Genomic DNA, 57671 nt, shown 5'->3' with positions numbered 1-57671 from the left:
CTATCCGCAATACCTTGAACATTATTGCTAATTTCATCACTGACCGAGCTTTGCTGACTAGCAGCAGTTGCAATGTGGGTATTCATTTCATTCATACGTGAGATAGCATTTAAAATTTCAGCAAGGGATTCTGTCGCTAAGCCCGCAGACTGAATAGTTTCTTCACTTCCAACTTTACTACCATGCATCACTTCCACCGCTTTTTCTGCGCCAGCTTGAAGTTTTTCGATCATCGATTGGATTTCACCTGTACTCTGTTGAGTCCGACTTGCCAATGAACGCACTTCATCCGCAACTACTGCAAAACCTCTGCCCTGCTCGCCAGCTCGAGCTGCCTCTATAGCCGCATTCAATGCCAGCAAGTTCGTCTGCTCTGCGATGCCACGAATCACATCAAGTACAGAGGCGATATTACTCACATCGTTATCTAAGGTATTGATGACAGTACTTGCGCTTTCGATTTCTCCGGCGAGATCTCGGATAGCCCCAACCGTTTGCTCTAAGATTTCATTGGTATTGACGAGCTCTTGGTTTGCGGTCTGACTCGCTAAAGCTGCTTGTGTTGCACTATCGCTTACGTTACGACTGGTCACTTGCATCTCATTAACCGCTGCCGCCACGGCCTCACTATCACGTTGTTGAAGAGTAGTAGAGTCGACAATCGTCGCTGTCAGCGAGTTCAACTGGTCCATCTCACGACGAAGCGTATTTGAGCTTTCCACCACTTGTGAAACGGTCGTTTGAATTTTAGACACAAATTGATTGAACCCGGCAGCAAGTTGCCCTATTTCATCTTGTGTTTTGATATCAATACGCTGACTTAAGTCACCGTCACCTGATGCAATTTGAGTCATAGCCTGTTTGATATCATTAATAGGCTTCACGACAGTTTTGAGCAATAAAATTACCATACCCAAAGCAAATAAAACAACGATCGCGATGCCGGACTCCAAAATCAATTCCGCACGAATGGTTGCCGCTGCAATCTCCGTCTTCAACGAGTTTTGCTTCACCTCAATGGCATCTTTGACTACATTTAATTGTTCACGTACTGCACCAAATTGATTTTCAAACAGGGCTTTATTTAATTCATAATAACTTAGCCACTCAGATTGTGGTTTATTGATCATCGTTTCATAACTTTGTAACCACTGCTCGCCTAACGAAACCAACTTTTGAACATCATGACCATGATTTATTGGTAATATGCCAGCCTCTGACAGGTTCATCACTTTTTTCATACGCGGCAATGCTTTATAGGCATTATCTTTATATTCAAACAAGTGGTGTTCAGTTTCTGCTTTTGAGGTTGCGAGAGCAACACCTTGAATCGCAGCCGTCGCTTGATATAAGTCTCGGTAAGCGTCTTCTAGGGTGAACATACTCGGGATAATTTGTTCATTGAGCGTCTCACTAAGTTCTGTTTGCTTCCACATAGTGAGCACATTTAGGACGGAGCTGATCGTCAATAAAACAATCATAGAAATTAGAGGAAGAACGATCTTTTGCTTGATAGACAAACTGTTGAACATGTATAGAATCCTTTATTTTTTTGTTCAAATCCTTGCATATTATATCAAATAACATCACCTTACCGTTTTGTATACAGTAAACTTTTATTGAAATATTTTTATTGGGACGATAAGAAGAATTTTATCTACACTTTTAAAATATAAAAAAGACCAATCTTTCGACTGGCCTTCAATATAATTACGCTTTAATTAGTTCAATACAGTACGAATGTAATCAACGATGTTTTGATCTTGTGCGTTTTCAAATAGACATTGTTGGAAACGTTCACCGCCACACGCTGTTTTTACTAGTTCAACATCGATAGACTTCAACGCTTCTAAGTAATCTTTGCCAACGGCTGCTTTCACATCATTCAAAATGGCTGCGTTTTGCTGTTGAGGTACAGCACGCTCTACTGGGTAACCTTGACCACGTTCACAGCCAGACATCATCACTTTTTCAAAGATGCCGCGCACATTTAGTTCCGCTGCCCAACCAAAGTTTTTAGCAAACGCAAGAGATAGCGCGTTACCGTTGTTGATTTGTGTAAATAGGAACGCATCCGACGGCTCAAGTGCATAACCACACACAACGTTTGAGTGCGCGTTACAAGACATCAAAGCACCTTGGCCTGTACCACAACCTGTGAAAACAAAATCCACTGCTTTTGCAGCAAGCAAAACAGACGCTTGGATACCTAGGTGAATATAGGTTAGGTGGTGATCTTCTGCGTCACACATACCTACGTTAAATACTTCGTCACCACTTTGAGCAGCAACATGACGTAGTTCGTTTAAAATGATTTCATTTTTAGCCGCTTGGCTATTTTCCATTGTTAAAGCAATTTTCATATTTTTCTCTATCGATTTTCGAGCCTTTTCAGGTAGCTCGTCAACAAATGCCGACAATCAAAAGCAACCAGATCTTTCGTTCGACCTTCACTTAGTTTACATCAGGCGCGTTACGCGAATGATCATCGGCTAAAACCTTTCACATTGCAACCTGCCCGGGTCACAAAAACAAGATATCGAAAGATAAGGAAATTAAATGAAAACTAAAGAACATGATCATCATTTGCATGATCAGTCAATGTACAGTTCAAACGTGATACTACAAACGAACTTTCATAAATGGAGTTCCGTTTTTTATCACTAATGCTTGCACCATAATGCTTACGTTGATTACCACACATCCAACATGAACAGACACACGGAGTAGATATACAAAACCCTAGCAAACGCTTAGAGCTATTTGCAGCTTTGCCCCAGTACATTTTTCTATTACTCTTCAATCTTTCCGTATGATGTCGACGTATGGATCGTTTTACATTTTTCATGATTTACTCCCGAATAAAGTTTTTATTCGAGTGGTCACTCTTTCGAATGACCACCTCAACCTGAATCGAGAGAGCTTAAATAAATTCATATTGCTCCTGCGTACCAACACCAGTTTTTATAGCGTCGTAAACAAATACATTTTAGTGTTAAGTAATCTGATTTAATGAAAGTGCTTCTAACTGAAAAAATTTGCATATTTACTTTATCAATAAACACCATAGATATACTTAGTACTATGAAATTTTTACCTAATGTTCCTCCAGGGAACTCAAATCAGGTTAAGTGAGACTCAGACTTATTAGGGTGATACTCACAACCAACGCATTATACCTGAGAAAAATATACCGATTAAACCAATCGCACTTACGACAAACGATACGCTACGCATCAATTGAAAATTAGCGTAATAAAAGATCATGTGCCCAATGCGACCAAACAAATACATTAGCGATAAGCTATTTACCCATACTGGATTAGCTGAAGAGAAAATCGCGAACAGTATAAATAAAACGAAAATACCAACAGTTTCATTGCTATTTGCAAATGCTCGGTTAGAACGAAATAAAAAGCTCCCATGCCCAGCCGTGACTGTCATACCCGGCGTGTGTCCCTGTTTTATACCCGTGATATCCGCAACTAACAACTGAATAAAAAACAACATCCCTGATAAACCAAGCACCAAAATACTTGTACCATATTGTGTAACCAACTCCATTCAATAAACTCCAATATCCATGATTGCCTGTAGGCCTTAACACCCGGTTCTTACTAATCTATCTTATGCATTTTGTTATCTAAAATTTTCATCTGCTATCACCATCAGTATGCTAGCCATCAATTTTAGATTTGATAGGGGCAATAAGCATATAGATAACCCAAGCAAACCAAGAAACAAATAGTATCGTGAGTACCCAAGCTAGCTTTTCCCTCCCTGTCGTTTTATTGGACTTTAAAACTAATACAAATGGAGTTAGCCAGACGATAAAAATTGCCCATATCATCACCGAGCCGTATAAAGAATTCATAACTCATCCCTGTAGTTAACTATCATCATGCACTTAGATAAGTATTTTTAGAGTTAAAAAATATCTTAACTCGAATGTAATATTAGTTCCATAACCTCAGAGCAACACGTCAGCCTAAAGGCAGTGTCACTGACGGGTCAGCTGCAATCCCATACTGATATGATACGATAACTTATCATATCAGCTATTTTCCAGCTTAGATTTTAATCGTATCGCAAGAAATTATAGTACCCGCTCAATGAACATCGACGGTGTATCGTTAAATTATTTTGGAGTGAAACGCTATTATCTCCTGTATTGTAAGTTCACCATGCGATTTGGTGAACTTACAATCAACCCTTGATAAAATGCATACTTCTTATTATGACTGAAATGTATTTTTATGTTGGTTATATTTTTCCTTTAGATCATCAATCGATAGTAAATCGGAGCTCTTAATTGCCATTACAGGCGTTGGATATTTGTGTTTTTTAGCAACAAACGGTTTATCTTCAATAATAGGGTATTTCAAAGCGTTTTTTACTGTGACATAACCAAGGGGAAGCCAACCGCTTAAGCCTATTAAAAAAGTACCATCTTCATGTTCAATCATGCTATCTCTGTTAACAGCACCAAATAACACTACATGCTTCTTCTCTAATTCTTGTCTTTGCCCTGCATTGATCAACCGTCTTCCATAGGGCTTGTCATCAAAAATGGACCCATGTTGCAAGAAAGGCCTTTTTCTAAATTGAGTTTGCAGCATTTGAAATATATTATCAGGTACCGATTCTGTTTTTACATCCACTTTAGCGTTACCAAGAGTCAAGTCGTGTGTATCTATAGTTTTGTAGTCAGATCGAATGTTATCTAACCAATCTAGCCCGAAGTATACACAAGCTGCAAATTCCCCTAAAAAGCCAATTTGATGACCTTGTTCTTTAGTCATATTCAAGTTTTCAAAGTGCGGTTTTAAATCTGGATTGCGCTTCTTGGTTTGAATAATTGATTGCTCAATCATTTCATTAGTAAAGTTTATGGTTATTTGTTTTTGCATAGTAGCCTTACCTTGTTGTATTGACGTTAACGTTTTCTCAACAGACACTGCAGGAATCTTACTCCAGCTTCTTTCAGTTCATACCTCATCGATGAAAAATCCAAATCAAGGTCAATTTTGAGTATCTTGATGAACTCTCAAAAATAATAAATTGATCTATCGCATTTCTGCCTCAGTTCGCGATATTAGCCTTAGAAAAGTAACATCAAATAATTGATAACTGTAGTGATCAACAAACGTTCACTATCTGGTGTTACCAGTTAGGTGCACCATGGTCATGACTTTCTCTATGAAAAATAATTAAAGAAGCTCTAACACAAGTTAGTTGAGTCATTTCCCTTGTTCTTTTAGTTACTATTAAAAAAGCACAATCATTACAGCTAACCAAATTAGCTGCGTGCACATCCGCTTTGTCATTATCAAAGAGAGGGAGGCTGAGAATTCGAATAGCTTTTAGAAGAATAAACGCCTCCTATTGAAACCAAGGCACTCACCGATGCTCTTCAAAGTATGCACCGATCAAATCCACTTCAATCTCATGCCTCAGGTGAGATTCCGATAAATCAATACCTTGTGCGAACGAAAAGAGAGATTTCTCACCATTCAACGGTAGCCATTCCGACCAGGCCAAATTTTTCAAACTCTCATTTTCCTTACTTTCAACAAAAACGCTCTGATTTGAGAAGCTTTACTCTCTAAGAAATCAAAGGAATCATTTTATGCAATATGCTGATTCACGTAGAACAAAAATGACAGATAATGCAAAATAACGTCTTTCAATGCACTGAAAAGTCACACTATGAGCATTACTAACCAATATTATAACGAAAACGCACAGAGCTTCTTTGATACTACCGTCAACGTCGATGTTCAGAAACTTTACGATCGTTTTCTGCCTCGAATCGAAAGCCATGGAAAAATATTGGATGCTGGGTGTGGCTCCGGCCGCGATAGTAAAAACTTCCTAAGTTTGGGCTATCGTGTCGAGGCATTTGATGCCAACGAATCATTAGTAAAGTTGGCAAGCAAGCATTTAGGTCAAGCCGTTACACTCGCGACCTTTGAGTCGTTTGATGCCAAGGCAAAAAGCTTCGATGCTATTTGGGCATGCGCTTCTTTACTCCATGTTCCTAGTGAGGATCTTCCACGCACGCTCTTGCGTCTCGGCGAATTACTTAAACCTGACGGTGTTTTCTACTGCTCATTCAAATACGGCAATACAGAACAAATCCGTAACGGCAGGTTCTTTGCTGACATGACCGAGCAAACCCTTGCGGACACACTTTCCTCAACTCAACTCAAGATTGAAGAAACTTGGATAAGTGCAGACGCAAGACCAGGACGAGAAGCCGAGCAATGGTTAAATGCCATCTTGGTAAAGGCTTAAAGGAAGAATACGGATGCCAACTCAATCGCTGACTATTAGGGACAACCTGCTGACAACCGGCGGTGATGACCCACTGCTGCCGCAACTCATCCATGCGATCAATCACGCGACTGAAATCGAGATTGCGGTTTCGTTTATTCAGCCGTCAGGGCTTGATTTGTTGTTGCCCAGTATTCACGAAGCCATTGAACGAAAGCAATCCCATCAACGCCCGCTAAAACTTCGAATTTTAACCTCGGACTATCTTCATATTACCCATCCTATTGCGCTACGCTCGCTTGTCGAGCTTGATGGGGATGATATTGATGTCAAGATTTTTGAAGCGAACAATCGCAGTTTTCACCTTAAGTCCTACATTTTTGTTCGCAGCGATGAGCCTCAGACTTTTTTTAATGGCACGGCTTTTGTTGGCTCAAATAACATCAGTAAGTCAGCACTGACCGATGCACATGAGTGGTGCCTTCGCTTGGATTACCACCAGCCTGACAACTCTCCATCAGCGATTCAATTTCGCAATATTCGTGAGCAGTTTAATAAGTTATTTCAGCATCCACGAGCCATACCACTCACTGACGAATGGATCGATGCGTATATCAAACGCAGAACGCCACCAAAACTTTCTTCGATTGGCGATTCTACTCTGCTCGACGATGATGCTTACTCACCAAACCCTGCGCAGCTAGAAGCGCTTGAAGCCCTTAATCAGACTCGTGATAAAGGCAATGTGCGTGGATTGGTGGTGATGGGAACAGGTATGGGCAAAACGTGGCTGTCTGCTTTTGATGCCAAGCAGATGAATGCCAAGCGCGTGCTGTTTGTCGCCCATCGTGAAGAGATCTTGACCCAAGCATTAAACACGTTTGCTAAACTGTGGCCAGAGAAGTCAGCCGGTTATTACAACGGAAAGACTAAAGAACAATGCAAAGATATGGTGTTCGCCTCAGTGCAAAGCCTTGGCCGTATTGAACACTTGAGCAAGTTTGAACCAGACTACTTCGATTACATTGTGGTGGATGAGTTTCATCATGCGAGCGCAAAGACTTACCTCAATATTCTCAATCACTTTGAACCGAGATTTTTACTGGGATTAACGGCCACACCTGAACGAACCGACCAAGCCAATATTCTCTCCCTTTGCCATGACAATTTGGTGTTTGAGCGTAACTTGGTGCACGGCATTGATGGTGAGATCCTCGTGCCATTCCATTACTTTGGCATCTGGGATGATTCGGTTGATTACCAAGAAATCCCTTGGCGCAATGGCAAGTTTGATCCAGCAGCACTGGATGCACAATTTGCGACCACGCGAAGAGCCAAGCATATTTTTAAGCACTGGCAAAATAAGCAACAATCTCGCACGCTAGCATTCTGCATTTCCAAAAAGCATGCGGATTTTATGGCTGAGCAATTTAATGCTTCTTATGCAGCCCAAGGATTTAAAGCGCTATCAGTACACAGTGACTCATCAGTTCGTCGCAATGAAGCGTTAACTATGCTAGACAACGGTGACATTCAGATTCTTTTCTCGGTTGACCTGTTTAACGAGGGTACGGATTTACCCTCTATCGATACGGTGTTGATGCTTCGTCCAACAGAATCGAATATCATTTTTCTTCAACAACTTGGTCGTGGATTACGCCGTCACAGCAATAAAACGCACTTGGTTGTATTAGATTTCATTGGTAATCATCGCTCATTTTTAAATAAACGAGAAATCCTCGGTATCACTGATGCAAAGTTACCCTCATTTCATGACGGATCTGATACCGACAGCCCCCAGCTTGGCAAAGGCTGTTTCGTCAATATTGATCCTCAAATCGTCGAGTTTTGGCAAGAGTTAACCAAGCAATTACGTTACTCTGCTAAAGAAGAATTTGAAAACCTGACGAGCCACCTAGGGCACAGACCCAGAGCCGTTGAGTTTTATCGTGCAGGTTATGACTTCAATAAGGTCAATAAACAACATGGTGGTTGGCTAGAACTTGTAGCCACCATGAACACTACTTCTGAATTACAACAGCTTGTCGACGAGCACAAATCGTTCTTTTTAAATGCCATTCAGAAAATGAGCATGACTAAATGCTTCAAAGCGATCCTATTGGAAGCCTATCTCGAGCTTGATGGTTTTAATACACCGCCGTCGATTGAAGCACTATCAGCTAAGAGTTGGCATGTCCTATCGAGATATCCTCAGCTAAAAGCATCCGACCTATCGGATAAAATTCAACAACTTGAATCGGATTCTCCAACTTGGCAAAAGTATTGGCGAGATAACCCCATTAACGCTTTTGTTGGTGGGAACACGAAGAAAGAAAATGCTTGGTTTACCAATGTGGATGGGAAATTGGTTGCCAACTTTACGGTTAAAGTCGAGTTGGTTCCGCACTTTCACGATTTTGTAAAAGAGTTGGTTGATTTACAGCTAGCAAAATATGCCGATAGAGAACAAAAGAAAGTCGAGCCATTGCCAACACCAAAAGCAGTGAATGATGGCACTATGCTGCCCTATTATCCCAACCTAAAAATCGCCTGCGGTCATTTTAAGACAGGCACAAGTGATGACGTTGAATTCATGCCTATCGACATCAGCAAAGTCACCCCTGATAAACACTTTTTGGCAAGAGCATCTGGTAATTCAATGAATGGCGGAAAATCACCAATCGTTGACGGTGATTTACTGCTGCTAGAATTTGTCACGCCAACATCAGCAGGCTCAATTACTGGTAATACTATGGCCGTTGAGATACAAGGTGACGCGGGTGACAATCAGTACCTACTGCGTGTGGTTCAAAAAGATGCTCAAGGCCAATACTGGTTAAAAGCCAACAACCCTGATTATGCGGTGATCCCAGCAAATGACTCCATGAAAACCTTTGCGAGATTGAAGCAAATCATACGTGAGTACACCTAACAATAACCTAAGCATTCGGCCCCTTAATATATTCAATTGCAGTATGTAAAGGGCTGATGGTCACCCCATATATTCACTACATCTGAATTGCACGCTCCCAATGCTCAATGGTATCTGGAGTGATCGTACCAATTCGTAGCCCCTCCCGGATACATACTTGCTGGAAATTTGCTGCAATTTCCTTATTGCCTAACAGATACAAACTGCGAATCATTCGAGTGATACGAAGCTGATTGTGATTTTTTGGTTTTAGCCAATCGTGTGAATGAGGCGCGAGTTCGTCTCGCACTTCGATACTCAACCCGGCTCGCTGTAGTCCATAGTAATCAAGCATGAGATCCAAAGAACGAAGATGCGCTTCTCGTAACGCATGACTATTGATAAAAGCCTGCCTTGATTCAAGGTTCACCAACGGAGCATGCCGATTGAACTTATGCCCATCATCTATCGGAAACAACACTTGGATGAATTTATGATCGTGTTCGAGCCAAAAGTGGGTGAACTGATGGATCTCTGAAATATATCGCCCTAAGCTGTCTGGTGTTTTCCCCGACATAAACGAAGCAATCGGGTCAAATTGGGTAGATTCAGTCATTACCATTTCTCTTTTAATATCGTGTTCTGCACACAAAGCCATTATTTAAAAATGTGAAAGATCAAATGTGACCGTTTCTAATTTTTCTGAGCACTGTTCCGCCCTTGATACTGCAGGATCCCAAATGTGTTTTTCCACTTGTAACTGGTTACCTTGAACTGTTGCAGATTCAAAACAAGGCACCCACGATTGGCTTAACTTAGTTAACACACTGACCATTTGCTCGTTTGAGTTGTTAAAATCAAAATCTACGGGCTGAGTCTCCAACCGATACAAACCAATGTTTCCCGAATGGGCTAAAGCGAAAACACCTCGCTCCGTTTTACCCAACACTTTATATTTAAAGTAAGAATGTCCGTCATCCGGATCCTCATAATAAGAGACCGAACCGTCTGATGATACGTGGTAATCGCGCCCCTTAAACGCAAGGTTACTCTCTTGGCAACTATCAATAATGACTGAACGGAGAATAATGCCGTACTGGGGAGATTCACTATTCCAGGCTTGGAGTAAATTGACGCATTTAGGGTTGATGATATTGCCATTATGGTGAAAACCATAAACGATGGAACTAAGGGGCTCTTCATCCTGAGCAAATGCGGTGAAGCTAATACTAATCGCCGCTAATGTGATGAGTTTATTCATTTCAATCTCTGTAATACGCTGCCTCAAGATCAGGTCTGAAGCTAGACGTCAACTATGATGGAAGAAGAATATGACGACAAGGCGACAAAAGAAGTCGCCTATCAGAACCTCATTGGCCTCGAGATTGAAAATTTCATCAAGGATATTCCAGCTAGACTTACATTCTTGGTTCACAGCAAAGAGGGTTGATATGATTTTGGAGTAAAGTTATGCAGTTGGTAAAGCTTTTCAACCGTCTTGTTACCGATACCTTTTTCTTCAGTAGGTTACTAATTTGTTTTATCGAAGGCTCAGTTGAGTGAATTTGTAATTTTTCTAGCTCAACCAGCCAAACATCACAATATGGCTGCATTCACTTGGTGGACAGCTAAGGACGAGATAAATATTGTGAAGATTGATGTGCCATTGTGCGCTCCATTGTGCCCTCTGGCAGCTCACTAGGCTTTAGAAATGAAAAAAAGGCCTGATAAATCAGACCTTTAGAATGTGGCGGTGAGTGAGAGATTCGAACTCTCGATACGTTGCCGTATACACACTTTCCAGGCGTGCTCCTTCAGCCACTCGGACAACTCACCGAATCAAATTGTGGTTAGCATCATTGGCTAACGAGGCGCTAATTTAATGATTATGTGCCTGATGGTCAAGGCTAAACATAAAAAAAAGCGCCCTTTTGTGTTCGTTTGCTCACTATCTAGCTAAATTGAACAAAACAGGGACAATTATGCGCCCTGGTAGTAGCCCGGCACACGGAACCAACGACGACATTGGTCGAGAAAATAACCATAAAGAACACCCATACCGCAAGACACCACCGCATTACTTGCTACTGCGGTAATGATTTGATCGCTAGATGCACCAACAGCTAACAAAATGCCCGCATAAACCGGAGACTGAAATAGTACATACGCAGTTAAGTCAGACACATTTTTCATAAATGATGAAGAAGAGACTTTGTTACCTTGGCATAACACCCAATCGCGGAACATACCATATGGCCAAGCAATGGCGATATTTACTGGTATCGATAAGGTACGAGAGGCTAGAGATTGCTCAAACGTCATACCAGAAACCAATATTTCAATAATCATCCCAGTAATGAAACAAAAAACCACCATAGCAAAAGTATCCGCTGCTGCATTACGAATACAAAATGGCCCGCGAGACTTCATTTTTAACCTCTAACATCAAAAACTTTAAAAATACAAATGTATAAAATCATCAGCTACAAAAGTAAAACCAATGCAGTACATCTCGCAATTAAACCACAATATTTTTAGTTTATGATCTCGTATTAATATAGAGAATGTAAATTTACAACCAAACTTTAAATTAAAAGCAGTACTTTTCACCTAAAACAGCCAAATCGACCTAAAACTCAGCCAATAAGTAGCTTAATTACGTAAAATCATTACTTTAAGGTCAGTTAAATATCGAGTCACAGAGAGATTTTAGGTGAATATGTGGCAATATAAGGTGAAAAAGATCGCGTTATTCTGAAGTTGAAGCCCAATACCACATAAACATAAGAATGTGTGTAGCTATAGAAAGTTAGGGCTCTCTGCGACATAAGCGAACTGAGATCACGGCATGAAAAAGAGGCAGCACAATAGGTTTATGCTGCCTCTAGAAATGATTGGTTTTTACTGCTCCGCAAGCAATGTAGTGAGTTTATCTACATCATCTTGCTGTGGAAACGTCGCTTCACTTAAGTAAGACTCTATCCTTGCGATCACTAACATCAGATCTTCTTGCGAGCTCTTTTTTACATATGCAGGCATTTGATTTAATGTTTCTCGTGCGCTGTCTAGATTTCTGTCATCCAGCGCAACATAAAAATCAAGCAATAGTGATTCCGGTGTATGAGTCGCGAGTAAAAGCTCATTGGTATGGGTTTGATATTGGAACAGCTTCGGCGCATGATGATACAACGCATCATCAAGTTCTGACTCTACAATAGGCTTCGCAATGATGTGGTCTGCGCCAACATCTAGCAATCGTTCTTGTGTCTCTTTAAATACATCAGCGGTACAACCAAATATTAAAACAGAACCCTCAGGTCCTGCCATTGCTCGAATGGCTAAAATCGCCCCGACCCCGTCCAATACAGGCATATGGTTATCCATTAGTACAAGGTCAAACACTTGTTCTGAAACGGCATCGACCGCTTGCTGACCATTTTCAACGCTAAAACAATGAAAGCCTTTTGAGCGCAAGAAATGCTCCATGATAATGGTGTTCGTTCGATTATCTTCAACAATGAGTGCTCTTAAACCTTGGCAATTGAGCTTATGGGTACGAGCGGATGGATGCACGTCTGCCTCACATGGTGATAATGCCAACCTAACCATGAACGTAGTGCCAACATCCTGCTGGCTTTCTACCTGCACCTGCCCCCCCATGTGTTCTGCGATTTGCTTAACAATCGCAAGCCCAAGGCCAGTACCACCAAACCGTCTCGTGGTCGTTGATTCTGCCTGTTCAAATGGAAGGAATATGCGCTTTTGAGCATCACGGCTAATACCAATCCCAGAATCTTTAACCAAAATGATCAACGTGGCTATTCCGTTGTCATTTTCCTCATTGAGTACCACCTCAACACCACCACGTTCGGTAAACTTAACGGCATTGTTTAGCAAGTTAAACAGCACTTGGCGTAAACGTGCTTTATCACTGTTGTACCACCGATTTTTAGGCACATGAGAAGTGACTGTAAAGGTTAAGCCTTTCTCTGCACACAACGTGTGATACACGCTATCGATACTGCCTAAGATGGCTTCCATTGGGAATGGCGAATTATCAAGTTCAATATGCCCCTGTTCAATCTTAGAATAATCAAGAATTTCATTAAGCAAGGTCATCATATGATCACCAGAATCGTACAGAGTGTTGAGGTGCTTTCGCTGATCAGCACTTAACGATGTTTTGAGCAGTATTTGCGCCGCACCCAACACTCCATTCATCGGTGTACGGATTTCGTGAGAGAGCGTGGCTAGAAAAGCAGTTTTAGCATTCGTTGATGCCTGAGCTTTTACTCGCTCTTGCTCTAGGTAAAGGGTTTTTTCATTGAATTTATTGATCAAATGGCCGATCTCATCATCACTATCATAAGTGATGTCGATAATGCCACCGGTCTTAGAATCATCCACTTTCTGAGCAATACGCACAATCGGCTCAACGATATAGCGATTCAAAAGGTAATAGCCGACTAGCACACAAAGCAACAAGAATGGGATGATCCCGCGCTCGACATTCATTACTTGATCAAAAACTTGTTCGGCAACTTGCACTTTGGCATTCACTACATCCATATGCCAATGAAACTCACCAAAATCTAGGGTACTAATGTAGATGCTTTCTGTAAGGTTAAAGTTATGCTCAACCACAACTTGCGCCTCGGCATCGCGAATTACCACGCCGAGTGAATATTGGTTTGCGTGTTCTCGAATAAATTGGAACAACGCTTCTAACGATAGATCTACCGTGGCAACCCCTGCGAACTGTCCATCAAGATAATAGGGTGCAGATGCGGTGATCATTTGAACTTGCGTAAAAGTATCAATGTAGACGCCGGACCAACTCACCGTCCCCGATGGTGCATTAGCCACCGACTGATACCAAGGTTCATTGTCATAACCACCAGACTCGGGATTGTTGTAGGCGTGGATCTGATCTAAACCACCGATGTCGTTTTTATTAAAAAACAAGCTGCCATATCGCCAACTGCCATCGATAAGTACAGGTTTGGGCCAAAATCCACCACTGACGATGATGTCATCACTCACACTAAGTAGCTGGGGAATCACTGCTTTTAATGAAACGTCGTTTGCCGGGGTTTGACCTAACCCAACCAAACTGTTCACCAATCCGACGGAACTGGTCAAAGGTGCTTCGATTTGAGAAGCAAGCAACTGCGTTCGCAAATCGAGGTTTCGTTCCAGGTTATTTCGCACTGGTGGCTCCAAAACAAGGTGCACCACCGACCCAATAGTCGCGATGAAGAAACACAAATACAGTGTTAGGGCGAATATGCTTTTTTTTCTGAGTGATGAACGAATTTGCATAGATTTAGATGAATCAATCCCTAATATCGATTTATCGCTGATTGATTGGTAAGATATCCTCAATCAACCAGCCCATTAACAAATGGTATTCTATTTTGAAACTACAAGACATCCTTTCTCTTCCAGAACTTGATGGAAAATTGCTTAACCTTGCAAAAACCCAAGGCTTTGTAACCGCAATGGCATCTGCGCCAAATGTATTGATGCCTCAAGAGTGGCTACCATTCTTGTGGGGAGGAGAAGAGACCGCACCATTTTCGGATGGTGAGCAACTTGAGCTGTATATTGATGAAATTGTCCAACTATGGAATCAAACTCGCCCTGCGCTTCTAGATGGTAGCTGGTTGTGGCCTGAGGGCTGTGCATTGGATGATCACGACATCGTTTCTGCAAACACTCGTGACTTCTGTGAAGGGGTACTTCAAGGTTGGCAACTTGCTCGTGATGATTGGGAAACCCTAATGCCAGAAGACAGCGAAGATAGTGCTTTGCTTGGTGGCGTACTTCTTTCTTTAACCATGCTTTACGATCCGGAAACGACGATTGCCACTCTGGCGGAGCAAGGTATGGAAGGCTTAGATCAATTCGAAGAAATCTTTAATGCGATGCCAATGATGCTTTGCGGCCTGACTCAGCGCGGTGTGATGCTTGCTGAAGATCAATAAGAAAAGCAATAAGAAAAGCAATAAAAAGCACGACAAGAAACGCAATCAACGTGCAGTAATATGCTCATACGACAGCAAGTCGTAATCGCAAAACGTAAGAAGCTCTCGCGGTCATCAATTCCGGAGAGCTTTTTTGATCATGTCAAAATCACATGCGAATAATCACATAATCTTTCAAACGCTTCGCCCTGGGATCATTAGCAAGATATGCATCATTGACCCTTGTTCATTTCTGTCCAAGCGAAGTCTTCAATACGCTCGTCGGCAATATAAAACAATTTGGTGTTTGGGGGAACTTGCGCATTTAAATCTGGGTTTAGTTCAATCCCCTCCCCCCGGTCAAACGCGATCAATGTTGCCTCATGATACTTTTTAATAAAGCTAAAGATCGTTTCGACATTAGTCGTCGTTTGATCTTCTGGGTAAATCACAGAGTATTGCGTCATGCCTCGTGTCGACGCCAATAGCTCTTGGTGAAGGGCACTTGATCCCGGGTCAACCGCAGCTTTCGCGAGCATCTCAGCACCAACCGCAGGAATACACTCCGCTTTAGGGCAGTGTTGACTCAGCAAACGCCCTAACGCTTCATCTTTAAAGTAGGCCAATAAATGAGCAGATGGATTAACTGATGCACAATACAAGGCTGCCGATAGCGTTATATCGTCACTCAAATTATCAACAATAATACAGTCAGCAGTGGTGATATTCGCATTCTTCATTTCTTGTGTGTCAGTGTAGCTATTCACCTTGATAAAACCGATTTCACCCGGCAACGGGTTTTCGATGTCTGAGCGACTGCACAACACAATCGGTCGCTTTCCGTCTTCTTCATGTTGCAGCATACGAATCAGGTGCATGGTCCGAGCGCCATTCCACCCTAACAATACAATGTGATTTTCCACTCTCACTCTCCGTTTCCCTAGAATACCTGCTCGCCAATACTCAATTGCACCTCCTGCGACTCGCCCTAAAATGGCCGCGAATAGGCTCAAACCACCAGGAATGACAAACAACACCACTACCCACTTGCCTAAGTCGGTGGTGGGCGAATGATCACCGTAGCCAACCGTTGAAGCTGTGACCATCAGGTAATAAACAAAATTGGAAAAATTATCGGTCAATGCACGCTCACCTGCGAGTGACAGCAGTAACCAAGAAATGCCGATGTAGCTTGCACTTATGATGAGAAGATTTCGGTTGCTCAATTTAAAAAGATGCGAACTTAGCCACCTTTTCAACACTAGCCATACAGCCATAAGTTTCCAATCCCTTTCTTGTGCTCAATAGCTAAATACTAACCCATTGATTGTAAGAAATAAAAAAACCAGCCATATTCGGCTGGTTTTTGAGATTTGTATTGGCAAACTCTTGCATTAACAAAGCGGTCTATTATCAAAACAATTTCTTAATGAACTGGGCTAGTAATAGACAGCCGATATACAACTCTAGCAACTTAGAAAGGAAACCATTAAGCGTTACCTTTCACCTGCACATTGAGCTGCTCAGCAAAATCGAGCATACGGTTCAATGGAATAAGAGATTTAACACGTAGCGCTTCATCAACGAAGATTTCATGCTCCTCTCCACCTTCACTGAGCGCTTTTTCAATCGCTTTTAGACCATTCATCGCCATCCAAGGGCAATGTGCACAACTACGACAAGTGGCTCCCGCGCCTGCGGTTGGTGCTTCAATCAGCTCTTTTTCTGGCACTAACTGCTGCATCTTAAAAAAGATGCCTTTGTCAGTCGCAACGATCATCTTTTGATGAGGGAGTTCTTTCGCAGCTTTGATTAATTGGCTCGTCGAACCGACCGCATCGGCCAACTCAACCACACTTGCAGGCGATTCTGGGTGCACAAGTATCGCAGCGTCTGGATACACGCTCTTCATCTTGCGCAAGGCATCTGCTGAAAACTCATCATGAACCACACACTCGCCTTGCCATAGCAGCATGTCAGCGCCAGTTTTGTTCGCGATGTAAGAACCTAAATGACGATCTGGCCCCCAGATAATTGGCTTATCTTCTGAGTCTAAATGCTCAACAATCTCTAGAGCAATACTTGATGTCACCACCCAATCCGCACGCGCTTTTACCGCTGCAGATGTGTTGGCATACACAACAACGGTATGGTCTGGGTGAGCGTCACAGAATTCGCTAAACTTGTCGGCAGGACAACCAAGATCCAATGAACATTCTGCTTCCAACGTAGGCATCAGGATACGTTTTTCAGGTGTTAGAATCTTTGCAGATTCACCCATAAAGCGTACGCCACCAATGATAAGTGTACTTGCAGGGTGACGGTTACCAAACTTTGCCATTTCTAGCGAGTCACCAACAAAACCACCCGTCTCTTCAGCCAAAGCTTGAATTTCAGGATCGGTGTAATAATGCGCGATTAGTACCGCATCTTTTTCTTTAAGCAACGTTTTGATTCGCTCGATGTAATCGGCTTTTTCTTCTTGGCTTAAAGGGATCGGTTTTGGTGGGAATGGGTAAACAGTATCAATTTTATCTAATATGTGGCTCATTGCTCTTGCTCTACGCAACTTCCTTAATTGCAGATATTGTAACCTCGTTAATTTTTAAAAACCAACCCGCAAAGTCAAATTCTCGCGCTGCACCCTAAGTCGACTTGAACGATATACGAAAATATTCGTTCAATATAACGAAGAAACCTATATTAGATTCGCGCTATCCAATAAGGTACTTCATATAAAGCACGCCCAATAAAAAAGGGAACTGACGTTCCCTTTTTAACATAGATTATTGATAAAGATTACTTCAGCTTAGAGCTGGCCACTTTCGCAGACGCGCTGTCTGGGTACTCGCTCACCACTTGCTGATAGTACTTTTTAGCTTGTTCTGCATTATTGTTGCGTGAAGCAATGTCGCCCAACTTAACTAACGCATCGGCTCGCTTGTTGGAATCTTTATAAGCAACAACAGCAGCAAAGCTCTTCACCGCCTCTTTATCCTGCTTCTTAGCAAAATACAGTTGGCCTAACCAATAGTGAGCATTTGCTGAATAAGTAGAGTCCGGATAATCCTTTTGGAACTGCTCAAACGCGGCAATGGCGCCTGCGTAATCACGCTTTTTAAGGATCAAATCTACCGCATTTTGATAAGCCGTTTGCTCATCCGTATTTGAGGTATATTTGCCAACTTTTTCTGCAGGTTTCACATCGGCAACAGGAGCGGCTTTCATTTCACCGCGTACACGGTCAAGTTCAACAAATAGCTCACGTTGGCGTTGTAGCATCTGCTGCATTTCGTAACTATTGCGTTCTAATTGACCACGTAAATCACTGATCTCTTGTGACATTTGGTCAATCTGCTCCTGCATTTGGAGCTGAACACGATTTCGATTTTGCAGTAAACGTTCTAGACGCTCGATATCTGTCTCTGAAGAAGATCGAGTTGAAACTGATGATGTGCTGTTGAGATCTGATACTGGAGCTGGTGCGGCGAACGCTAAATTCGCCACACCTGCCAGCAACGTAAGCGTAACAGCGCGCTTAGTGTTACTGAACATGAGGAATACCTCGAATTAGTATACTAGGACCGCACGGCGGTTTTTCGCGTAAACATCTTCCGATTGACCAAGAAGAAGTGGCTTCTCTTCACCGTAGCTTACGATTGAAATTTGATCCGCTTGTACACCTAGTGCTTGTAGGTAATTAGAAACGGCTTCTGCACGACGCTCACCAAGAGCAATGTTGTACTCAGGCGTACCGCGCTCATCGGCGTGGCCTTCAATCGTGACATTTAGTGCTGGATTCTTGCTTAGGTAAGCAGCATGAGCCGCTAGCATTTCTTCGTAATCACCAGCAATAGTAGAATTATCGAATGCAAAGTAGATGGTTTGAGTTTCGCGCAGCGCTTGCTCTTTTAGCTCTTGCTCCGTTAGTTGACCGCTTGGATCAATCGGAGTGACTACTGTCGTCTCTGCTGATGTATTTGTCTCAGCACCTGTACTTGTGCTTGAAGCCGCATCATCACTAGAGCTACATGCCGTCATCGCCATTACTGGAATCGCGATAAGTAGTCCCTTTAGAACCTTATTAAGTTGCATCTTATTTTCCTTTATTTATAAAACTTATAACTACAAAAATGGTGACCACGCTGGCGCTCTAACACGTCCATTCGTTGCCGGTAATCTAGCTTTAAATCGACCATCAATAGAGACCATTGATAGGACGTTTTTCTGGTTGTAAATCGAACTGTAGATAACCATGCCACCATTTGGAGCGATACTTGGAGACTCATCGAGCAAGGTTTTCGTTAACACTTGTAGAGCACCTGTTTCCAAATCTTGCTTCGCTAGGTTGAAGCCTGCATCACTACGATTCACCATTACAAGGAATCGACCATCTGGTGTAATTTGACCACCCAAGTTTTGGCTACCTTGCCAAGTCAAACGTTTAGTCGCTCCGCCGGCCAAATCTACTTGATAAATCTGAGGTTTACCACCCCTGTCTGATGTGAAAATCAACGATTTACCATCTGGATGCCAGAACGGTTCTGTATTATTTGATCTACCGCTTGTAATTTGCGTTAGCTTACGAGTTTTTAGATCGAGCGTATAAACCTGAAGTGATCCCGTTTTAGACAGCACTAACGCAAGTTGGCTACCATCCGGAGAGAATCTTGGCGCACCGTTATGACGAGGGTATGACGTTACTTTCTCACGTTCACCGGTATAGATGTTCATGATAAAGATTTCTGCCTGACCATTCTGGAAGCTTACGTAAGCCAGCTTCTGACCATCCGGAGACCACGCTGGTGACATAAGCGGTTGTTTTGAACGTAATACTAAACGTTCATTGTAACCATCATAATCCGCAACGCGCAGTTGGTATGGGAAGCGGTCCTTATCGTTTACCACCACGTAAGCGATACGAGTCATAAATGCGCCACGTTCACCAGTTAACTGCTCATAAACTAAGTCAGAGATACGGTGCGCATACTCACGCATACGAGGCCCATTGACTGTAGCAACTTTATTGAACAACACATGATCTTTTGAAAGAACAAGTTCACCATCTCCGCCTAACGCTTTGCTCTGACCGCCAGTCAGTTGACCGCGAATGATGTCAATTAGCTGGTAGTTCACCACATAATTGCCCTGTGCATTCTTCTCGATAGAGCCAGTTAACAGTGCATCGACACCCAAATTTGTCCACGCATCAAAATTGACTTCCGATTCATTGAACGGCGTTTGAGGCATATTGTTAGTAGGTACGGGGCTGAATTTTCCGCTGCGCTGTAAATCAGAGGCGATCACAGCAGAAATATCCGTAGGCAGCGGCTCGCTGCCTTCCCATTTAAATGGCACGACAGCAATAGGTCTCGCAGAATCGATACCATCAGTGATGACCAGTTCTAATGCAGCATGCGCTACGCTCGTTAGACTGCTAAGCAGTACAAACATTCCTAGTAAAAGGCGTTTAATCACGTCTCAGTTCCTTTTAGTCCAAAGCAACGGTTAAGTTAATGTCTTTTAATCTTTCGTTGACGGCGTCTTCTGACGATTTAGGGAAAGTCCCTACCTGTGCGATTGCGCTTTTTGCTGCAGCACATACTCGTGCGTCACCACCTAGCACCGTTACACCGGCAACCATCATGTCGGTCCCTGTTGGGATCAATTTGATGTTTACCCTACACTCCTTTCCCAGCAAATAGTCATCCTTAATCAGCCTTTGCTGAATATTCTGAGTATAGATGGATGACATGCGAGAAAGCTCATCGTCAATAAATTGATTGCGAGCCACATTGTTTTGACTTGCTTCATCTTCAAGACCTGCGAAGATATTATTCAGTGCAGCCTCTTGTTCCTTGCGTTCCCGCTCTAGACGGTCAAGGCGTTCTTTTTCTTTTCGCGCTTTCTCAGCGGCTTCTTTTGCCGCTTTTTCTTTCGCAATGCGTTCTTGCTCTGCTTTAGCAGCGGCTTCACGTTCACGTTTCGCTTTTTCTTCGGCTTCTTTCGCCGCTTTCTCTCGCGCTACGCGTTCTTGCTCAGCTTTAGCAACGGCAGCTTCTTTCGCTATGCGTTCCTGCTCCGCTTTGCGTACCGCCTCTTCTTTTATTTTGCGCTCTTTTTCAGCTTGCGCTGCTCGTTCTTTTTCTTTACGAGCTCGCTCCTCTTCAACTTTGCGCTCTTTTTCTTTCTGCTTGCGAGCAATTTCGGCCTCTCGAGCGGCTTTTGCATCTTTTGCTTGCTGCTCTTTTAGCTTACGAATTTGCTCTTCTTCTGCTTTGCGATTCTTCTCAAGCTGCTCTGCTTCACGTCTCAGTTTATCTAGACGGTCTTGCTCTTTTTTTGCGGCTTTCTCACGCTGCTGGCGAATCTCTTTCGCTTGCTGCTGAACTAACTTTGGATCAATCACGACCGCCTGCACCATTTGCCCAGTAGGCTCAGGCTTAGACATAGTAAAATCTGTCCCCCAAAGAAGTGCAACGACAAGAATCGCATGCAAACCAACCGATATCGCTATCGGCTTGGTGTACTCTCTGGCTTTCTTCTTGTTATCTTTCATAGATATTCGATGTCTATTCCCTGATATCGGTCATCAGGCCCACCTTTGGGATGCCTGCACGGCTTAACTCGTCAAGCAGAAGTACAACGTCCGCGTAGGGTGTCGCTGCGTCACCACCAACGGCAACCGGTGAATCAGGCTTTATTTCACGCTCAGCTTTTACACGCACAATCACATCTTGGAGTGATAAACCACGTTGCACCTCTTCATCATTCACACTAAGACCTAAATTACCATCGCGGTCGATTTCAATGATGATAAAGCTGCTGTCAGTATCTCCAGCCAGATCTTGCATGGACTCTGCCGTTGAGGTTTGAGGCAAATCCACATCGACACCTTGAGTAACGAACGGCGCGGTCGCCATAAAGATGATCAGCAGTACAAGCATCACGTCGATATAAGGTACAACGTTGATTTCTGCAGTCATCTTCCGTTTTTTAGGTTGATACCCCGCCATGTCTTATTCCTTATCAGAACCGTCACGGCCTGCCATTGCTTGACGGTGCAGAATGCTGTGAAACTCTTCCGAGAACGTTGCATAATTGTGTTCAAGCTTACTCACTTTGTTGCTTAGGCGGTTGTAGGCCATTACAGCTGGAATTGCAGCAAACAGACCCATCGCGGTTGCAATCAGGGCTTCTGCGATACCAGGAGCAACCATAGAAAGCGTTGCTTGCTTCACCTCACCGAGGGCAATAAACGCATGCATGATGCCCCAAACGGTACCAAATAAACCGATGTATGGGCTGATCGAACCAACGGTAGCAAGAAATGGTAGACTCGTTTCAAGTTCATCAACTTCACGAGCAACAGCAACTCGCATTGCACGTCCCGTCCCTTCCATGATGTATGCAGGAGAATTCGCATTACTTTTACGTAGGCGTGCAAACTCTGTGAAGCCAGCATAGAAAATTTCTTCTGTACCCGCGATATCGTCTTTACGACTTTTTACTTTTTGATAAAGCACTGAAAGATCAGTGCCCGACCAAAATTTGTCTTCAAATTCATCCGCACTTTTTGATGCGTGAGACAGCACCTTGCTGCGCTTAATGATCATTGCCCATGAAGCGATTGACATGCCTAACAGTGTCAACATCACAAGCTTTACCAACAGACTGGCCTGAAGAAAGAGATCTAAAATGGAAATATCAGCAGTCACTATTTGTTAGCTCCGAATTGATAAATGATGGAATAGCTATTGGTTTCATTTTCTTATTATCGATACATGCTACCTTAACAATTGTCTTGCACAATGTTTTGCCTTCATCATTGACTAACTCTTGACAGAATTGCAAAGACGCACGTTTTATTTCTGACACTTGGGTTAGAACGGTCAGGTGATCGTCTAATTTTGCCCCTTGCTTGAAATCGATATCCATGTGTCGGACAACAAACCCTACGTTTTGTTCCAACAACACATGTTGAGAAATGCCTTTTGCGCGCAACATTTCTGTACGTGCGCGTTCAAAAAATTTTAGATAATTTGAGTGATATACAACGCCGCCCGCATCAGTGTCTTCATAATACACGGTGATCGGCCAACGAAAGAGATTTGATGTGGCTTGCAAAGGAGTACCAGTACATTCAATTATTTAAAGCAATTACTATAACTGAAGCGGCAATAATTAGTACTGAGCTGAGATAATATTTTTGAATTTTGTAGAAAAAATAAAAGCCAGACACTGTGCCTGGCTTTTGTTTGATGATTTAGTAACCGACTTTATTTCGAGTTGTAACTGATTACATAAAATACAGTACGGTTAAATAAGTTAAGATAGCAAGTGAAAAGTACGGGCTAAACAACACTTGCCAGTACCATTTTATCGGTTTAAAACCAACACCATACACCATACTCGAGCACATTGCCCAAATCAGTGCAGGGGCGATCACGGCATTGAACCCGCCAATGGCTCCATGATAAGCCTCTGGATCCCACATCACCAATCCTACATGCATAAAGCCAAGGACAAGAGACAAGACTCTAAGCAGAGTCTTATCCATTGGTTCGTGAAGTTTTGCTACCTTATCAGCGAGATTACTCACTGTCTTCATCCATCATTTCAGTGTGCTCTAACCAAAGAGCGTTGATGATACCGAATGCACAAGCAAGTAGTACACCTAGAATCCATGCGAAATACCACATAGTAATTGCTCCTTAGTAAAGTGAGTTTTTATTTTCTTCAATGAACTTGTCATCCAATCGGCCAAACATCTTGTAGTAAGTCCAAGATGTGTAAGCAAGGATGATTGGAACCATCACAAAGGCAACACCTGTCATTAGGTTTAGCGTCAGTTCAGATGAAGTCGCATCCCACATTGTTAAGCTGTGGCTTGGCATCAAATCTGATGGCATTACAAATGGGAACATTGCAAAACCAGCAGTAAAGATAACGCCTGCGTTACCAAGGCTAGAAGTCAAGAACGCGATACCACACTTCTCTAGACGAGATGCCAATACAGCAAGAAGCGGCATTGCAACACCTAGTACAGGCGCAGCCCATAGTAGTGGGTAGTTTTCAAAGTTCTTCATCCACGCACCAGCCTCACGAATAACTTCTTTATTCAGAGGGTTTGACGGCGCATTTGCATCAATGCTACCAACAATTACGTAGCCATCGATATTTTGAATCCAGAAACCAGCCGCAACAAATGCTACCACGGTTAGCAAACCTGTTAACTGAGCAACATTACGTGCACGAGTGTGAACGTCGCCAGTGGTTTTCATTTGAAGCCACGTTGCACCTTGCATCAGGATCATGAACAAGCTAACTAGACCACATAGCAGAGCAAACGGATTTAGTAGACCAAAGAATGAACCATGGTACGTTGGCATCAAAAAGTCGTTCAACTGGAATGGCACACCTTGAAGAAGGTTACCAAATGCCACACCGAAGATAATTGGTGGAACGAAGCCACTGATTGAGATACAGATGTCCCAAGTGTTACGCCATTTCTTATCTTCGATCTTTGAACGGTAATCCAGACCAATAGGACGTAGCCAAAGTGCTGCCAAAGTTAGGATCATCGCTAGGTAGAAACCTGAGAACGATGTCGCGTAAACCAAAGGCCAAGCGGCGAACAATGCACCACCAGCGGTGATAAGCCAAACTTGGTTACCATCCCAGTGAGGAGCGATTGAGTTAATCATGACACGGCGTTGCGTGTCGTTTTTACCGATAATAGGTACAAGCGCGCCCACACCCATATCGAAACCATCTGTGATTGCAAAACCAACTAGTAGAACACCGATCAGTACCCACCAGATGAGTCGCAAGATTTCGTAATCAAACATCTTGTTATCTCCTTGTCTTACGCTTCTACTTGGCGACTAACTTTGTCTTCAACAGAGTCAGCGTTTTGCTCGAAGTGGTAACGGCCTGTTTTTAGGCTGCTTGGACCTTTACGAGCGAATTTCACCATTAGGTATACTTCTGCAATTAGGAATGCAGTGTACAGCGCTAGAATTGCAAATAGTGACGTCCAGATTTCAGCAGCGGTTAGTGCTGAAGCCGCAACGTGTACTGGTAGGATTTCACCTACAGCCCATGGTTGACGACCGTATTCTGCAACGAACCAACCCGCTTCAATAGCTATCCAAGGCAGTGGAATACTGAATAGCGCGGCCTTAAGAACCCATTGCTTCTGTTCGATCTTCTGACGACATGTTTGGATGAATGCCGCACCAAATACGAATAGCATGATGAAACCACACGCCACCATGATACGGAACGACCAGAATAGAGGCCAAACTGTTGGGATTGAATCATCCGCAGCCGCTTGGATTTGGTCTTCTGTTGCATCAACAACGTTGTCTGTGTAGCGTTTCAGGAGCAGGCCGTAACCTAGATCACCTTTCACTTCGTCAAACGCAGTCATGTTTTCTTCAGACTTATCGCCCGCACGCAGTTTTTCTAGCAACTCGTATGCGTACATACCAGTGCGAATACGGTCAACGTGCTCTTCACGTAAATCGTGTAGACCTGTTACTTGCTCGTCAAATGAACGTGTCGCAATGATACCCATTACGTATGGGATCTTAATTGCGTAATCCGTTTCCATTGTTTCTTGATTTGGAAGACCAAATAACGTGAATGCTGCAGGCGCTGGCTCTGTATGCCATTCCGCTTCTACTGCGGCTAGTTTCACTTTTTGAACTTCACCAAGCTCGTAACCAGATTCATCACCTAGAACGATAGTCGACAGGATTGCCGCCATACCGAAAGAAGCAGCAATAGCAAATGAACGACGAGCGAACGCGATATCACGACCTTTAATTAGGTAGTAAGAACTGATGCCAAGAATAAACATCGCGCCACAGGTGTAACCCGATGCCACAGTATGAACAAATTTCACCTGCGCTACAGGGTTAAGCACTACGTCAGCAAAGCTCACCATTTCCATACGCATGGTTTCAAAGTTAAATTCTGCGCCAACTGGGTTTTGCATCCAGCCGTTCGCGATAAGAATCCAAAGTGCGGAGAAGTTAGAACCAAGCGCAACCAGCCAGGTTACCGCTAAGTGTTGACGTTTAGATAGACGATCCCACCCGAAGAAGAATAGACCAACAAAAGTTGACTCCAGGAAGAAAGCAACCAGAGCTTCGATCGCTAGTGGTGCACCGAAAATATCACCTACATAGTGAGAATAGTAAGACCAGTTCGTACCAAACTGGAATTCCATGGTAAGGCCGGTAGCCACACCAAGTGCAAAGTTAATACCGAATAGCTTACCCCAGAACTTGGTCATGTCCTTATAGATTTGCTTGTTCGTCATTACGTACATCGATTCCATAATGGCCAGAAGGAAGGCCATACCAAGGGTCAATGGTACGAATAGGAAGTGATACATCGCTGTCAGTGCAAACTGCAACCGCGACAGATCAACTACGTCAATCATGGTAACTCCTATGTGTCGGCTGAATGACACTCTCTACATATTGCAATCCATGTACAAGCGTTATTAACACTTGAATAATGTTGAATTATCACAACATATTGTTGCAAAAATGTACTTTGTTGGTTAGTTAATTGTTAAGCATCAGCTAATATAGCTAGGTCTAATATTACTTGTAAAAACAGATTGTTTCAAAAGGTTTATAGGGAGAAAGCGCTTTGATGTACATCAATCTTTATGTGCTGAATTTGAACAAAAATCCATCACTTTGATTCAGATCAATAGCCACCAAAGGAACTTGTTATACCGCAGTAAATAGACAAGGAATCATTAGCTTAAAAGCAAACATCACATTAACAATTACGCACGAATGATTACCTCTTTGTGGTTAGAGGAATTTTTATAAATGAGAAGTTAGTCAAACTTAATCAAAAGCTGAGCGACAAACACTCAGCTATGAAATCTTATTTTTCAATACCGAAATGAAGGTACGCACGATCGGTTGCGATTCTACCACGTGGTGTTCGTTGCAAGTAACCTTGTTGAATAAGATACGGCTCAAGTACGTCTTCAATCGTGTCTTTTTCTTCACCGATCGCCGCTGCCATGTTATCAAGCCCAACCGGACCACCACCAAATTTTTCCATAATTGCGAGTAGTAGCTTGCGATCCATATAGTCAAACCCCTCAGCATCAACATCCAACATGTTTAGAGCTTTATCAGCCACGTCGGCACTGATATGACCATCGCCTTTTACTTCAGCGTAATCTCGAACTCGGCGTAGCAAGCGGTTGGCGATTCGTGGCGTACCACGAGCACGACGCGCGACTTCCAGAGCCCCTTCAGATTCCATAGAAAGCCCAAGACAATCTGCACTGCGCTGTACAATGTGTTGGAGATCTTTCACTTTATAGTATTCAAGACGTTGTGTGATACCAAAGCGATCACGTAATGGTGACGTCAATGAACCAGCTCGTGTTGTCGCACCGATCAAGGTAAACGGCGGTAAATCAATCTTAATTGAACGCGCCGCTGGCCCCTCACCGATCATGATATCCAATTGGTAGTCTTCCATTGCGGGATACAGCACTTCCTCAACCATTGGGCTTAGACGGTGTATCTCATCAATGAACAAAACATCGTTTTCTTCTAGATTGGTCAGTAACGCTGCCAAATCCCCTGCTTTCTCAAGCACAGGACCAGACGTAGTGCGAATATTCACTTCCATCTCATTAGCAACGATATTGGCGAGCGTAGTTTTACCTAGGCCAGGAGGTCCAAAAATCAGCAAGTGGTCAAGGGCTTCCTTACGTAATTGAGCCGCCTTGATAAAGATTTCCATTTGGTCACGAACGTGATCCTGCCCTTGGTAATCCGCCAGTTTCTTTGGACGTATTGCACGGTCTATAACATCTTCTTCGCGGAATGCTGGATTTTGAGGTGCGATTAAACGATCGGCTTCAATCATATTATTCTCTTGAAATTCCCATTACACCATTGATTTTAGTGCTTCGCGGATCAATTGTTCGCTAGTCATCTCAGGTTTAGCCACTTGTGATACCACTTTTGATGCTTGTGTTGGCTTGTAACCTAAAGCCAATAGCGCGCTGACTGCTTCTTCTTCGGCATTGTTAGAAACCGCAGAGCCAGAATCTGTAGGTGCTGCATCCGTAAACGGAGTAAACAGATCGCCAGCGCCCCAACCTTTCAAGCGGTCTTTCATTTCAACCACTAGGCGTTCAGCGGTTTTCTTACCAACACCAGGCAACTTCACAAGCGTCGAGATATCTTCACGTTCAACACAAGCAACAAATTGGCTTGCCGTCATACCAGAAAGGATCCCCAAGCCAAGCTTAGGCCCCACACCATTGGCTTTGATAACTTCACGGAACAATGCGCGTTCTTTTACTGTGTTAAAGCCATAAAGTAACTGCGCATCCTCACGAACGACAAAATGAGTATAAATAATGGCCTCTTCGCCGACATTTGGCAGTTCGTAGAAACAGCTCATTGGCATCTGAACTTCATAACCAATGCCATTAACTTCAATTAAAACTTCAGGTGGTTGCTTTTCTAGCAGAATGCCGCGAAGACGTCCGATCACGATAAATACTCTTTGGAAATGAATTTGCGACAGGATAATAAAGAACTGGATAGACATCCAGTCCTTTGTCTATTTAGATGATAGTTTTTGGGAGGATGACGGAACAAAAAAGCAAATATTGAGAGTATAAGAGCCTAGCTCAGGTCGCTTTATCGGTAACGTCCTTTACGCGCACTTGTGGCTTTGCCAGCCAATGCAATAAGCGTCTTATTGGTATTTGCGTGACAAATTGCCACGCCAAGCGCATCCGCCGCATCGGCTTGAGGTTTCGCTGGCAGTTTAAGCATGTGCTGCACCATATGCTGCACTTGTACTTTATCTGCCCCGCCCGTACCAACAACCGCTTGCTTAATAAGACGAGCCGCATACTCATAAACAGGAAGGTCCGCGTTAACTGCCGCTACAATCGCGCTGCCACGAGCTTGACCAAGTTTTAAAGCGGAATCGGCATTCTTCGCCATAAATACCTGTTCAATAGCAAAAACGTCTGGTTGAAACTGAGTGATGATTTCGGTCACGCCCGCATAAATTTGCTTAAGACGGCCTGGCAATTCTTTCTCAGACGTTCGAATACAACCACTACCGAGATATTGCAAATGACGACCTTGTTGACGAATTACGCCATAGCCCGTAATACGTGAGCCTGGGTCAATTCCAAGAATAATTGACATGTCAATTCCTGTTCTACATCTTTTATTAAAACAAAAACTCCCGCAGGTGCGGGAGTTTTGTTATTTATTTCGATCGCATGACCAAATGAGTGCTTATTCTGCGTCTTTCGCTTTTGCCGCTGTCACTGCAATAGCAAGCTCTTCAAGTGCTGCTGGGTTAGCAACGCTTGGTGCGTCTGTTAGAAGACACGCTGCAGCCGTTGTTTTAGGGAATGCGATAACGTCACGGATGTTATCAGTACCACAAAGTAGCATCACTAGACGGTCTAGACCGAATGCAAGACCTGCGTGTGGAGGTGTACCGAATTTCAGTGCGTCTAGTAGGAAGCCAAACTTCAGTTTTTGCTCATCGGCATCAATACCTAGGATATCAAATACTGCCGCTTGCATTTCTGCATTATGGATACGTACAGAACCACCGCCCACTTCGTAGCCGTTGATAACCATATCGTACGCATTTGAATTTGCTGATGCAGGGTTCGCTTTCAACTCTTCAGCCGTTAGGCCTAAAGGAGAAGTAAACGGGTGGTGCATCGCGTGTAGGTTACCTTCGTCGTCTTCTTCAAACATTGGGAAGTCAACAACCCATAGCGGTTTCCAAGCTGACTTGTCCGTTAGCTCAAGGTCAGTACCTAGCTTAAGACGTAGTGCACCCATCGCTTCAGTTACAACACGTTTGCTGTCTGCACCAAATAGGATGATATCGCCAGTTTCAGCCTGAGTACGATCAAGCAGTTGTGCTACAACTTCTTCGTTTAGGAACTTAGCCACTGGAGACTGCACACCTTCAAAGCCTGCTGCACGGTCGTTTACTTTCATCCATGCTAGCCCCTTCGCACCGTAAATACCTACGAAGTTAGTGTATTCGTCGATTTGCTTACGAGATAGCGCAGCGCCACCTGGTACACGAATCACTGCTACACGACCTTTTTCGTCATTAGCAGGACCAGAGAATACTTTGAAGTCGACATCTTTTAGGATGTCTGCAACGTCAACGAGCTCTAGTGGGTTACGTAGATCTGGTTTATCAGAACCAAAACGACGTGCCGCTTCTTCAAATGACATTACTGGGAACTGGCCTAGATCAACGTTCAGTAGCTCTTGCCACATTTGACGAATCATCTCTTCCGTTTTTTCACGTACTTGATCAGCCGTCATAAATGACGTTTCGATATCGATCTGAGTGAATTCTGGTTGACGGTCAGCACGTAGGTCTTCGTCACGGAAACACTTAACGATTTGGTAGTAACGGTCAAAACCAGACATCATTAGAAGCTGTTTGAATAGCTGTGGAGACTGAGGAAGCGCGTAGAAGCTGCCTTTGTGAACACGGCTAGGTACTAGGTAGTCACGAGCACCCTCTGGGGTCGCTTTAGTCAGTACTGGCGTTTCGATGTCTAGGAAACCGTTGTCATCTAGGAAACGACGTACGAAACTTGATGCTTTAGCACGCAGCTTGATGCGGTCGCTCATCTCTGGACGACGTAGGTCCAGGTAACGGTACTTTAGACGTTGCTCTTCAGAGTTCTTTTGGTTGAAGTCTAATGGTAAAACGTCAGAACGGTTGATGATTTCAAGACCTGTCGCCAGAATCTCTACTTCACCGGTTGCCATGCCAGCATTTACTTGGCTTTCTGGACGTGCGCGAACTTCACCCGTTAGTTTGATACAGAATTCATTACGTAGTTGCTCTGCTACTTTGTAAGCATCCGCCATATCTGGATCGACAACTACCTGAACAACGCCTTCACGATCTCGCATATCGATAAAAATCAGACCGCCTAAATCACGACGACGGTTAACCCAGCCGCATAGTTCTACAGTTTGTCCTGCAAGGGACTTGTTCAGGTGACCACAGTAATGGGTACGCATAATGAAATTCCCAATCTCTCAAAAATTATTAACGAGTCTCTCTCAGCGTCATTGCCGAGCAGAGTAAAGATTTATTTATACGCTGAAAGCCTATAAAAATCGACTACTCAACATACAATTAAGTGTGTTTTATCATTCCCTGGTGCTTTTTAGTACAACAAATGCTCAAAAGCGCACCAAAGCAGAAAAGTTGAGGATGATTATACCTTGAAATTATCCGTTTCAGCAAAACTCTCGTAAAGTATCGACCATCAACATAACAGTGGAGTCGTCATGGTTGGTTTACCTCTAAGACTTGGATTAACAATGTGGTCACACAATCAGTGGCAACAAAGCTTTTATGGCAGTGGCACAAAACCTGCGGAGCGACTAGAGAAGTACGCTCGGGTTTTCCACACTGTCGAGGGCAACACCACTTTTTACGCCACTCCTACGACAAATACCGTTCAGAATTGGAAAGCCGCAACACACGATGATTTCAAATTTACGTTCAAACTCCCCAAAGCAATCACTCACGATCAGATGCTAAGAGGCGTAGATGAACAACTGATTGATTTCATGAAAATAATGGAACCTTTGCATGAACGCGTTGGACAATGGACCATTCAATTGCCTGCAGCTTTTGGACCTGAGAACCTTGATAGGCTCAAAACCTTTTGTGCCCGATTCCCGCCGAACTTTCCATTGGGCGTAGAAGTACGCAATATGGCGTTTTTCTCCAAAGGAGACGATGAACGCGCTTTAAACCAATGGCTATTAGAAAGTGGTATTAATCGAATCATTATGGACAGTCGCCCAGTGTTTGCCGCCAAACCAACCTCTCAAGCCGTGATCGATGCCCACCAGCACAAGCCTCGCGTACCGGTGCATGCTATCGCGACGGCCACGCATCCAATGATTCGCTTTATTGGTCATCCTAACATGGAGGAGAACTTACGCTTTTTCGAACCTTGGCTGCAAAAGCTACCGTTGTGGGTTGAACAAGGTATTCAGCCGTATTTAATGATTCACACGCCAGATAACGTACAGGCTCCAGAGCTAGCCGAAAAGCTGTATAAACAACAGCAGCTTAAACTTTCATTGCCTAATTTAGCGGTATTTCCAGCCAACGATGGTAACTCGCAAATACAGATGTTTTAAATGCACTTATAATTAAGAAAATGACAGAGGCGCGAATTTCCCATAAAATACGCGCCTTTTTTGATGCCTGACGTTTCAGGCCGCTGCATGCAGAGATTTGGTTATGAACCCTAATAGCAATCCAGATACTATTTTTTCGGCTCCAATCGATAAAATTGGGGATTTCACGTTCGATGAACGCGTAGCGGAAGTTTTTCCAGATATGATTCAGCGCTCCGTACCGGGTTACAGCAACATCATTTCTGCAATCGGTATGCTAGCTGAACGTTTTGTTAAACCACATTCGACCATCTATGACTTAGGTTGTTCTTTGGGCGCTGCAACACTGTCAATGCGCCGTCATATCAAACAAGAGGGTTGTCAGATCATTGCCGTCGACAACTCACCTGCGATGGTTGAACGCTGTAAGTTGCACGTCAATGCGTACCGCAGTGACACACCTGTGACAGTCGTAGAAGCCGATATTCGCAATATCGAAATTGAAAATGCATCGGTTGTCGTACTTAACTTCACACTACAATTTCTATCACCAGAAGATCGCTATGCGCTATTAGAAAAGATCTACGCAGGTCTGCGTCCTGGTGGTATTTTGATTTTGTCAGAAAAATACGTGTTTGAAGATGAAGTATCAAATGAACTACTGATCGACCTGCATCATGACTTTAAACGTGCCAATGGCTACAGTGAGCTAGAGATCAGTCAAAAACGCAGCGCAATCGAAAACGTCATGCGTCCTGATTCAAAGAAAGACCATAAAGAGCGTTTTGCTAAAATTGGTTTCTCAAGCTACGACGTTTGGTTCCAGTGCTTTAACTTTGGCTCGATGTTCGCCATCAAGTAAACGGCTTAGTGCTTAAACCGATACGAGCGAAAGTCACTAACTGACTATTTTTATAGCGATTTATTTTTATAGCAACTTATGGTTATAGCGACTTATTTTTATAGCTACTATTTATTTTTATAACATCAACTCAGCGATGAACTAACTATGTTTAACTTTGCAAATTTCTACCAATTAATTGCCCAAGACACCCGTCTTCAACCTTGGCTGAACGTGTTACCACAACAGCTAACGGACTGGCAAAATGCAGAGCACGGTGACTTTGGTCGCTGGTTGAAAGCCCTGAACAAGATCCCTGCTGGTCAGCCTGATAATGTTGATATCATAAATTCAGTCACTATTTCGAATAACGAACCGATGCACATTGGTGAGTTAAAGAAACTTGAAAGCTTGCTGCGTACATTCCATCCATGGCGCAAAGGGCCATATCATGTTCATGGCATCCATATCGATACTGAATGGCGCAGTGACTGGAAATGGGACCGAGTTCTTCCTCATATTTCTCCGCTCGAAAACCGCAGCGTTCTCGATGTTGGCTGTGGCAATGGTTACCACATGTGGCGCATGCTCGGTGCAGGTGCTCGCCTTTGTGTTGGTATCGATCCATCTCACCTGTTCCTAATTCAATTTGAAGCCATGCGCAAGCTCATGGGTGATGACCAACGTGCGCATTTACTACCATTAGGTATTGAACAGCTGCCTAAGTTAGAAGCATTCGATACCGTATTTAGTATGGGTGTACTTTACCACCGTCGTTCGCCGCTTGATCACTTAGTGCAACTTAAAGATCAATTGGTATCCGGTGGTGAACTGGTGCTAGAAACATTGGTGATTGAGGGAGATGAGAACGCAGTCTTGGTGCCAACCTCTCGCTACGCACAGATGCGTAATGTGTACTTCTTCCCATCAGCGAAAGCGCTTAAAGTTTGGTTAGAACTTGTCGGCTTTGAAGACGTTCGCATCGTAGATGAAAATGTGACCTCTGTAGATGAACAACGTACTACGGATTGGATGACGCACAACTCATTACCGGATTATTTAGACCCGAGCGATCCAAGCAAAACCATTGAGGGCTACCCTGCACCTCGTCGAGCAGTACTTGTGGCACGTAAACCATAATTCGCTGAGATTTCTGACATTGTCTTAACTCATTCCCGCCGTTAAGACATTAATCTCTCCATGAATCTTATAAAGGATGCCAATTGCATCCTTTATTTTTTAGCGTAACGTCACTAATCCTCACTCTATAAGAGTCTGCAATAGATTCTTTCTTGTGACCATTCGGCGTTCTGAGCTAAACTACTAAAAATAAACGACTTCATCCAATCCAAGGTTATCAATGTTTACACGATTGACTCCGGTTGTTGCGATCGCCCTACTTTCAGGATGCACTCTTACGAAAGGCGAGCAGTACCACCAAGAAACGCTAGCTGCTATCCAAGCCTCTGAGACAAACTTTAATACCCGAGTCTCTAATTTAGAACTCCAACTTAGTAATCAATCCGATTATATAGAAAGCCTTGAAGATCACGTCGATAAGCTGGAAAGCGAACTTATCGCTTTCCGTGATGAGGCGATGGCTGAAGTAAGAAAACCCAAAGACCCTATCATCGTTCAAGCTCCTGCTCCAATTCAAGCAACCCCAACTCATGAGATTGTTCTTGGCTCGATTGAGCGCGTAACTATTGATTCGATCAAGCAAACCTTTGATGCTCGCGTGGATACGGGGGCGGCAACTTCGTCTCTGAATGCGGTTGATATTGAAGAGTTTGAGAGAAACGGCAAAAACTGGGTTCGCTTTCACTTAGCAGACAATACCAAGTCAGATGCAGAGAAAGATATTTGGATCGAAGCACCAATTATTCGCTACGTAAAAATTCGCCAAGCAACGACAGATGAACTCGAACGCCGAGCAGTTGTAGAGCTTTGGGTCCGTGTCGGAAAAATTCATGAAAAAGCGCAATTTACGTTGGCAGATCGTTCTCAAATGAACCATCCTGTTCTACTAGGAAGAGAGTTTTTACGCGACATTGCCATGGTAGATGTGAGTCGTAAATATATTCAAACGGAAGAAGACCAAAAATAAAAAGGTAAATTATGACCTCAAGAATACCGTTCTACTTGTCAATCATTCTATTGGTGGTTGCAGGCATTGCTTTGAGTGTTTTTAGACACGAAAACTACGGCGTTCCATGGACGCCAGGTGAAACTCGTCAAGTTTGGGATGTTGAAGCTCGCATCGAATTCAACGCAAATGGCGGTGAAGTAAAAGCGTCACTTGCTGCACCACATACTCAAAAAGGCTACACGCTCATTGGTGAGTCAGCATCATCACCAGGTTACGGTGTTTCTTATGTGGACTCTGATTCAGGTCGCCGAGCAGAATGGTCTATTCGTCAGGCTAAAGGGCCACAAACTATTTATTACAAGGCTCAGTTCCTTGTTGACCCTCAAGCGAAAGTTAATCCACAACCTCCAACAGAAGATATTGTCCAACCAACGCTTTCTGCACCTCAGCAAGCAGCAGCAAACGCGTTAATTGAACGTGCGATGAGCCGCTCGGCTGATAATGTCACCTTTGCTCGTGAACTGATCAAAACTCTCAATGATCCTGACAGCCAAAACGCAGCTCTGATTCTGAACGATTTTGACCGCACGGATGCGTTAAGCAAAATCCTATTAACCGCCGGTGTCCAAAGCAAGATTGTTGGTGTCATCGAACTTGAAGATGGTCGTCGACGTCAAACGATTCAACCAATGGTTCAAGTCTGGTCTGGTGATGAATGGGTATTGTTCTCTCCAAATTCAGAACAAGCCGCAGCGCAGCCTAACTTGCTCGTTTGGGATGAATCAAACGTATCACTGCTTGATTTAGTTGGCGGTAAAAACAGCCAAGTTCACTTCTCAATGATCAAACAAGAAGTGACGCCTCAACAAGCAACGGATAACAAAGTGGAAGCGGATGGCTTACTTAACCTCTCTATTCATAGTTTGCCTTTAGAAGAGCAAGCCATGTTTAAGACCATCATGTTGATTCCAATCGGTGCACTTATTGTTGTATTCCTGCGTGTCATCATCGGTCTAAAAACGTCTGGTACATTCATGCCTGTTCTGATTGCCGTTGCGTTTGTACAAACTCAGCTAGTGACCGGTATTGTCGGTTTCCTATTAATCGTCGGCACTGGTTTGATCATTCGAAGCTATCTATCAAGGCTAAACCTCCTTCTTGTCGCGAGGATCTCCGCCGTCATTATTACGGTTATCATGATCATCTCGGTCTTCACGGTCGTGGCATTCAAGATTGGTCTCACTGAAGGTCTCACGATTACATTCTTCCCTATGATCATCTTGTCTTGGACGATCGAACGTATGTCTATTCTGTGGGAAGAAGAAGGGGCGAAAGAAGTAGCAATGCAAGGTGGTGGTTCGCTGTTAACTGCTGTTTTGGTTTACCTAGCGATGACCAACCCTTACATTCAACACCTAACGTTTAACTTTATTGGCCTACAACTTATTGTATTGGCAGGAATCTTATTACTCGGTACTTACACGGGTTACCGTCTAACAGAGCTGCGTCGCTTTAAGCCACTAGCGGAGGACTAAACGATGTTTGAACGTTTTACTTCGCCAGGAAAACTTCGCCATAAGGGTATTATGGGAATGAACAAGCGCAACCATAGTTATATTGGGCGCTATAATGACCGTTCTAAATACCCTTTGGTGGACGATAAGCTCAAGACCAAGATCATTGCCGAAGCAGCAGGTGCCACAGTTCCTAAATTGATTGGCGTGATCAATAGCCAAGCGGAAGTCAAAACCATTCATAAGATGGTTGAAGATTGGCCTGGATTTGTCATCAAGCCAGCACAAGGCAGTGGCGGTAAAGGGATCTTGGTGATTACTTCTCACAAGGATGGCGTTTACACAAAACCATCCGGTTCGACCTGTAACAAAGAAGAGGTAGAACGCCATATTAGTAATGCATTAGCTGGCCTATTCTCGCTTGGCGGAAAAAACGATGTAGCTGTGGTTGAGAACCTTATCAAGTTTGATGATTGCTTTGATGGCTTCAGTTATGAGGGCGTTCCGGATGTACGAATCATCGTATTTAAAGGCTACCCTGTCATGGCGATGATGCGTTGTTCAACCTCCGCCTCTGATGGTAAAGCAAACTTACACCAAGGTGCGGTTGGCGTAGGTATTGATATCGCAACAGGAAAAGCAATTCGAGCCGTCCAGTTTGACCAACCCGTCACACACCACCCAGATACGGGTAAAGACTTATCAACGCTACAAGTCCCCCACTGGGAACGCTTGTTAGAGCTTGCATCAAGTGCATGGGAAATGACTGGCCTTGGCTATATGGGTACAGACATGGTGTTGGATAAAGAAGAAGGCCCTATGGTACTGGAGCTTAACGCACGTCCAGGTCTCGCAATTCAAATTGCAAACGGCGCTGGCTTATTACCACGTTTAAAGCATATTGAAGCGCTTGGGATGCCTGCTGAGTACCCTAAACCACTAGAACGCGTCGCCTACGCAATCGAGAAATTCGGCGTCAAATCTCAATTCTAAACCCTTTCGCTAGCATCCCATTCGGTGGTGCTAGCGTTATTTCATTTCTTCACGTTATTGCTCGCTTTCTAAAAAAACACACCACCTTTCCATAAACAATGATCAACCTAACAATTTAAACATCGATTGTTTCTTTTTTGTTCGACTCTTTGACTATCATGATTACTCCCCCTTACTCAACTCGAGAGGTTGGGCGATGCAACAAAACAAAAATACAATAATTAACCCCCAGCTTGTAGAACAGGAAACTTTAGACCAACACTTACAACGTTTGTCAGAGCTCTCTGTCCAAGCACTTAATGAGCTTGCTGAAATGATCGAACAAGGAAACGACTTTTCAGAGGAGTAGCGCCTCCTAACTAGCGCATAATAAAAAACCGAGACTGTTGTTCTGCATTCTCGGTTTTATTACGCCTAAGTTTCTTCACTAATCGTAATCAATAAAGAGCCATCCTAACTTGCTATAACGTCTCATCAGATACAAAAACGCCCGCGAATATGGCGGGCGTTTTGTTTAACTCAGAGTCTATGCTTCAAGCTCTTCAATCAGTTCTTGAGCTTCGCTCTTTGGTTTATCGGTTTGACCAAATCCACGCAGACCAACAACGTGTACGTGCTCGTGGTCTTTAAACACCTTACGAACCAGTTTGTAGGTCGTGCCTTTCTCTGGGCTGATATTTTCTGGCGCCGCGATAAGAAGCTGCATATCCAGGCGATCACAAAGCTCGAATAGTGTCGAAATAGACTTCGCATCCAGACGTGCTGCCTCATCGAGGAACAACAGACGACATGGCACAATGTCTTTACTACGTAAACGACGTGACTCTTCTTCCCAGCTCTGAACAACCATCAATAGAATTGACTGACCAGTACCGATCGCCTCACCCGTTGATAGCGCGCCAGATTCTGCTTGTAGCCAGCCGTCAGAACCACGGTTCACTTCCACACTTAGCTCTAGGTAGTTACGGTAATCCAGTAGTTCTTCACCCAGAACCTGAGGAGAACGTTGGCCCATATCAATATGCGGGTTCACTCGTTGGAACAGTTTCGCCATCGCTTCAGAGAAAGTAAAGCGAGTCGACTCAAACAGATCTTTATGCTGCTCTTGCTGCGTTGCTAGACCATGCAACAGCACTTCGTGGCTTTCGCGGATCTTCACGTTTAGGCGCACGCCTTTCACCTGACCAAACGAAATATTCGACAGGCCTTGGTTAAGCATACGAATACGGTTTTGCTCACGCTGAATCGTTTTCTTGATGATGCTTGCTACTGACTCAGAGCTGATCGCTAGGCGGTTTTCACGTTGCGTTAGCTCTTCCGTTAGACGCGCCAGTTCTACTTCCATCTCTTCGATTGCTTCAACCGGATCATCAGTACGGATGATGTCCTGACGAATACGTTCACGAAGGTGTTGATAAACTGCGATATAGAACAGAACTTTACGCTCTGGGCGAGCATTATCTTCGGATAGACGCAACGCATCACGCAGATCATCGTTGTTTGCAACCGCAAGACGCAGCGCACCCAATGATTTATCCGACATTGAACGCAGTTCATCCGCCGACATATAAGCTAACTCGCGCTTGTGAAGACGACGTTCAACATCGTTCTCACGCGCTAGGCGAAGTACCGAACACCATCCCGCTTTTGCTGCAACCACGAATGTACGTAGCTCAACGTAGTCTTTTTGCACTTTCTTTAGGCGTTTAACAAGCGCTTTCATCTCTAGTTCTGTAGAGGTGATGGTTCGTTCGTATTCACTCTTACGGCAACGAGAAGTGTGTAGGCGTTCATGCAGTTCGTCACGACGACGTATAGCGCGTTCTTCCGCACCTTCGTCGGCGTTAACTCCAAACTCTTGCAGCTCTTGTTTGAACTCTTGAACCGTTTCCAGTTTCGCTTGGTGTGAACTCTTCAGCGACGCCAATACTTGGTTGTATTGGTTCATTTGACCTTGCGACTGTTTCAACTCTTCACGAGAGCGAGTACGCATTTGTTCAGCTTGAACCAGTTTCGCTTTTAGCTGTTCGCTCAGTTCGCTGCTCTTGTTCAGCAGGTCTACTGAATCTGAGTAAGCGAAGTAGTGGCGGCGCTCAACGAGATCTGAGAGTGCAAAGATTTGCTTCTTGAGATCTTGTAGCTGCTCATCTGCTGCTTTGTATTCGGCTGCTAGTGCATCGAATTGCTCTGGGTCAGCGTCTAGCGCAACAGACACTTTTTCCAACTCTGCCACCGCTTTTGCGTGGTTGGTTAGAAATGCTTTTGCTTCTGATAGTTGTGCAATTTTCTCTTCCAACTCATCAAAGCGCGCTTGTAGCGTATCGTCTTCAATCAATGCCATGTGATGTGCAAGCTTATCCAAAGAGGACAATGCTTGCTTGCTGATTTGAAGCTGAGAACGTTGTTGTTGCTCTTTGGCATCGAGATCCGCCAATACTCGAACAATTTGGTTACGCTTGTCGCGAATGCTCGCCAGCGCTTGTTCTGGATCTGCTTCGAACGCTACTTGAATGTGGCTTGCCACAAACTGGTTGAACGCTTGGTACAGACGCTGCATTTTCTGCGAGTCAAATGCCGCTTTTGCGTGCTTTTCTACCACTTCTTCACGTTCGTTACGCAGTAGCTCTAAACGCTGCTCACGTGCCGCACGACCAAACAGTGGGATCTCAGGTAAGCGAGAGTAACGCATTTGGCGATCGTTCATACGAACGCAAACCGCGCCTTCTAACTCTTCTGCATCGAATGAGCTGTCATCAAAGGCATCGATGTCACCTTCAATGATGTACAAGTCTTCTGGACAGTCGTCTAGCTCTACCAGTTTCTCTTCGATACCAGACAGATCAGATACAACGATAGCGTGACGAGCCGGGCCGTACATCGCACTGAAGTAAGGCGCGTCATCAATCGTGATGTCATCGTAGATCTCAGACAGCAATACGCCGCCTAGTGTATCTGCCAAACCTTTCAGGCGAGGGTCGTTTGAACCACCAGGAGAAGCAAGACGCTCAATCTCAGTGTCAAGTTGGCTGCGTCGCTCTGCCAGTTTGTCTTTCGCCAGAGAAAGGGTCTTCTCTTGCTCAAGCACCACTTGCATTTGGCTCATGACTGACTGGCTATCTTCTAGCTCAGCGCCACTTTGCTCACGCAGTTTTTCTAGCGCATCGTTCGCCGCAATCCAAGTTGGAGCAATGGCTTCTAGCTTGTTGATTTCCGCTGCTGCATCTTGCTCTAGACGACGCTGTTCGCTGCGTTGCTCACGCACGTCTTCCTGCGTCATTTCTAGCGAGTCGATTTGCATCGCGTGACGCTCACGTTCTTGTTCAAACGTGATTTCGTCCGTCAGTTCAACATGGAACTGCTTTTGGTATTCATTGACTAGCTCGCGCGCTTGACGCTGCTGGTTAAGGCTACGCTCAAGGTCACGGTGCTGTGCACGCCATTGCTGTTCGTTTTGCGCAATCTGCTGAGATTCACGCGCTTTCGCAATTGCGGTTTCGCATGTTCAGACGCGTCTTTACGCTCAACTTGACCAACGATGCTTTGTACCAGTTTAAGCGCGGTTTCAAACTGCTCTGCTGCTGCAGAAGACATATCCAGTTTGTGCTTAACCGATAGCAACGCATTGGTGCTTTCTGATTCTTTGCTCTTAAGCTCAGAGACAAGCGCTTGTGCCGATTCTGCCGTTAGGCTGTCATCGCCAAGTAGCTGTTTCGCTTTCTCCAGCGCTTGAACCGCTTGTTGGTATTGAAGTGCACGAGTTTGTTGAACGTCGAGTGCTTGTTGGTAGTCCGCCAGCTGCGTCTTAAGGCTATCCACCTCTTCTTCCGCAACGGTCGCTTGCTCTTCTACCATCATCACGCGTTCTTGCGCTTCTTCCACTACCATCATCTGTTCTTCAAGACGCTCACTCAGCTCTTCAAGATCTTCTTGGTAGCGTTCGATCTTCTCTTGCTGACGCAGTGCATTTTGCACCAGTTGCAAGTGGTCAGAAGCCGCTTGGTAATCTTGCTCTAGCGCCGATTCCGACTCGATCAACAGTTCTAGCTCTTCTTGAACACGGTTAAGCAGGTTGTTTTGCTCAACGAGAGTTTCACGAGAACCAAATAGCTCTGAACGTAGCGACAGCGTTTTATCTAACTTGTTACGACGATCGTTGGCGTGGCGCATGTAATCCGCGGCCACATAATTGGTCGACTCTGTGATCAAGTGTTTAAACAAATCACGGTCAGTTTGTGTGGTTTTAATCGCTTCTAGCGTCATGCGGTTTTCACGCAGCGCCGATTCCATATCTTGGAATGCTTTCTTCACACCGCCATTTTGTGGCAGAAGGTAGTCACGTAGCGAGCGCGTAATCGCACTTGAGATACCACCGTAAAGCGATGCTTCAATCAGACGGTAGAACTTAGAACGATCGCTTGAGTTGCGTAGTTTCTTCGGAATGACACCGAATTCAAACATTTGCGCGTGATAGTCCACAATTGATGGGAACGCTTTGAACTGCACTCCCTCAAACTCCGCAACGGCATCTTTAACTTCATTAATTTGACGTACGCGAGCTTGAGTCGCAGATACGCTTTCAACCAAGATATCCGTCGGTTTAACATGGCTTGGCAAGCCTTGAATAACAAACGGTTTGATGTCTACTTTCTTATCACGACCCGCAACTTGCTGCAGTTTTACTGCAAACAATAGGCGTTGGTTACGTGAGTTCACCACATCTAGCGCCGCATAACAGGCGCCAGGCTGCAACTTACCGTACAGACCTTTGTCGCGAGACGATTGGCTGCTGCCTGCTTCTGTGGTGTTACGGAAGTGCAGTAGCGTTTGGTCAGGAATCAATGCGGTGATGAACGCCGCCATTGTGGTTGATTTACCTGCACCGTTACCACCTGATAGCGTGGTTACCAGACCATCGATGTCAAACGTACGGGCAAAGAAGCCGTTCCAGTTGACCATGGTTAGCGATTGGTATTTACCGCGTTCAATCATGCTCATGCTTCACTCTCTTGTGTTGCTTCTTCTAGGTTTTCTTGCTCATCTTGGCTTTCTTGATCTTCTTCAGACAACAAGCTGCCTTGGCTTGGCTCTTTGGTATGAACCACGGCTTCACCGTCACGGATCAAGCGAAGTTGTGCTTCACGCATATCATCACCAATGCGCACATCCGCACCAAAACGAAATACTGCTTCACTGATACTGAACTTACCGGTTTCACCAATATTGATGATCATGCCTAAACGACGAAGGCGACGTAGAGACGTACGTACTTTTTCAAACAGTTTTTCTTTATCAAGGTCAGAGCCTGTTGCACGGTTGGTCACAAGCTTCATCAACTTGTTTTCATCAGCCAATGCAAGCAACTCATCGTATAGCTCTTGGTTAGTAAAGATACCCTCATGGGCAAGACGCTCTGGGCTTAGATAAAGGAAACAAAGTACTTTACCCACCAGCATATCTAGCTCAGAAAGCACACTTCGGCCAATCAAAGATGTTGAACGTGGACGAAGATAAAAAAATCCCTCTGGCGCTTTCACCAATTCAGTGTTGTAGCGCTGATAGAAAGAAGAAAGCTCAAGTTCGAAATCCGACAACAATGCGTGGTTATCTAGATCTTCACTTGAGATATGACGCCCTGCTCGTAGCATACTATCCAGCGCTGGGAACAGAGGGTTTGAAATTGCTTTTGCCAGATTCTCTGACATGTATTCATTAGTATCGGTCGATGACATTTGCTTGTACCTTTGCCCCAAATTCGTTGATTGCTTTCCAGTCTGGTTGAACCGCTTGATAGTCAGATTCTGAGTACCCTAGACGCACAGCCTGATCAACAACAATTCGGGCTAAATCAAAGTGATGAGTTCTAGGGTGTTGTGCGAGGTAATCGCGCAGCACCACACTTAAATCGATTGGCGTGCCTTGCTCTTTATGTGCTTTAAGCATGTCACCAATACGCTCAGACAACTCATCATTGACTTGTTGAAACTCTTCGTATTCCACTTCCATTGGAACTTGCCCTGTTACCTCATCGTCACGCAGAACCAAAGCCTCATCACGAAGATCGGAGAGTCTTTCTGCATCGGCATAGGTCAGATACCATGGCATATCAAAATAGTCTTTTACGGATTGACGTAAACGCGAACTGAACGCACGGTTCTTATCCATATCAATCGCTGTACGGATGAACTTATGGACGTGACGGTCGTAACCAATCCAAAGGTCAATCGCTTGCTGGCCCCAGCTCGTAATACGGTCTAACTTCATTTGTAAACCGAATAACGCTTCTTCAATAAACTCTAACTCTGCATCACCATAAACAATCTCTTGAATGTCCAGGATCTGAGTTTGTAGTTCATCACTGGCCGCTTGCAGCGTGTCTTGTAGCTCGCGCAGTGTGCTTGAGGTTTCGGACAGCAAAGATTCACAGTTGTTAATTGCTTCGCGCCAATCTTTGTTAAGCAGATCTGCAATCTGTTGCTTCACAGATTGCTGCTGCTCATCCATCACACGTTGGTTGAGATCAATTTGGTCGAAGATTTCACCCACAGAGTATTTCAATACTCCATAGACGTTTTTCTGCCAATGGCCCGGGGTTCCCCCTTTTTGCGCCGCTTCAATCGCTTTTGCCATTTCATCAGCGACCATTGATAGCTGAATGGAGAGGCGAAGTTTTGAAAACTCGCGGTGACGTACGTAGTAGTCGGTAATGCCGATAGCAAGCGGAGACAAGCGATAAATACTCGCCCCATCCGTAATCTCACTAACAAAACGACTAATTAGACGCTGCTTTACCATTTCGTTGATGGCATTGTTTGCGCGAAAAGCCGATGCTTCACCCGTTTCATCAAAAAGTCGAGTGACGATGGCAAATGCGTCGTGCAACTCACCTTCACCCAATTCTTCGTCAAACCTTTCGTTGCTTAATACGGCGACGGCAATCAGAAATGCCAATCGCTCAGTGGTCAGGTTCAACGAGAAATCGTGCTGCTTAACCCAGCCAACCAATTCATCTATCGGTTGTTCTGCAGCATTGAGAGTCATCTCACTCATTGTTATTCCTGTTTCTCGTTCTTTTTAGCCCACACATGAATATAGCGGCCTAATGAGAGGTATGGCTCTTGTCGACAGAGTTGTTTTTCTAGTGCCAACACATCTTCAAATTGGTAATCGCCCATGTACTGCATATTACCGATGTAATCACTGAATGAACGAATACCAGACTTACCACAAATGCTAAATCCAGAATCTTCTATCCACTGATAGACTTCTTCTGGTTTCAGACCTTTTTGTGGCTGTAGTTTAAATCTTTTTCGGTGAGGCATACCGTCCAAAATATGAGGAATGTTGCCACAAACCACATTTTTGTAGACCAAGCCATGGTGGTTATAAAACATAACCGAAGCCATGCCTCCCGGTTTGACCTGCTCCAATACCGTTTCCAGAGCGGGCTTTGGATCCACCAGCCACTCCATCACTGCGTGGAACATGACAAAATCCACCTGACTGTCCATATGTTCACCAATAGACTGGACAGGCGAATGAATCAGGCGATACTGCTCAAGCAAACCGTTTTTTTCAATATCCTGTTTTGCTAGCTGTAGCATTTCCGAAGATAGATCACATAACGCGACACGATGTCCGAGCTTAGCAAGCTTTTGCGACATTTGCGCTAAACCGCCCCCTGCATCTAAAACGTCTAGGGGTTGCTGGTCGGCGCCTAATTCACTTAGAATCTGTAGAAAATCTTCCCACACAATGATTTGCCGGATCTCCCCTTTATCGGAGCCGTAAATATTTTTTGCAAATTTGTGGGCGATATCGTCGAAATTGCGGTCTTCTGTCACTTCTGCTTGAGTTATCATAACGGATTGTGCCGCTATTCTGGCACAAGGAAAGCAGGAATAAAGAGGGTCACCCTCATTTTTATTATCAATTGATGTTTTTTCGGACTATTTATGTATGTTTGAGCTGAAAAAAGTTGTGACCGCACTGGTCATGCCCTTGCCCGCACTGCTACTCATTGGATTATTAGGTCTTGCTCTTATTAGTTTTACCGCCAAACGCAAAACAGGTTGCTTCATTGTTCTTCTCTCGTTTGTTGGTATCTTTATGGTTGCTTTCCAACCGATTTCGTCAAAATTATTGATGCCTCTAGAACGTGAATACAAAGCATTCTTACCCTCTTCTCAGAGTGTGGATTACGTGATGGTGCTTGGAAATGGTCATGTGGTCGATGATGAGATCCCACCAACATCTCAACTAAGCCGCACTGCACTCATGCGTTTAACCGAGGGAATTCGAATTTTGCGCATGTATCCGGGCGCGAAGCTCATCTTATCAGGCTATGACGGTGGGTCGGAAATTAGCCATGCACGTATGATGGCAAACGTCGCCTTAGCACTCGGCGTTGCGAAATCCGATATTATTCTACTGGAAGATGCTAAAGACACTTGGGAAGAGGCAAGACAAGCGGCAGCGTTTGTGAAGCAAAAAGAAGTCGTTTTGGTGACGTCTGCGAGTCATATGAAACGTGCACTCTATGAATTTCATGCAGCCGGAATTAAGCCTATCCCTGCACCAACGAACTACCTTGCTATCGATGAAATTCATCAACCTTGGGTCAAATACTCACCTAGAGCACGGTACTTAGAACAAACGGAAATTTATTGGCATGAGTATTTAGGCGGCCTTTGGCAAGAACTGAGAGATACCGTTGTACAAACGCCAATGGTGGAAGTAGAGCAGCCATAGCTGAATTCCGTTGAAAAACAATAGCTTTCAGTTATTGAGCAACAACTGAAAGTGATTAAACAATTACTAAAAATCAGCAGTTACAAAAAAGGAGAGCATGCGCTCTCCTTTTTTATTTCGCAATAACTTTTTAATTTAATAGTAACTAGTCACCTGCGAACATGTAGCCTTCACCATGAACGGTCACAAAGATTTGTGGGTTCTTAGGATCAAACTCCATCTTAGCGCGCATACGTCGAATCAATACATCAATTGTACGGTCATTTGGCGCATCCACTCTGTGGCTGATCATGTTCAAAATACGTTCGCGGCTTAACACCTGGTTTGGATACGAAGACAGTGCAACCAGCAGTTCATATTCTGCTTTGGTTAGCTTCACTGGCTCACCATTACGGCTTAGCGCACGACGCTGAATATCAAACGTCCACTCACCGAAGCGCACAATGTGCTCTTCATTGCTTTCATTCGCGTTCTTTTGTGAACCGTTGCGTGCCGCTGAGATACGCCACAATAAGTTCTTAACGCGAACCAATAATTCCCTTAACTCAAAAGGCTTTGTCACATAATCGTCTGCGCCCATTTCTAGGCCAACGATTTTGTCAATGCTATCCGTGCGTCCTGTCACTAATATGATGCCGATATCTGATTGGCTGCGTAATTCACGCGTAAGCATAAGACCGTCTTCACCGGGCAGGTTAATATCCAACATAATCAAGTCAACACCGCCACCTTGAAGCACTTCACGCATCTCTGCGCCACTTTCTGCTTCACTGACTTTGTAACCTTCATTTTGGAAGTAGCCCGCTAACTTACTACGAGTTACAACATCATCTTCTACGACTAATACGTGATAGCTCATTTACACCACTTTCTGTCTTTTTTATTCCAAGACGTATTCTATTCATAACTAGTAACATTTCTAGTCATAGATACATTAAAAAGCAAGATTTTGCGATTTTATTGATTCAAAGCAAGCTTATTTGTTGCCATTAATAACTAGGCATAATTACCCATAAACAATAACAATTATAGTTACTGCTATTCATTTTAATTGTTTACACTTAAGAGATTGTACTCAAGTGACTTCAAGATGCCGCCTTAAGTGCATCATTTCAGGAGCAAAAAATGCAAGAAGTGAAAGCTTTTAACGAAAAACGCGCCGAAATTTACTGGTGGTTTTCTAGCCTATTCGCTAAAGAACTTACCGAAAAAGACCTAGAGAGCTACCACAGTGTTGAAATCCGAAGTTTTTTAGCTGGCCTAGGTGAAAACGAATCCCTAAAGACATCAGTCGATGCATTGGTCGATGCACTCAACCGACTTCAAGATCGTGAAGACGCTCAACTCGAACTTGCCGCAGACTTTTGTGAGCTATTTCTGAAAACAGAAAAACACGGAGCACTTCCATACGCTTCCATGTACATCGGTGAGTCGGGTCTTCTAAACGATAAGCCAGCAGAAGAAATGGAAAAACTCATGGCGGACTTTGGTGTTCAGGTCGATGAAAACCTGAAAGAACCAGCCGATCACCTTGCTGTAGAGCTCGACTTCTTAGGCAACATGATCATTCGCTCTAACGAACTCGAGCAAGAAAAACATATGGAAGAAGCATTCGTTGCACAAAACGACTTCATCCAAAAGCAACTGCTTACTTGGTTACCTATGTTTGCAGCAAAATGTAAGCAATTCGATGAGTTTGGCTTCTACGTTAGTGTTGCTCAAATGCTGATCGCTTTCTGTAAACTGGACAGCGACTACCTTCTTGGTGAATAATTGCGGGCTATTTTAGGGGGACTCGTCATACAGCCCCCTTATTTTATTCGTTTGTTTCTCACTGGTTCAGAGAAGTACAGTGAATTTAGCCGTTAAAATGTGACATAAAAAGCACAAAACCATCGCTGAATATGTTGCCAGCCTGCTCACATAGGTCTAAAATGTGAGCGCAAACGATTAAATATGACTTATATGTAAACCGCTGAAATATAGCGGTTTTTGTGTTTTATTACTCTGCTTGCTGAGCCATTCCTTGTATCACTAATCAAGGAATATATTTCTCAGCAACCAATGTCGCTACAAATCTTTTTATACCGATTTCGGAACAACCACTGCCGAACCTATCAGCGTTGCTTTTTCGTAACTGCTCAGTTTGCGCAAGACACTAAGCGCATGGTTGTCTTCACTACGGTATTCAGTAGCTCGATACAGGACATCATTTATGGCCACAATTAAAGACGTTGCTCGCTTAGCCGGCGTTTCAACCACCACAGTGTCGCACGTAATTAACAAAACTCGTTTTGTTGCTGAGACCACTCAAGAAAAAGTAATGAAAGCGGTTGATGAGCTCAATTACGCGCCTAGTGCTGTTGCTCGCAGCTTAAAGTGTAACTCAACGCGCACTATCGGTATGTTGGTTACTCAGTCAACGAACCTTTTCTTCTCTGAAGTGATCGATGGCGTAGAAAGCTACTGTTACCGTCAAGGCTATACATTGATCCTGTGTAATACTGGTGGTATTTACGAGAAACAACGTGACTATATTCGCATGCTTGCAGAAAAGCGTGTCGATGGCATTTTAGTGATGTGTTCTGACCTAACAGAAGAACTGCAAGAAATGCTAGACCGCCACGCAGACATTCCTAAAGTCGTGATGGACTGGGGCCCTGAAAGCTCGAAAGCAGATAAAATCATTGATAACTCTGAAGAAGGCGGCTATCTAGCAACTAAGTATCTGATTGACAATGGTCATAGCGAAATTGCCTGTTTAAGCGGCCACTTCGATAAAGCAGCATGTAAAGAGCGAATTGCTGGCTTTAGACGTGCAATGGCAGAAGCAAACCTTACCGTTAAAGAAGACTGGATTCTTGAGGGTAACTTTGAATGTGATACTGCCGTTCTTGCTGCAGATAACATTACTGCAATGGAAAAACGCCCGACTGCAGTATTCTGTTTTAATGACACCATGGCACTAGGCCTAATGAGCCGTCTGCAACAAAATGGCGTTAAGATCCCAGAAGATATTTCTGTGATCGGTTACGACAACATTGAACTTGCTGAATACTTCTCTCCGCCGCTAACGACAATTCACCAACCGAAACGTCGTGTAGGTAAGAATGCATTCGAAATCTTGCTTGAACGCATTAAAGATAAAGAACACGATAAACGTATTTTCGAAATGCAGCCAGAGATTGTCGTACGTAACACGGTAAGCAAGCTTAACTAATCAATAAGTACACTATGCGATAGTGATTCTTTTCAGCGCTCCTTGTTAGGGGCGCTTTTTGTTTTCTGAATCTTTCCATTTTTGCTCTATTTTCGCATCATACTGGGTTGAATTTAGGCAAGTAAATTTACTATCGCTGAACCTATGACCACTTGACCGATTTGAGAGTAGACAGCCTAACGCGCTTCGCTATAACATGCTGTTTTAATTCAATGTATTCGAATTTGTATTTATCGAGTTTACTGTCATATCTAGCTAAGAGATATGAAACAACACTCATTAAATACCCCTTTTTAATTGAACTAATATCACACTTCCATATTCAGGATGTGATGTTAATTCAATGAAAGCAGTATTCTGATACCGTCACGCACAGGGCAAACCATTCGAAAGAGTGGGACGCAAAGCTTCCGGCCTTAACTATTTGTTTTTGAAGACCGTTATTTTTAAAAACGGCTGTTTTTTTGAAGACTGCTATTTTTGAAGACTATCGTTTTTAAAGACTGTTTTCGATGATGGTTATTTTCAATCATCGTCGTATCAGTAGAAGGTAGCGGGGTTACCGATGGCAAATATGCATTTAACGAGTTTACCCTTTAATGACATTATAACTGCATGCATTTGCTATTCTCTCGGACCTGATTTTTGGTGGCGTAATACTAATTACACCGAGATAACTCATCATGGATAAACCGATACTCAAAGACTCTATGAAGCTATTTGAGGCACTTGGTACGATCAAGTCGCGCTCAATGTTTGGTGGCTTCGGACTGTTTGCAGATGACACTATGTTTGCACTAGTAGTAAATCATCAATTGCACATCCGAGCGGATCAGAAAACTTCATCTACTTTCGAGACTCAAGGACTTAGACCTTACGTCTATAAAAAACGTGGCTTCCCAGTGGTAACGAAATACTATGCTATTTCTGACGAGCTATGGGATTCAACCGACAAAATCCTTGATGTTGCAAGGAAGTCTCTAGAAAGCGCCAAGCTTGAAAAAGAACAACAGGCAACAACAAAGCCTAACCGACTAAAAGATTTGCCAAACCTACGTTTAGCGACTGAACGCATGCTTAAAAAAGCAGGCATCGATTCGGTAGAGCAACTAGAGGACAAAGGCGCATTAAATGCGTACAAGGCAATTCAACAAACTCATGCATCTAGTGTAAGTTTGGAATTGCTTTGGGCCCTTGAGGGAGCGATCAATGGTACGCATTGGAGTGTAGTACCACAAGAACGCCGACAAGAACTCATGAATGGCCTTTCCTAATCCGCTTCATAAGATTTAAAACATAGCCGCAGTTTTACACTGCGGTTTTTTTTGAAATTTTTTTTCGCCCAGTTCTGTCTTATTCTTTAACAAGCTAAACGAGATGAATGATATGAATAAGAAACTGATTTTGGGGCTTATCCTACTCGCGGTAATCCTCCTTTTAGGTATCAACTTCGGCCAATACTTAACATTAGAAAATGCGAAAGCGCAGCAGGAAGCGTTGAATACTCTCATTGAGGAAAACTTCTTGCTTGCGGCAACAACCTATTTCTTCACCTATATTGCGATAACGGCGTTTTCAATCCCAGGAGCGGCCGTAGTCACCTTGCTTGGCGCTGCACTGTTTGGCTTTTGGACAAGTTTACTGCTCGTTTCGTTTGCCAGCACCATTGGTGCGACTATCGCTTTTCTCAGCAGCCGATACCTACTGCGTGAGTGGGTTCAAGATAAATTTGGCAATAAACTCAGCGCAATCAATCAAGGTGTTGAGAAAGATGGTGCGTTTTATCTATTTTCTTTGCGCTTGATTCCGGTATTCCCGTTTTTCCTCATCAACCTGCTTATGGGGTTAACGCCAATGGCCGTTACTCGATTCTATCTAACCAGCCAAATCGGTATGTTGCCAGGAACAGCAGTATACTTAAATGCGGGAACGCAATTGGCGACCATTGATAGCCTCTCTGGTATTGTATCGCCTACAGTATTAGCGTCGTTTGCCCTACTCGGCCTATTCCCCATCATCGCAAAATGGATTATGAATAAAATTCGTCCCGCTCAAGTACCCAATGGAAGCGCTTAATGAAAATATACATCGCGAAAAATCCAGCGGAAGCCCATATCGTTTGTGAGCTGCTTAAAACCGAACAGATAGCGTGTGAGGTCAGAGGTGAGGGTATGTTCGGATTAAAAGGCGAACTCCCTTTTAGCGATGATACAGACCCATATGTATGGCTCTTACATTCGCAGCAGAAGTTAAAAGCTGAAGCAGTGATTAAAGATTATCATAAACAAGCCGAACACGTTTACCAAGACTGGCAATGCCCAAATTGCTCTGAGCAAAATGAGGGGCAATTTGGAGCGTGCTGGCAATGTGGATATCAAATAGGGGAGCCATAATTGCTCCCCTATTTATTTTCATTCTCTGAACGATTTTTCTTTCTTTAAATCACAAGTCTTAAGCACCGAGACTTTGCTGCTTAATAAACTCAATAGAATGCTGGTTGAAATCATCCGGACGCTCAACATTGCATACGTGGCCGCAATTAGGGATTTCACGCAATACACTCAGTTTATGTACCGCCACCATCTCTTTAACCGGTTTAATAAACATGTAGTCCCTATCTCCCATCAAGTATAACGTTGGAATGGGCAATTCACGGTCTTTAAAGTACTTCATCAATGGGTTGACATCTGCAGCCAAAATAAACCAACGTTTGAATTCTTTTTGACACAATTTTTTTGCTTCTCGGATGAAGAGATGACGCGACTCACGCTGATTTTTTTGTGGCATAACAACATAAGCAAAGAGCTTATAAAGCCACATGTAAGGCAAAATATGCTTACCAAGATTCCCTAATCTGACCAAGATCTGTGAGCGGGTATTTAAACGAGTCACCGCACCACCTAAAACCATTGAACGCACTCGTTCAGAAGCCAACTCGGCAAGGTTGCGGACAATGATCGTCCCAAGAGACATTCCCACAAAGTGGGCAGATTGAATCTTCAGGTGATCAAGTACTTTCAGGATATCTTGTGTCACCGCCGTAAAGGTATAACGACTCGTGATCAGTTCTTTTAATAGTTGATTGGATTTCCCATGCCCACGCAGATCAATCAGTAACAAGTTAAAGTGTTGCTTATACGCTTTAATTTGTTTAAACCATATGGATGAACTGCCACCAGCGCCATGAACAAACACAACCCACTCTTGGCTCGTTGGGTGCAAATAGGATTTGTGGAATAAAAGTGGCTCAGTCATGCGTGCGTGTTATCAACATACTTTGTAAACAAGAAAACGCATCGTACCACACTCCATTAAAGCAAAGTAATAAAGGCACCTAATTCGGTGCCTTTCGTTACAAATTTTATAGATTTTGCGTCAATTTAACGCATCTCTATACAACGCTAGATATTCTTGTGCTGCTTTGTGCCAGCAAAAATCTTTTTGCATGGCATAGAGCTGAACTCGCCTTACTTCCGTCATATTCTGAGAATAAAGCAATAGCGCCCTTAACATCACCAATAATAGTGCTTGCGGTGTCGGATCGTTAAATACGAAACCCGTCGCCGAAGATGGGTCTATATCATAATCGCTGACACTGTCTTTTAGTCCACCAACGCCACGAACAATCGGCAAAGTGCCATATGCCATGCTGTAGATTTGATTCAAACCACATGGTTCAAACTCAGACGGCATCAAGAAGAAATCCGATCCCGCTTCAACAAGGTGGGCTAACTCATTATCGTAAGCTTCGACGAACACGAATTTATCTGAAAATTGTGCTGATACTTCTTTTAACTGCGCGGCGAGAACGGGATCTCCCGTACCGACAATGACAAGTTGTACGTTGTGCTTCAGAAAATCCGTTAACGCTGGCAGTAAGTAGTGCACGCCTTTTTGTTGTGTAAGACGACATACCATGCCGAACATAGCACAATCAGAAAGTGTTAGACCTAGCTTCTCTTGCAGTGCTTTTTTACAAGCATTTTTACCACGAACCATACTCTGTCGATTTGCTCGATAGTTCAATGGTAAATAACGATCGGTTTCAGGGCTCCACGCGCTGTAATCACAACCGTTCAAAATGCCTACCAAATCATCTGAGCGCTGTTGGAACTCCCAAGCCATACCATGGCTGCCGAGTTCCGTTTTTAACTCTTCCGCATAAGTCGGGCTAACGGCGTTGATCTTATCCGCATTCATAACACCTGCTTTAAGCATCGTAATGTGAGTCGCACTCACTGCTGCATCTGGCACATTTCGGCTATGGAACTCAGGCAAACACTGCACATCGTCATAACTAAAGACACCCTTGAATACGGCATTATGAATGGAAATAACACTACGAGTATCAGCAAAAAATGGATCGTCGCCATATCGATGTTTGAGCAGAAATGGCACTAAACCTGTATGCCAGTCATTCGCATGGACAATATCTGGTTTAAAACCTAACTTCGGCAGCATATCAAGACACGCAGCACTAAAAAACGCAAAGCGCTCACCATTATCTGAGTACTCTTGGTTGTTCTCTGCGTACATAGACGGACGATCAAAATATGGTGGGCAATCAATCAAATAAACAGGGTTATCGCCCAAGTTCAATTTTAGGACCCGATAAGCAGTATGAGGCCAACTCATGAGCTCAGTATCAAGCACTAAATCGGCATCCGCTAGTTGCTCAATGCCCGTATACGCTGGGATAGTAATTCGTACATCTTGCTGAAAGTTTTGCAGAGCTTGCGGCAGTGCCTTGGCTACATCAGCCAAGCCACCACTTTTGATAAGTCCTTCGACTTCCGATGCTACAAACAGTACAGACAAATTGTTAGTAGCCAATTCGTGCTCCTTTAGGAATCACAACAATGCCATCATCTGACACATGGAAGTGCTTTTTGTCTTCTTGCAGGTTCACGCCAATTTGTGTCCCTGGTGCAATGTCAGCATCTTTATCGATAATGACTCGACGCAATACACAACCCTCGCCAACTTTAACGTCGCCAAGCATAATACACTCGCTGATGTCACACGCTGACGCAATGTTACTGCGGAAACCAAGAACAGATTTTTCAATACGAGAGCCACGTACAAAACTACCGTTACAAACTAAGCTATCAATGATCTGGACACGTCCGTTATCGGAATCACTGAACGTTGCTGGTGGCAGCGGTGGATAGTAGGTGTGCAATGGCCATTTACGATTGTAAAGCGAGAATGGTGCATCTTTTTCTAGAAGATCCATATGAGCTTGCCAGTACGCATCAATCGTACCTACATCACGCCAATATACTTCTTCTCTTTCACCAGTAATACGGTTTGTACTGAAGTCGTAAACAAACACATCACCACGAGGAAACATCTTAGGAATGATGTCTTTACCAAAATCGTGTGAAGAGTCTTCATTGTCTGCGTCTTCAATCAGTTCAGAAAACAGTGCTTGAGCTTCAAAGATGTAGTTACCCATAGAAACCAAAGCATGACCAGGATCGCCAGGAATTGACTTAGGCGTTGCTGGTTTCTCTTCAAAGCCGATCATACGGCCATCCGCATCTACCTCGATCACACCAAATTGAGACGCTTCTGACAACGGCATACGCAGCGCTGATACTGTCAACGAAGCTTCTTTCTCTTTATGGAAGTCCAACATCTGTTTGATGTCCATTTTATAGATGTGGTCAGAACCAAAAATACACACCTGATCGGGTTCTGATAACTCCATAAAACGTAAATTTTGATAAATCGCATCCGCTGTACCTTCGTACCAGCGTTTACCTGTGCGCATTTGAGCAGGAATAGGGTCAATAAAGCGATCTGTTATACCGTTGATATTCCAACCTTTTTTTAAATGATGGAATAGAGATTGTGATTTAAATTGAGTCAGTACATAGATTCGCATCAAGTCCGCATTCACAAAGTTATTCAATGCGAAGTCGATCAATCGGTAACTCCCGCCAAAAGGAACCGAAGGTTTACTACGGGATTCAGTCAAAGGTCTCAAACGCGAACCTTCACCGCCAGCAAGAATCATTCCCAAAACACCAGCCATTCGTTGTTCTCCATATAGTTATAGCTTGGAAGTAGTGTTGTTTGATATGAGCAGGACTCGGGGAGTCAAACAAACACGTTAACATATTCACGCTGATGAGCTTCTTTGAACTCTTGCAGCACGAACAAAATAAAGCTATTGCACATCCTAGTACGCACACGCCATCGTTATTCATTATTTTTGACGCAACCTAACAGCATACCGTTGCATTATCTGCCTCATAAGTTATCGAACTGGAATAAAATTACAATTTTAAATACGCCATTCTGTGTCACGTACATTATTTACTTACCCAAGACGATACTTGGATCACAATAACACCTGCAACAAGTTACATCATGTAAACAACTTACAAACTAAACGACCACATAAGTGCAGTTTTGCGACAGAATACGTTGAAAGAATGACCATTAGATGAACGTGGAAAGAGATTTAGAAAAGAAACGTATTGATAATATTAACAAAAACACAAAACAAAAAGGCAGCGAATTCATTCGCTGCCTTTGTTCGAGTCCTTTTAATTACGCTTTTGCTTTTTTACGCTTGTCCGTAACTTCCCACTTGCCGTCGACAAATAAGGCAGTCCAACCACTTGGCTTACCGTCATCTTCAGTACGAACATAGTTTTCTTTCGTTTTACGACTAAAACGAACCACCGCTGGACGACCATCAGGATCAGCCTCTGGCGCTGTAGTCAGGTACTTAAACTTCTCTGGTAGACGTTCTTCAAAACGAGCCAGCTCCGAAACCAATGGTGCACGAGTTTCACGTGATTTAGGGAAGTTGCTTGCCGCCATAAATAGGCCAGAAGCACCATCACGTAAAACAAAGTACGCATCCGAATTTTCACACGGCAGTTCTGGGAAGTGAACAGGATCTTCTTTCGGCGGTGCAACTTCGCCGTTCTTTAAGATCTTACGCGTGTTCTTACACGTTTCACTCGTACAATCCATGTATTTACCGAAACGGCCGTTTTTCAGAACCATGTCCGAACCACACTTATCACACTCAACAAGCGGGCCGTCATAGCCTTTTACTTTAAACTCACCATACTCAACGATATAGCCTTCACAGTTCGGGTTATTACCACAAACATGCATCTTACGCTTATCGTCTATCAGGTATGCGTCCATTGCTGTTTCACAGATAGGACAACGTTTTTTAGCACGAAGCGCAGCGGTTTCAACATCTTCTTCAAGAACGTTGATGATGCCCTCTTCATCACCTAAGTTGATGGTTGTCTTACAACGCTCTTTCGGTGGCAACGCATACCCAGAACAGCCCAAGAATACACCCGTAGATGCAGTACGAATTCCCATTGGACGGCTACAAGTCGGACACTCAATATCTGTCATCACAATGTGATTCAGCTTCATGCCGCCTTCGTCTTCATCTTGTTCGGCTTTTTCCAGATCACCCGTGAAATCTGAGAAGAAGTTATCGAGCACATCTTTCCATTTAACTTCTCCTTCAGCGATTTGGTCAAGCTTCTGCTCCATACGAGCCGTGAAGTCGTAGTTCATTAGATCGTTAAAGCTGTCATCAAGACGGTCAGTAACGATCTCGCCCATCTTCTCTGCGTAGAAGCGGCGCTGTTCTACTTTCACATAACCACGATCTTGGATCGTAGAGATGATTGAAGCGTAAGTAGAAGGGCGACCAATGCCACGCTTCTCAAGCTCTTTAACCAAAGCAGCTTCTGTAAAGCGTGCAGGTGGCTTGGTAAAGTGCTGTTTAGGATCTAATGACTCAAGGTCTAACTTATCACCCAATTGAACTGCAGGAAGAATTGTGTCTTCGTTTTTCCCCATAGGGCGCTGCACGCGAGTCCAACCATCGAACTTAAGAATACGG

General features: G+C 43.8%; 51 protein-coding genes, 1 tRNA gene, 1 pseudogene and 1 riboswitch (2 of these 54 running past the window's edge). Of the genes and pseudogenes, 17 read left to right on the top strand and 36 right to left on the bottom strand.

Going from position 1 to position 57671, the window contains the following annotated elements:
• The 5 genes from KHN78_RS12945 to KHN78_RS12925 all read right to left on the bottom strand — a co-directional run.
• Positions 1-1532: the 5' portion of a methyl-accepting chemotaxis protein gene (locus tag KHN78_RS12945; RefSeq protein WP_211916329.1), read on the bottom strand. Its footprint begins 106 nt before the window's first position; only the first 1532 of its 1638 coding nucleotides appear in the window; it begins with the start codon at positions 1530-1532; its stop codon lies beyond the left edge, outside the window.
• 189 nt (positions 1533-1721) lie between these two features.
• A complete protein-coding gene (locus tag KHN78_RS12940; RefSeq protein WP_211916328.1) occupies positions 1722-2363 on the bottom strand; it encodes an RpiB/LacA/LacB family sugar-phosphate isomerase in 642 nt (213 codons plus the stop codon).
• A 796-nt stretch (positions 2364-3159) separates the two neighbouring features.
• Positions 3160-3564, bottom strand: a complete 405-nt coding sequence (locus KHN78_RS12935; RefSeq protein ID WP_211916327.1) for an MAPEG family protein — start codon at positions 3562-3564, stop codon at positions 3160-3162.
• 671 nt (positions 3565-4235) lie between these two features.
• A complete protein-coding gene (locus KHN78_RS12930) occupies positions 4236-4910 on the bottom strand; it encodes a hypothetical protein (protein WP_223917781.1) in 675 nt (224 codons plus the stop codon).
• Positions 4911-5400: 490 nt separating this feature from the next.
• Entirely contained in the window at positions 5401-5550 is a 150-nt protein-coding gene (locus KHN78_RS12925; protein WP_211916325.1) for a hypothetical protein, read from the bottom strand.
• A 165-nt stretch (positions 5551-5715) separates the two neighbouring features.
• Here KHN78_RS12925 and KHN78_RS12920 point away from each other — a divergent pair, with 165 nt between their 5' ends.
• Complete coding sequence (locus KHN78_RS12920) at positions 5716-6297, top strand: class I SAM-dependent methyltransferase (protein WP_411912348.1); 582 nt, start codon at positions 5716-5718, stop codon at positions 6295-6297.
• Between the two features lie 13 nt (positions 6298-6310).
• On the top strand, positions 6311-9208 hold the full coding sequence (locus KHN78_RS12915; protein ID WP_211916323.1) for a DEAD/DEAH box helicase family protein: 2898 nt from the start codon (positions 6311-6313) through the stop codon (positions 9206-9208).
• Positions 9209-9284: 76 nt separating this feature from the next.
• Here the strand turns inward: KHN78_RS12915 and KHN78_RS12910 are convergent, their stop codons facing one another.
• Positions 9285-9803 carry an opioid growth factor receptor-related protein gene (locus KHN78_RS12910; RefSeq protein ID WP_211916322.1) on the bottom strand — a complete coding sequence of 173 codons (519 nt, stop codon included), beginning with the start codon at positions 9801-9803 and terminating at the stop codon, positions 9285-9287.
• 45 nt (positions 9804-9848) lie between these two features.
• Positions 9849-10448 carry a hypothetical protein gene (locus KHN78_RS12905; protein WP_211916321.1) on the bottom strand — a complete coding sequence of 200 codons (600 nt, stop codon included), beginning with the start codon at positions 10446-10448 and terminating at the stop codon, positions 9849-9851.
• A 54-nt stretch (positions 10449-10502) separates the two neighbouring features.
• Here KHN78_RS12905 and KHN78_RS21840 point away from each other — a divergent pair, with 54 nt between their 5' ends.
• Positions 10503-10637: a hypothetical protein gene (locus tag KHN78_RS21840; protein ID WP_263422521.1), complete on the top strand. Its 135-nt coding sequence runs from the start codon at positions 10503-10505 to the stop codon at positions 10635-10637.
• 298 nt (positions 10638-10935) lie between these two features.
• Here the strand turns inward: KHN78_RS21840 and KHN78_RS12900 are convergent.
• The 3 genes from KHN78_RS12900 to KHN78_RS12890 all read right to left on the bottom strand — a co-directional run bounded on the left by KHN78_RS12900 (position 10936) and on the right by KHN78_RS12890 (position 14509).
• Positions 10936-11023: transfer RNA gene (locus tag KHN78_RS12900), tRNA-Ser, on the bottom strand.
• Positions 11024-11167: 144 nt separating this feature from the next.
• Positions 11168-11617, bottom strand: a complete 450-nt coding sequence (locus KHN78_RS12895) for an L-alanine exporter AlaE (RefSeq protein ID WP_211916320.1) — start codon at positions 11615-11617, stop codon at positions 11168-11170.
• A 471-nt stretch (positions 11618-12088) separates the two neighbouring features.
• The gene (locus tag KHN78_RS12890) at positions 12089-14509 is read right to left on the bottom strand and encodes a hybrid sensor histidine kinase/response regulator (protein WP_211916319.1); all 2421 of its coding nucleotides are present in this window, start codon (positions 14507-14509) and stop codon (positions 12089-12091) included.
• 53 nt (positions 14510-14562) lie between these two features.
• On the opposite strand from KHN78_RS12890, the gene KHN78_RS12885 reads away from it, so the two are divergent.
• Positions 14563-15174: a YecA family protein gene (locus tag KHN78_RS12885; protein WP_211916549.1), complete on the top strand. Its 612-nt coding sequence runs from the start codon at positions 14563-14565 to the stop codon at positions 15172-15174.
• Between the two features lie 212 nt (positions 15175-15386).
• Here the strand turns inward: KHN78_RS12885 and KHN78_RS12880 are convergent, their stop codons facing one another.
• The 17 genes from KHN78_RS12880 to aspS all read right to left on the bottom strand — a co-directional run bounded on the left by KHN78_RS12880 (position 15387) and on the right by aspS (position 31253).
• Positions 15387-16430, bottom strand: a complete 1044-nt coding sequence (locus KHN78_RS12880) for a potassium channel protein (RefSeq protein ID WP_211916318.1) — start codon at positions 16428-16430, stop codon at positions 15387-15389.
• Between the two features lie 212 nt (positions 16431-16642).
• Positions 16643-17704, bottom strand: a complete 1062-nt coding sequence (gene nadA / locus KHN78_RS12875; protein WP_128810588.1) for a quinolinate synthase NadA — start codon at positions 17702-17704, stop codon at positions 16643-16645.
• A gap of 248 nt (positions 17705-17952) precedes the next feature.
• Positions 17953-18708, bottom strand: a complete 756-nt coding sequence (gene ybgF / locus KHN78_RS12870; RefSeq protein ID WP_128810587.1) for a tol-pal system protein YbgF — start codon at positions 18706-18708, stop codon at positions 17953-17955.
• A 15-nt stretch (positions 18709-18723) separates the two neighbouring features.
• Positions 18724-19248: a peptidoglycan-associated lipoprotein Pal gene (pal, locus tag KHN78_RS12865; protein WP_211916317.1), complete on the bottom strand. Its 525-nt coding sequence runs from the start codon at positions 19246-19248 to the stop codon at positions 18724-18726.
• Positions 19249-19278: 30 nt separating this feature from the next.
• The gene (gene tolB, locus KHN78_RS12860) at positions 19279-20631 is read right to left on the bottom strand and encodes a Tol-Pal system beta propeller repeat protein TolB (protein WP_128810585.1); all 1353 of its coding nucleotides are present in this window, start codon (positions 20629-20631) and stop codon (positions 19279-19281) included.
• 13 nt (positions 20632-20644) lie between these two features.
• The gene (tolA, locus tag KHN78_RS12855; RefSeq protein WP_211916316.1) at positions 20645-21712 is read right to left on the bottom strand and encodes a cell envelope integrity protein TolA; all 1068 of its coding nucleotides are present in this window, start codon (positions 21710-21712) and stop codon (positions 20645-20647) included.
• A gap of 13 nt (positions 21713-21725) precedes the next feature.
• The gene (gene tolR / locus KHN78_RS12850; protein ID WP_005441707.1) at positions 21726-22169 is read right to left on the bottom strand and encodes a protein TolR; all 444 of its coding nucleotides are present in this window, start codon (positions 22167-22169) and stop codon (positions 21726-21728) included.
• A 3-nt stretch (positions 22170-22172) separates the two neighbouring features.
• The gene (tolQ, locus tag KHN78_RS12845) at positions 22173-22871 is read right to left on the bottom strand and encodes a protein TolQ (RefSeq protein WP_128810583.1); all 699 of its coding nucleotides are present in this window, start codon (positions 22869-22871) and stop codon (positions 22173-22175) included.
• On the bottom strand, positions 22861-23280 hold the full coding sequence (gene ybgC / locus KHN78_RS12840) for a tol-pal system-associated acyl-CoA thioesterase (RefSeq protein ID WP_128810582.1): 420 nt from the start codon (positions 23278-23280) through the stop codon (positions 22861-22863). The genes tolQ and ybgC overlap by 11 nt, the downstream gene beginning before the upstream one ends.
• 172 nt (positions 23281-23452) lie before the next feature.
• Entirely contained in the window at positions 23453-23755 is a 303-nt protein-coding gene (gene ybgE / locus KHN78_RS12835) for a cyd operon protein YbgE (RefSeq protein ID WP_128810581.1), read from the bottom strand.
• Positions 23748-23855, bottom strand: coding sequence for a cytochrome bd-I oxidase subunit CydX (gene cydX, locus KHN78_RS12830; protein WP_099078639.1), 108 nt, complete (start codon positions 23853-23855; stop codon positions 23748-23750). The genes ybgE and cydX overlap by 8 nt, the downstream gene beginning before the upstream one ends.
• A 12-nt stretch (positions 23856-23867) precedes the next feature.
• Positions 23868-25004, bottom strand: a complete 1137-nt coding sequence (gene cydB, locus KHN78_RS12825; protein WP_128810580.1) for a cytochrome d ubiquinol oxidase subunit II — start codon at positions 25002-25004, stop codon at positions 23868-23870.
• A 17-nt stretch (positions 25005-25021) separates the two neighbouring features.
• The gene (gene cydA, locus KHN78_RS12820) at positions 25022-26608 is read right to left on the bottom strand and encodes a cytochrome ubiquinol oxidase subunit I (RefSeq protein ID WP_128810579.1); all 1587 of its coding nucleotides are present in this window, start codon (positions 26606-26608) and stop codon (positions 25022-25024) included.
• 461 nt (positions 26609-27069) lie between these two features.
• Positions 27070-28074 (bottom strand): Holliday junction branch migration DNA helicase RuvB, encoded by a 1005-nt coding sequence (ruvB, locus tag KHN78_RS12815; RefSeq protein WP_211916315.1) that lies wholly within the window; start codon positions 28072-28074, stop codon positions 27070-27072.
• Between the two features lie 21 nt (positions 28075-28095).
• On the bottom strand, positions 28096-28710 hold the full coding sequence (gene ruvA / locus KHN78_RS12810) for a Holliday junction branch migration protein RuvA (RefSeq protein ID WP_211916314.1): 615 nt from the start codon (positions 28708-28710) through the stop codon (positions 28096-28098).
• Between the two features lie 149 nt (positions 28711-28859).
• Complete coding sequence (ruvC, locus tag KHN78_RS12805) at positions 28860-29381, bottom strand: crossover junction endodeoxyribonuclease RuvC (RefSeq protein ID WP_128810576.1); 522 nt, start codon at positions 29379-29381, stop codon at positions 28860-28862.
• A gap of 93 nt (positions 29382-29474) precedes the next feature.
• Positions 29475-31253, bottom strand: a complete 1779-nt coding sequence (aspS, locus tag KHN78_RS12800; protein WP_211916313.1) for an aspartate--tRNA ligase — start codon at positions 31251-31253, stop codon at positions 29475-29477.
• A gap of 273 nt (positions 31254-31526) precedes the next feature.
• Here aspS and KHN78_RS12795 point away from each other — a divergent pair, with 273 nt between their 5' ends.
• The 7 genes from KHN78_RS12795 (at position 31527) to KHN78_RS12765 (ending at position 38158) form a co-directional block, all read left to right on the top strand.
• Entirely contained in the window at positions 31527-32393 is an 867-nt protein-coding gene (locus tag KHN78_RS12795) for a DUF72 domain-containing protein (protein WP_211916312.1), read from the top strand.
• Positions 32394-32496: 103 nt separating this feature from the next.
• Entirely contained in the window at positions 32497-33234 is a 738-nt protein-coding gene (cmoA, locus tag KHN78_RS12790) for a carboxy-S-adenosyl-L-methionine synthase CmoA (protein ID WP_128810574.1), read from the top strand.
• Positions 33235-33381: 147 nt separating this feature from the next.
• Entirely contained in the window at positions 33382-34353 is a 972-nt protein-coding gene (cmoB, locus tag KHN78_RS12785; RefSeq protein WP_211916311.1) for a tRNA 5-methoxyuridine(34)/uridine 5-oxyacetic acid(34) synthase CmoB, read from the top strand.
• A gap of 220 nt (positions 34354-34573) precedes the next feature.
• A complete protein-coding gene (locus KHN78_RS12780) occupies positions 34574-35320 on the top strand; it encodes an ATP-dependent zinc protease (RefSeq protein WP_211916310.1) in 747 nt (248 codons plus the stop codon).
• 11 nt (positions 35321-35331) lie between these two features.
• Positions 35332-36837, top strand: a complete 1506-nt coding sequence (locus KHN78_RS12775) for an inactive transglutaminase family protein (RefSeq protein ID WP_211916309.1) — start codon at positions 35332-35334, stop codon at positions 36835-36837.
• Between the two features lie 3 nt (positions 36838-36840).
• The gene (locus tag KHN78_RS12770) at positions 36841-37809 is read left to right on the top strand and encodes an alpha-L-glutamate ligase-like protein (protein WP_128810571.1); all 969 of its coding nucleotides are present in this window, start codon (positions 36841-36843) and stop codon (positions 37807-37809) included.
• 196 nt (positions 37810-38005) lie between these two features.
• Complete coding sequence (locus tag KHN78_RS12765; RefSeq protein WP_128810570.1) at positions 38006-38158, top strand: hypothetical protein; 153 nt, start codon at positions 38006-38008, stop codon at positions 38156-38158.
• 177 nt (positions 38159-38335) lie between these two features.
• On the opposite strand, the pseudogene mukB reads toward KHN78_RS12765, so the two are convergent.
• From mukB to cmoM, 4 genes and pseudogenes are all read right to left on the bottom strand, one after another.
• Positions 38336-42798 (bottom strand): annotated as a pseudogene (gene mukB, locus KHN78_RS12760) (chromosome partition protein MukB).
• Positions 42799-42800: 2 nt separating this feature from the next.
• Positions 42801-43538: a chromosome partition protein MukE gene (gene mukE, locus KHN78_RS12755; protein WP_211916308.1), complete on the bottom strand. Its 738-nt coding sequence runs from the start codon at positions 43536-43538 to the stop codon at positions 42801-42803.
• Positions 43519-44856, bottom strand: a complete 1338-nt coding sequence (gene mukF / locus KHN78_RS12750) for a chromosome partition protein MukF (RefSeq protein ID WP_128810568.1) — start codon at positions 44854-44856, stop codon at positions 43519-43521. The genes mukE and mukF overlap by 20 nt, the downstream gene beginning before the upstream one ends.
• Before the next feature lie 2 nt (positions 44857-44858).
• The gene (gene cmoM, locus KHN78_RS12745) at positions 44859-45650 is read right to left on the bottom strand and encodes a tRNA uridine 5-oxyacetic acid(34) methyltransferase CmoM (RefSeq protein ID WP_211916548.1); all 792 of its coding nucleotides are present in this window, start codon (positions 45648-45650) and stop codon (positions 44859-44861) included.
• Positions 45651-45765: 115 nt separating this feature from the next.
• Between cmoM and elyC the strand changes: the two genes are divergently transcribed.
• A complete protein-coding gene (gene elyC / locus KHN78_RS12740; RefSeq protein WP_211916307.1) occupies positions 45766-46557 on the top strand; it encodes an envelope biogenesis factor ElyC in 792 nt (263 codons plus the stop codon).
• Between the two features lie 145 nt (positions 46558-46702).
• On the opposite strand, the gene torR is transcribed toward elyC, so the two are convergent.
• Positions 46703-47416 (bottom strand): two-component system response regulator TorR, encoded by a 714-nt coding sequence (torR, locus tag KHN78_RS12735; RefSeq protein WP_128810566.1) that lies wholly within the window; start codon positions 47414-47416, stop codon positions 46703-46705.
• 266 nt (positions 47417-47682) lie between these two features.
• On the opposite strand from torR, the gene torD reads away from it, so the two are divergent.
• The 5 genes from torD to KHN78_RS12710 all read left to right on the top strand — a co-directional run bounded on the left by torD (position 47683) and on the right by KHN78_RS12710 (position 52170).
• Positions 47683-48330 carry a molecular chaperone TorD gene (gene torD, locus KHN78_RS12730; RefSeq protein ID WP_128810565.1) on the top strand — a complete coding sequence of 216 codons (648 nt, stop codon included), beginning with the start codon at positions 47683-47685 and terminating at the stop codon, positions 48328-48330.
• Positions 48331-48772: 442 nt separating this feature from the next.
• On the top strand, positions 48773-49777 hold the full coding sequence (gene purR, locus KHN78_RS12725; RefSeq protein ID WP_211916306.1) for an HTH-type transcriptional repressor PurR: 1005 nt from the start codon (positions 48773-48775) through the stop codon (positions 49775-49777).
• A gap of 366 nt (positions 49778-50143) precedes the next feature.
• A riboswitch (cyclic di-GMP riboswitch) is annotated at positions 50144-50344 on the top strand.
• Between the two features lie 116 nt (positions 50345-50460).
• Positions 50461-51051 carry a TfoX/Sxy family DNA transformation protein gene (locus KHN78_RS12720; RefSeq protein ID WP_211916305.1) on the top strand — a complete coding sequence of 197 codons (591 nt, stop codon included), beginning with the start codon at positions 50461-50463 and terminating at the stop codon, positions 51049-51051.
• A gap of 112 nt (positions 51052-51163) precedes the next feature.
• Entirely contained in the window at positions 51164-51853 is a 690-nt protein-coding gene (locus tag KHN78_RS12715) for a TVP38/TMEM64 family protein (protein WP_211916304.1), read from the top strand.
• A complete protein-coding gene (locus tag KHN78_RS12710) occupies positions 51853-52170 on the top strand; it encodes a putative signal transducing protein (RefSeq protein ID WP_128810562.1) in 318 nt (105 codons plus the stop codon). The genes KHN78_RS12715 and KHN78_RS12710 overlap by 1 nt, the downstream gene beginning before the upstream one ends.
• 58 nt (positions 52171-52228) lie before the next feature.
• On the opposite strand, the gene KHN78_RS12705 is transcribed toward KHN78_RS12710, so the two are convergent.
• The 4 genes from KHN78_RS12705 to topA all read right to left on the bottom strand — a co-directional run.
• Positions 52229-53032, bottom strand: a complete 804-nt coding sequence (locus tag KHN78_RS12705) for an alpha/beta fold hydrolase (protein ID WP_211916303.1) — start codon at positions 53030-53032, stop codon at positions 52229-52231.
• A gap of 120 nt (positions 53033-53152) precedes the next feature.
• Complete coding sequence (glgA, locus tag KHN78_RS12700; protein WP_211916302.1) at positions 53153-54610, bottom strand: glycogen synthase GlgA; 1458 nt, start codon at positions 54608-54610, stop codon at positions 53153-53155.
• Complete coding sequence (glgC, locus tag KHN78_RS12695; protein WP_128810559.1) at positions 54600-55817, bottom strand: glucose-1-phosphate adenylyltransferase; 1218 nt, start codon at positions 55815-55817, stop codon at positions 54600-54602. Before glgC ends, glgA begins: the two co-directional genes overlap by 11 nt.
• Positions 55818-56338: 521 nt before the next feature.
• Positions 56339-57671, bottom strand: partial view of a type I DNA topoisomerase gene (topA, locus tag KHN78_RS12690; RefSeq protein WP_211916301.1) — the 3' portion only. 1298 nt of this gene lie beyond the right edge of the window; only the last 1333 of its 2631 coding nucleotides appear in the window; its start codon lies beyond the right edge, outside the window; it ends in the stop codon at positions 56339-56341.

The sequence above is a fragment of the Vibrio sp. B1REV9 genome (assembly GCF_905175395.2).
Classification (GTDB): domain Bacteria; phylum Pseudomonadota; class Gammaproteobacteria; order Enterobacterales; family Vibrionaceae; genus Vibrio; species Vibrio alfacsensis.
This window is presented reverse-complemented; position numbering and strand designations above follow the sequence as displayed.

Bases quoted from the DNA above. Each gene is read 5' to 3' on its own strand.
- KHN78_RS12720 (WP_211916305.1), top strand. From the start codon at position 50,461: ATGGATAAACCGATACTCAAAGACTCTATGAAGCTATTTGAGGCACTT.
- KHN78_RS12710 (WP_128810562.1), top strand. From the start codon at position 51,853: ATGAAAATATACATCGCGAAAAATCCAGCGGAAGCCCATATCGTTTGT.
- KHN78_RS12795 (WP_211916312.1), top strand. From the start codon at position 31,527: ATGGTTGGTTTACCTCTAAGACTTGGATTAACAATGTGGTCACACAAT.
- torD (WP_128810565.1), top strand. From the start codon at position 47,683: ATGCAAGAAGTGAAAGCTTTTAACGAAAAACGCGCCGAAATTTACTGG.
- KHN78_RS12890 (WP_211916319.1), bottom strand. From the start codon at position 14,509: ATGCAAATTCGTTCATCACTCAGAAAAAAAAGCATATTCGCCCTAACA.
- tolA (WP_211916316.1), bottom strand. From the start codon at position 21,712: ATGAAAGATAACAAGAAGAAAGCCAGAGAGTACACCAAGCCGATAGCG.
- torR (WP_128810566.1), bottom strand. From the start codon at position 47,416: ATGAGCTATCACGTATTAGTCGTAGAAGATGATGTTGTAACTCGTAGT.
- nadA (WP_128810588.1), bottom strand. From the start codon at position 17,704: ATGAGCCACATATTAGATAAAATTGATACTGTTTACCCATTCCCACCA.
- KHN78_RS12780 (WP_211916310.1), top strand. From the start codon at position 34,574: ATGTTTACACGATTGACTCCGGTTGTTGCGATCGCCCTACTTTCAGGA.
- KHN78_RS12705 (WP_211916303.1), bottom strand. From the start codon at position 53,032: ATGACTGAGCCACTTTTATTCCACAAATCCTATTTGCACCCAACGAGC.
- pal (WP_211916317.1), bottom strand. From the start codon at position 19,248: ATGCAACTTAATAAGGTTCTAAAGGGACTACTTATCGCGATTCCAGTA.
- ybgF (WP_128810587.1), bottom strand. From the start codon at position 18,708: ATGTTCAGTAACACTAAGCGCGCTGTTACGCTTACGTTGCTGGCAGGT.
- KHN78_RS12775 (WP_211916309.1), top strand. From the start codon at position 35,332: ATGACCTCAAGAATACCGTTCTACTTGTCAATCATTCTATTGGTGGTT.
- purR (WP_211916306.1), top strand. From the start codon at position 48,773: ATGGCCACAATTAAAGACGTTGCTCGCTTAGCCGGCGTTTCAACCACC.
- cydX (WP_099078639.1), bottom strand. From the start codon at position 23,855: ATGTGGTATTTCGCATGGATTCTAGGTGTACTACTTGCTTGTGCATTC.
- glgC (WP_128810559.1), bottom strand. From the start codon at position 55,817: ATGGCTGGTGTTTTGGGAATGATTCTTGCTGGCGGTGAAGGTTCGCGT.
- KHN78_RS12905 (WP_211916321.1), bottom strand. From the start codon at position 10,448: ATGAATAAACTCATCACATTAGCGGCGATTAGTATTAGCTTCACCGCA.
- KHN78_RS12895 (WP_211916320.1), bottom strand. From the start codon at position 11,617: ATGAAGTCTCGCGGGCCATTTTGTATTCGTAATGCAGCAGCGGATACT.
- KHN78_RS12880 (WP_211916318.1), bottom strand. From the start codon at position 16,430: ATGGCTGTATGGCTAGTGTTGAAAAGGTGGCTAAGTTCGCATCTTTTT.
- ruvB (WP_211916315.1), bottom strand. From the start codon at position 28,074: ATGATTGAAGCCGATCGTTTAATCGCACCTCAAAATCCAGCATTCCGC.
- KHN78_RS12910 (WP_211916322.1), bottom strand. From the start codon at position 9,803: ATGACTGAATCTACCCAATTTGACCCGATTGCTTCGTTTATGTCGGGG.
- KHN78_RS12715 (WP_211916304.1), top strand. From the start codon at position 51,164: ATGAATAAGAAACTGATTTTGGGGCTTATCCTACTCGCGGTAATCCTC.
- cmoA (WP_128810574.1), top strand. From the start codon at position 32,497: ATGAACCCTAATAGCAATCCAGATACTATTTTTTCGGCTCCAATCGAT.
- KHN78_RS12915 (WP_211916323.1), top strand. From the start codon at position 6,311: ATGCCAACTCAATCGCTGACTATTAGGGACAACCTGCTGACAACCGGC.
- ruvC (WP_128810576.1), bottom strand. From the start codon at position 29,381: ATGTCAATTATTCTTGGAATTGACCCAGGCTCACGTATTACGGGCTAT.
- KHN78_RS12765 (WP_128810570.1), top strand. From the start codon at position 38,006: ATGCAACAAAACAAAAATACAATAATTAACCCCCAGCTTGTAGAACAG.
- tolR (WP_005441707.1), bottom strand. From the start codon at position 22,169: ATGGCGGGGTATCAACCTAAAAAACGGAAGATGACTGCAGAAATCAAC.
- cydB (WP_128810580.1), bottom strand. From the start codon at position 25,004: ATGTTTGATTACGAAATCTTGCGACTCATCTGGTGGGTACTGATCGGT.
- KHN78_RS12930 (WP_223917781.1), bottom strand. From the start codon at position 4,910: ATGCAAAAACAAATAACCATAAACTTTACTAATGAAATGATTGAGCAA.
- elyC (WP_211916307.1), top strand. From the start codon at position 45,766: ATGTTTGAGCTGAAAAAAGTTGTGACCGCACTGGTCATGCCCTTGCCC.
- cydA (WP_128810579.1), bottom strand. From the start codon at position 26,608: ATGATTGACGTAGTTGATCTGTCGCGGTTGCAGTTTGCACTGACAGCG.
- mukF (WP_128810568.1), bottom strand. From the start codon at position 44,856: ATGAGTGAGATGACTCTCAATGCTGCAGAACAACCGATAGATGAATTG.
- mukE (WP_211916308.1), bottom strand. From the start codon at position 43,538: ATGTCATCGACCGATACTAATGAATACATGTCAGAGAATCTGGCAAAA.
- KHN78_RS21840 (WP_263422521.1), top strand. From the start codon at position 10,503: ATGATGGAAGAAGAATATGACGACAAGGCGACAAAAGAAGTCGCCTAT.
- KHN78_RS12940 (WP_211916328.1), bottom strand. From the start codon at position 2,363: ATGAAAATTGCTTTAACAATGGAAAATAGCCAAGCGGCTAAAAATGAA.
- cmoB (WP_211916311.1), top strand. From the start codon at position 33,382: ATGTTTAACTTTGCAAATTTCTACCAATTAATTGCCCAAGACACCCGT.
- aspS (WP_211916313.1), bottom strand. From the start codon at position 31,253: ATGCGTACCCATTACTGTGGTCACCTGAACAAGTCCCTTGCAGGACAA.
- KHN78_RS12770 (WP_128810571.1), top strand. From the start codon at position 36,841: ATGTTTGAACGTTTTACTTCGCCAGGAAAACTTCGCCATAAGGGTATT.
- KHN78_RS12935 (WP_211916327.1), bottom strand. From the start codon at position 3,564: ATGGAGTTGGTTACACAATATGGTACAAGTATTTTGGTGCTTGGTTTA.